Below are 57,671 nucleotides of genomic sequence, written 5' to 3'. Positions count from 1 at the left end.
TGCGGCGATGCTGCCCTTCCTGTTCCTCGCCCTCGCGGGCATCTTCTGGGGGCTCGGCTTCCCGCTCGGCAAGATCGCGCTGCACGAGATGGGGGCGGCGCATATGGTGCTGCTGCGCTTCGCGATCGCCGCGGTCGTCTCGCTGCCCTTCGCGCTGGCTTCGCGCGAGGCGCGCGCGCTGTTCCGCTCGGCGCCGGTCGTGATCGCCGGCATCTGCTATGGCGTCGCGTTCGTGGTGCAGTTCGAGGGGCTGGCGCGCGTCACCGTCACGCTCGCCGCGTTGCTGGTCGGCGCGATGCCAGCGCTGATCGCGATCGCGGCGTTCCTGCTGCGCGAGCGGGTGAGTCGCGCATCGTGGATCGGCGTGGCCGCCGCGACGCTCGGCGCGGTGCTGATCGCCGGCAAGCCCGACGGCTCCGGCACGCCGCTCGGCATCGCACTGTCGCTGATCGCGCTGTTGATCTTCCTCGCGTGGCTGCTCGCTTTGCGGCGGGCGCCCAAGACCGCGAGCGCGATGGCGGTGCCCGCCGTTACCGTTGTCATCGCCGCCCTGGCCGTGTTTCCGATCGCGCTGCTGCTGCATGGCGCGCCGCCGCTGCGGATGTCGGCGGCGGCGTGGGCCGGAATCGCCGGTCAGGGCCTGCTTTCGACCTTCCTCGCCACGGTCGCGTGGAACATCGGCGCGAGCCGGGTCGGCAGCGCGGCCGCGGGCGTGTTCATCAACATCGAGCCGCTGGTCGGGTCGATCCTCGGCATCGGCTTCTTCGGCGATCCGGCGGGGGCGACGATCCTCGTCGGCGGCACGATGATCATCGTCGGCAGTATCGTTACCGTCCTTGGCGAGCGGCCCGCCGACGGCGGACTCGCGGACGCGGCGCACGGACTATCCACGGACTGATGAGGTTTACCCCAGCGCGGCGCGTAGCGTCGCGCGCACGCCCCGGTGCCCGACATCATATTCGACGATCGTATGGAGGCTCTGCGCCATAGCCCGGATGAGCTTGGTGCCGACGCCCGTGCCGCGCGCCGGCGCGGCGACGTCCATGCCGACGCCATCGTCCTCGACCGCGAGCTGGAACTGGTCACCATCGACCTGCGACAGCGCGATCCGCACCTCGCCGGCCTGGAGCGGATACGCATATTTGCACGCGTTGCTGACCAGCTCGGTGACGATCACGCCGAGCGAGACCGCACGGTCGGTCGCGAGACGAATCGGTTCGGCCGACAGGCTGAGCGTGCGCGGCTCGGCGTCGCTCGACCATGTCTCGCCGAGTTCGTCGACCAGCGCGCGCAGATATTCGCGCATATCGACCTGTTCGACGTCGTTGGTGGTGTAGAGCCGGCGGTGCACCTGCGCGATCGCGGTGATGCGGCGCTGCGTATCCTCCAGCGCGGCGCGCGCATTCTCGTCGGCGAGCGCGGTCGATTGCATCCGCACCATCGCCGAGACGATCTGCAGGCTGTTGGCGACGCGGTGGTTGACCTCGCGCAACAGTGCTTCGAGCCGCGCATTGCTCGCGCGCAGCATCTGCTCGGCGGCGTGCTTGTCGCGTTCGAGCTTGGCGCGTTCGAGCACCTGTGCGAACGCGGAGGCAAGCAGATCGAAGAAATCGGCGCCCACCGACTTCACGACGTAATCTGCCGCGCCGGCTTTCAGCGCGGCGACCGCGATGCGGCCTTCTTCCGAGCCGGTGACATAGACGACCGGCGGCGCGTCGGGCAGCGCGGTCAGGTGTCCGAGCGTTTCCAGCCCATCCATTCCGGGCATGTAATGGTCGACCGCGATCAGGTCGAACCGCTGTTCCCGCGCGAGCGCGACCCCCTCGGCGCCGCCTTCCGCCACCGTGACGACGAACCCGTGCCGCGCGAGCGACCGCGAGGCGAGGCGGCGCAGGCCGGCATCGTCGTCGATGTAGAGCACATAGGTGGGCGGCGTATCGGCCATCAGTTGCCTTCGATCTCCGGCACCTGGATCACCGACAGGAACAGGCCGAGCTGACGGATCGCCTGCGCGAAGCTCTCATAATTCACGGGCTTGGTGATGTAGACGTTGCAGCCGAGATCATAGCAGCGCTGGATCTCGACCTTGTCGTCGGTGGTGGTGAGCACAACCACCGGCGTGCGCTTGAGGGCCGGGGTGCTCTTGATCTTAGCGAGGATGGCGGTCCCGCTCATATCGGGCAGGTTCAGATCGAGCAGCACCAGGGCGGGGCCATTGTGGGCCGGGCCGTCGGCATGGTTGAACAAATAGTCGAGCGCGGTGGTGCCGTCGGTGAAATGGGTGATGTCGTTGAGGATGCCGGCACGACGGATGTTCTTCTCGATCAGGCGCGCGTGGCCTTCATCGTCCTCGATCATCACGATGCTGACGGAACGGTGGTCGTTCATGCGGGGTCTCGCTCGGTTCGAGTGGTCGGGGCTTCGACATAGGTGATGGGAAGGTTGATGCGGAAGGTCGAGCCGCGGCCCAGCTCGGACGCCACGTCGATAGTCCCGCCGAGCCGGTACGCCAAGGCGCGAACATGCGCGAGGCCGATGCCCTCGCCGGGTTGGTCTTGCTGGCCGGAGCGGCGGAACAGGTCGAAGATGCGGGCATGATCGGCAGGCGCGATGCCACGGCCATTGTCTTCGATCTCGAAGATCGCGCGCACGCCTTCGCGACGGCTGCGCACGATGATGCGACCGGGCCGCTTGGGATCGAGATACTTGACCGCGTTCTCGATCAGGTTCGAGAAGATCTGCTCGAGCGCCAGACGATCGCTGACGATCGCGAGCATCGGCTGCGCGATCTCGAGCTCAGCACCGCGGTCGTCGAGCAGATGCTGCACGCTGGCCCGGACCGTCGCCGCCAACGCACCCGTGTCGAGCGGCTCGGGCGTGATCACCCGGCGGCCCTGGCGCGACAGCTTGAGGATCGCGTTGATGAGCCGGTCCATCTTCTGCGTCGACGTGCGGATGAAGCCGATCGCCTCGGGCAGATCCTCGCGCGCGGCCAGCCGCACCTCGTCGCTCAGGATCTCGGGGGCGTCCTGCTCGGCTCGGTCGATCAGCCCGGTGATCGTCGCGGTCGCCGCTTCCAGTTCGGCGGTGAAGCCCATCACGTTGACGAGTGGTGAGCGCAGATCGTGGCTGACGATATAGGCGAAGCGCTGCACCTCCTCGTTGGCGCGGGTCAGTTCGGTGGTGCGCTCGGCGACGAGATCCTCCAGCGAATCCGCGAAGTCGCGCAGCGTGTCGCGCGATTGGGCGAGGTCGCGCGTATAGCGTTGCACGGTCGTGATCGAGAGCAGCGCGACGATCATCAGCAACACGCCCGCCGCCGCGAGCACGCCGTAGAAAGCGCGCACGGTGTTGCGCTGCTCCATGTCACGAACGCCGAGCAATCGCGTTTCCTCATCGCCCATCGCGGCGAGGACGGCACGGATATGGTACATCCGACGCGCGCCCTTTTCGTTGAGGAAACTGGTGAGCGCGTCCGCCTTGTCACCCCGCGCGATCTGGCCGTTCGTGGAGGCGCGTTGCGCAAACAGCGCGCGCAGATAGGGCCGGAGTGTCGCGAGGTTCCGCCGCTGAACCGGATTGTCGCCGGTAAGCCTTGCGATCCGCGCGATTTCGGGCGCGGTCTGCAGCGCCGCCACGTCGTAATTATGCCGGTAATCAGGATCGCCGGTCAGCAGATAGCCACGCCGCGCCGTTTCGCCCTGTTCGATCAGCGTCTGCGTGTGCGCGATCGCGAGTTTGACCGTATAGGTGTGGTTGACCATGTCGGTATGCGCTTGGCTGCGCATCGTCGTCCACACCGCAGCTACGCCCGCCGCGAGCAGCGCGGCGAAACCGATACTCATACAGGTGATCAAAAGGCGGCCGATCGCACCTTCGCTTTCGCCGAATATTCGTAGCGCTCGCCGGATCATCGTGCGGGGTGGTAGAGGGCGTCGGCGCAAAACACCAGCCGCCCCACCTTGATGTGGATCAACATAGCAAACGCTTACAATAGTCGATCTTGCAACGTCTGCCGTCCGACGAAGCCGCCGCCCTGACGGCGCGCGAGTTCGGTCTCCGCCGTGAAACGCACGTCGATATCGCGGTCACCAAGAAACTTGGCGAGCGATTCATCCTCGATCTCGTGCCATTCCTTGCCGCGATCGGGGCCGAAGCGCACGCGCGGCAGCAGGCCGGGCAGTCGCGACCATTCGAGCAACTGCTCGACACCGACCAAATTGATCATGTCGCGCAGATGGAACGCGGTCACATATGCGTCGGGGAAGGCGCGATGCGCGGGCAGGCCGCGTTCATGCTCGATGCCTTCGGGCTTGCGCCAATAGCGCAGCACCTGATTGGAGAAGCTCGGCGCGTCGGGCCACAGCCGCATCGCGCATTTCCACGTGCAAATCCATTCAGCGCTACGGGTGAGCGCGGGCGTGCAGAATTGCTGCTCGAAATCGGCACGATGCGCGGCGAGCGCGAGCCGGCGCGGCCACGGATCGAGCGCCTGGCGCGCGACATCATGCCACATTGGCGCGTCCGCGACCTGCTCATCGAGGATATGGTGGATCGCCTGCGTGATCGGCGGCATCGATCGACCGGGGTTAACCAACCTCGAACCGCCTTCGCCGATCAACTCCCAACGGCCGTCGGCGCCCTGCGCGAGATCCTGCCAGCCGATCTCACAGACGCCGTGCGCGGGCGGGGCGGGGCCGGTGGTTTCAAGATCGACGACCCGGATCATCGGCGGGGGCGGGGGAGGGGGCATGCCACTTAGGTGGCGGCTCGAGCGGCGAAAAGCCAGTCCCTTAACTCTACCCTAATGCGCTCACGTCCGTGCCCGTCTTCGCTCGGCACGAGCGGGAGCGTTCATCAGGTCCGCGCGATGCCGCTCGCCGCGAGCTGTGCGTCGATCTGCGCGAGCAGCCGGTCGAGCGCAGCCTGGTCGCGCGCCTCGGCCCGCGCCACCAGCGCGTTTTGCGTGTTCGATGCGCGTAGCAGCCACCAGCCCTCCGCGGTATCGACACGCGCGCCGTCTGTGCGATCCACGGTGGCGCCGTTGGCGGCGAGGCGGGCGAGCACGTCCTCGACAACCGCGAATTTGCGCGCCTCATCCACCGGAAAGCGTAGCTCCGGCGTGTTCACCATTACCGGCATCGCGTCGCGCAAGGCAGCGAGCGAGCGCCCGGAGCGGTGGATCGCATCGATCAACCGCACTGCGGCGTAGTGCGCGTCGTCGACGCCATAAAAGTCTTGCCCGAAGAAGATATGCCCGGTCAGCTCGCCGGCGAGTGGCGCGCCGGTTTCGGCGAGCTTCGCCTTCATGTGGCTGTGGCCCGTCTTCCACATCAGCGGCACGCCGCCGAGATCGCGCACGCGATCGAACACGGTGCCACTCATCTTCACGTCGCCGATGATCGTCGCGCCCGGCAGGTCACTCAGTACCGGTTCGGCGAGCACGGCGAGAATCTGATCGCCCGCCAGGATGCGGCCCCGCGCGTCGATCGCGCCGATCCGGTCTCCGTCGCCGTCGAAAGCGAAACCGAAATCCAGACCTTCGCGCAGGACCAATGCTTTGAGATCGGCGAGATTCTCCGCCTCGGATGGGTCGGGATGATGGTTGGGAAAGCTGCCATCGACCGTGGTGAACAACAGATGATGCTCGCCGGGCAGGCGTTGCACCAATCGCTCGATCACCGGGCCGGATGCGCCGTTGCCCGTATCCCAGCCGATCCGGTACGCGCCGCCCGAATGGCCCATCATCAGCCGATCGACATAGGCGTCGAGCACGTCCGCGTCGGAGACGGCTCCCGCGCCCTCGCTCCAGCCGCCTTCCCGCGCGAGCGTCGCGAGGTCTTGAAGTTCGGCCCCGAAGAAGGGTGCATGCCTCAGCACGAATTTGAAGCCGTTCTGATCGGCCGGATTGTGGCTGCCGGTGATCTGGATGCCGCCATCCACGCCAAGATGCGCCTCGGCGTAATAGAGCATCGGCGTCGGTCCTAGGCCGATCCGCACGACATCGACCCCGCCTGCCGTCAACCCCGCGACCAGCGCCGCTTCGAGCGCGGGCGAGGACAGCCGCCCGTCATAGCCGACCGCGATGCGTGCGCCGCCCGCCCGCCGCACGCGGGTCGCGAACCCGCGTCCGATCGCATGGGCATCGCTCTCGTGGAGCGTTGTCCCGACCACTCCGCGCACGTCGTATTCGCGCAGGATCGTCGGATCGAAACGGTGGCTCACGGGCGTGGCGTCACCGCTTGAGCAGCAGGTCGCGCGCCGCGTTGATCCGCCGCGCAAGCTCCGGCGAACCGCCGTCGCGATCGGGATGGACGGCGGAAACGAGGCGGCGGTGCGCGGCGCGGATCGTCTCGGCGTCAGCGGAGGCGCTCACGCCGAGGATCGCACGCGCCTCCCGCTCGTCGATCCGAGGCTTGGCGTTGGAACGGCGCAGGAAAAAATGCCATCCGGCTGCGAGTAACGCGGCCAGGAGCAGGAACTTCGTCATCAGGCGAACATCGGCACGGCCGGATCGGGCAAGGAAAGGGCGTTCATCATCTCGCGCAGCTCCTGCCGCGCGGCGACATGGCTCAGCCCCATCTCGCCGAACGCGCCCGAATCGAGCATTGTCAGCCCCTTTGGAAACAGCTCGCGGTAGATCACCCGCTCGCCCAGTCCCGGGATGATGCGGAAGCCGACGCGCTTGGAAAGCTGGTCGAGCGCTTCGGATACGCGCCGCATGTTGCGTGCCTCGATATGTTGGACGCGGTTGCGCAACACCACCCAGTCGATCGTCGCGCCATCGGTGCGGGCGCGCACCTTGCGCGCCTCCCAGATCAGCTCGGCATAGAAGCTCGGGCGGGTCACTTTGTAGGTGTCGGGATCGACCTGACCGATCAGATCGAAGTCGACGAAACTGTCGTTCATCGGCGTCACCAGCGTGTCGGCGCGCTGCGCCGCCATCCGTGCGAACGGATCGTCGCGACCGGGCGTGTCGATGACGAGGAAATCGGCATTTTCGGACAAGGACGCGAACAAGTCCTCGAACTTAGTGTCGGTCTTGCCGTCATGCGTGGCATGGCGCGGCGTGATGAGTTCGCGCTCGGTGCGCTTCGCGGTTACGGCGCGATTGTCGAGATAGCGCCCGACGGTGCGCTGACGGTGGTCTAGATCGAACGCGGCGACACGGCCGCCCTTCATCGCCAGCGCGATGGCGACGTGGACCGCGGTGGTCGATTTCCCCGTGCCGCCCTTTTCGTTGGCGAAGACGATGATGTGCGGCTTTTTCCCGTCACCCGGCAATGTCTCAAATTCCTCTTATTGCCCGTTCGGGCTACCGCCCATAGAAGGCCCAGCCATTCTTACCGGAGGCTCGACGCCCGTGCAAACCATCCGTCAAATCGCCGTGCTGCGCGATGCCGTCGCCGCTTTCCGTGCCGCGGGAGAGTCGGTCGCGCTGGTGCCGACGATGGGCGCGCTCCACGCCGGGCATATCGCGTTGATCGAGGCGGCGAAGCGGCCGGGGCGGCGGATCGTCGCGTCGATCTTCGTCAACCCCCGCCAGTTCGGCGCAGGCGAGGATCTGTCGCGCTATCCGCGCCGCGAAGGCACCGATTCACAGATGCTCACCCGCGCCGGCTGCGACGTGCTCTGGGCACCCACCGTCGAGGAGATGTATCCAGCCGGCTTCGCCACCAACATCTCGGTCTCCGGGGTCAGCGACGGTCTCGATGGCGCGGCGCGGCCTGGGCATTTCGACGGCGTCGCGACCGTCGTCACCAAGCTGTTCAACCAGGTTCGGCCCGATGTCGCCCTGTTCGGCGAGAAGGATTTCCAGCAGCTCGCGGTGATCCGCCGGCTGGTCGCCGATCTCGATTTCGGCATCGAGATCATCGGTGTGCCGACCCAGCGCGAGGATGACGGCTTGGCGCTGTCCTCACGCAATATCTACCTCGACGAGGCCGAACGTGCCCGCGCGGTCGCGCTTCCGCGCGCGCTCGGTATCGCGGCGCGCGAGATCGGGCGAGGCGGTGACGTCGCCACGGCGATGGCGAGCGCGCATGACATGCTGAACGCGGCGGGTTTCGCGATCGATTATGTCGCGCTGGTCGATGCCGAGACGCTGACCGAGCATCCCGAGCCGGGCCGGCCGTTGCGGCTGCTCGCCGCCGCGCGGCTCGGCACCACGCGACTGATCGACAATGTCGCGGTGGAGATGCAGACGAGCGCCTGATCGCGGCGATGCGCGCCCGCCAAACCTGATCTCGCCAGTCTAGCTACCCGTTCGTGCCGAGCGAAGTCGAGGCACCTGCGCACGGCGCCATCCCTCCACTTCGCTCCGGACGAACGGGTCTGAAGCGATAGACCGTCAGGGTTTCTTGGCGGCCTTGGGCGCCGCCTTCTTGGCGGGTGCTTTCGCGGCGGGCTTGGCAGCAGCCTTGCTCGCCGCCGGCTTCTTAGGCGCCGCCTTTTTGGCAGGCGCCTTCTTCTTGGGCTTGGCCGGTGCCGCGGCGGCGCGCGCGTCGATCAGTTGCGCGGCCTCCTCAAGCGTCAGCGCGTCCTTTTCGATCGACTTGGGCAGGGTCGCGTTGGTCTCGCCGTCGGTGACATAGGCGCCGTAGCGACCCTCCATCAGCTTGATCTCGGCCTCGGTGCGCGGATGTTTGCCGAGAACCTTGAGCGGTTCGCGGGCGGCACCGCGTTGCGGTCGTCCGCCGCCCGCCGCTGCCTCGGCGAGCTTGACGACGGCAGCGTTCATGCCGGTCTCGAACACGTCGGCGGTCGAGGTCAGCCGGGCATATTTGCCGTCGTGCACCAGATACGGACCATAGCGCCCGATCGACGCGGTGATCGGCAGCCCGGTCTCGGGGTGCGTGCCGATCGTGCGCGGCAGCGAGAGCAGCTTTAGCGCCCATTCGAGATCGAGCTTGGGCACGTCCTTGGGAATCGACGCGCGCTTCGCCTCCTTGCCCTCGCCGAGCTGGATATATGGCCCAAACCGCCCCGACTTGCGCTCGACCGGCAGCCCGGTCTCGGGATCGTTGCCGAGAATCTCATTCTCGAGCGCGGCGCCATCCTCGGCCGCTCCGCCCTGGCCGAAGCGGCGGGTATATTTGCAGTCCGGGTAATTGGAGCACGCCACGAAGGCGCCGAACTTGCCGCCGCGCAGCGCGAGCTGCCCCTTGCCGCAGCTCGGGCACAGCCGCGGATCGCCGCCGTCCGCGCGTTCCGGGAACAGATAGGGCGCGAGGAACTTGTCGAGTTCGGCGGTCACCTCGGAGGGCTTTTGCTCCATCACCTCGGTGGTGCGTGGCTTGAAGTCCTTCCAGAACGCTTCGAGCACCGCCTGCCACTGCGCGCGCCCGCCGGAGACTTCGTCGAGTTCGTCCTCGAGGCCAGCGGTGAAATCATAGCCGACATAGCGTTCGAAGAAGCGTTCGAGGAACGCCGTCACCAGCCGGCCGCTCTCCTCGGCGAAGAAGCGGTTCTTCTCGGTGCGCACATAGGCGCGATCCTTGAGCGTCTTGATGATCGACGCATAGGTCGATGGCCGGCCGATGCCGAGTTCCTCGAGCCGCTTGACCAGGCTCGCCTCGGAGAAGCGCGGCGGCGGCTGGGTGAAATGCTGCTCGGCATCGACCGCCTTCTTGGCGGGCGCATCGCCTTCGCGCATGCGCGGCAGACGGCGGGCGTCCTCGTCCTGGCTGTCGTCGGTGCCTTCCTCGTACAGCGCGAGATAGCCGGGAAACAGCACGACCTGCCCGGTCGCGCGCAAGGCGGTGCGGCCAGTCCCTTCGGCGAGTTCGACCGTGGTGCGCTCGAGCCGCGCCGACGCCATCTGACTGGCGAGCGCGCGCTTCCAGATCAGATCGTACAGGCGGGCATGATCGCCCGAGCCGGCGCGGTCCTTGCTGAAATCGGTCGGGCGGATCGCCTCGTGCGCTTCCTGCGCGTTCTTGGCCTTGGACGTGTACTGGCGCGGCTTGTCGGGCACATAATGCGCGTCATAGCGGTTAGCGATCGCGAGCCGCGCGGCCGAGATCGCGCTGCCGTCCATCTGCACGCCGTCGGTCCGCATATAGGTGATCGCGCCGTCCTCGTAGAGCCCTTGCGCGATCCGCATCGTGTGATCGGCCGAGAAGCCGAGTTTGCGCGCGGCCTCCTGCTGCAAGGTCGAGGTGGTGAACGGCGGTGGCGGGTTGCGCGTGGCGGGCTTGGTCTCGACCGTATCGACGGTGAACCGGCCCTGCTCGACATCGGCCTTGGCGCGCAGCGCGGTGCCTTCGTCGCCGATCGACAGCCGATCGAGCTTGTCGCCGTTCCAGCGGGTGAGCCGCGCGACGAACGGCGTGCCGTCGTGCTCCATCTGCGCGGTCACCGACCAATATTCCTGTGCGCGGAACGCCTCGATCTCGCGCTCGCGCTCGACGATCAACCGCAGCGCGACCGACTGGACCCGGCCCGCCGACTTCGCACCGGGCAGCTTGCGCCACAGCACCGGCGAGAGCGTGAAGCCGACCAGATAATCGAGCGCGCGGCGCGCACGGTAGGCGTCGATCAGATCGGTATCGAGTTCGCGCGGGTGCTTCATCGCTTCGGTGACGGTCGCCTTGGTGATGGCGTTGAACGTCACGCGCTGCACGTCCTTGGGCAGCGCCTTGCGCCCGCGCAGCACCTCCTGCACGTGCCACGAAATCGCCTCGCCCTCGCGATCCGGGTCGGTCGCGAGGATCAAGCGGTCGGCGTGCTTGGCTTCGTCGGTGATCGCCTTGAGCTGCCGCGCCTTGTCGGCGTAATTTTCCCATTCCATCGCGAAGCCCGCGTCGGGATCGACCGAGCCGTCCTTGGGCGGCAGATCGCGGACATGGCCGTAGCTTGCCAGCACCCGGTAGTCGGAGCCGAGGTATTTCTCGATGGTTTTCGCCTTGGCGGGCGATTCGACGATGACGAGCTGCATGGCGTTGAGTCACATCCTTACGTGTACGCGCGAGGGTGGAAGGGGCGGCGGGGTGGCGTCAAGAGCGGCGCTCCCTTAGCGGCTGCGGCCGGCTTCGTCTCCGGATCGATTGGCTTGACTCGCACGCGCGCCCCCGCTAACGGCCCCCTTCGCATTTGGCCCCGCACCCCGGTGAAGCGGTGGCCCCGGCATCCGTGCCGGAGCGATTACCGGGATCTGATCGGCACCGCCCGCGTGGCGGCGCCGGTCTCGTTATTGGCATTTGCAAGGAAGAGAATATGTCGAAGCGCTCCAGCGCCAAGCACAAGATCGATCGCCGCATGGGCGAGAATATCTGGGGTCGCCCCAAGTCGCCTGTCAACAAGCGCGAATACGGTCCCGGTCAGCACGGCCAGCGCCGCAAGGGCAAGGTTTCGGATTACGGTCTGCAGCTTCGCGCCAAGCAGAAGCTCAAGGGCTATTACGGCGACGTCACCGAGAAGCAGTTCCGCGCTTGCTACACCGAAGCCGCGCGCATGAAGGGCGACACCAGCCAGAACCTGATCGGCCTGCTCGAGCAGCGCCTCGACATGATCGTCTATCGCGCCAAGTTCGCGCCGACGATCTTCGCCGCGCGCCAGCTCGTCTCGCACGGCCACGTCCGCGTCAACGGTGTGAAGTGCAACATCGCGTCGCGTCGCGTGTTCGCCGGCGAAGAGATCACGCTGGGCAGCAAGGCGCAGGAAATGGCGCTGGTGATGGAAGCGCAGACCCTGTCCGAGCGCGACATCCCTGATTATGTCGCGCCGGACGGCGCGGCGAAGGTGACCTTCACGCGCGTTCCGACACTCGACGAAGTGCCCTATCCGGTGAAGATGGAACCGAACCTGGTGGTCGAGTTCTACTCGCGCTGATCGAGATTTGGCGAAGCTAAATCGAGAAACGCACAGCGCGAGCGGCCGGCGGCGCCAAGGCGCCGACCGACGATGCGGGCTTCGCCCGCGTCGCGCTCCGAATCAAAAAAGGGCGGCCCGCGACGGCCGCCCTTTTTCGTGTCTTGCCTTCGCGTGGATCAAGCTTTCCGCGCCGCTCACGGCGCGGAGGGCAACACCAAGGTCGTACGCAGGAAGCCATCCATCTTGTCGAGCATGTCCGCCCGCACCGCATTGTCCTCGAGCTGATGGTCGAGCGCGGGATACTCCACATAGGTCACGGCTTTGTGCGCGCCCTTGAGACGGGATGCCATCAAGCGTGACTCGGCGACCGCCACGTTGCGATCGAGGTCGCCGTGGAACAGCAGCACCGGCGCCGTGAAGTGGTCGGCATGTTGGGCGGGCGAGCCGGCCTGGACATGCGGACCATGGCCGATTTGCGTGTCGACCAGCGAATAGTTGGTGAACTCGTGCCATTCCTCCCGGCGGCTTTCCAAATCCGTGACCGGTGCGACCGCGACGATCGCTTTGAACAGAGCAGGATCGAGAACCGCGGATTGCAATGCGGCATAGCCGCCGTACGACCAGCCGACCACCGCGAGCTTCGCCGGATCGGCGATGCCTTGTTTGATCAGCCAGCGCCCGCTGTCGTTCACGTCGCCGACGGCGACAGGCCAGGACTGGAAGCCGTTTTTCTCGAAGAAGGCGACGCCATAACCAGTCGATCCACGAAAATTGGGCTGGAGCACCGCATAGCCGCGGTTGGCGAAGAACTGCGCCAGCCAGTCGAAGCCCCATTCGTCCCGCGCATCCGGGCCGCCGTGCGGCATGACGATCGCGGGCAGCCCCTTGGCCGCCCCACCCGGCGGTAGTGTCAGATAGGCAGGGATCGTCGTGCCATCGGCGACAATCACGTTGACGGGCTTCACGCTTGCCAAAGGCGTCTTTGCCAGCGCCTGCCGCAACGGCAGCAGCTCCGCCAGTTTGCGGGTTGCCTTATCATAGAGGTAGTACCGCCCGGGATCGACATCGCTGCCGGCGAAGATCACCAGCTTGCTCTCGTCTCCGGTGGCATCGACGATGTTGACCAATGGAAGGCCTGGCAACGCCTTGGACAGCGAGGCGGACAGCTTGGCGAGTTCTGGATCGAAATATACGGTCTGACGCTTGTCGGTGGCGAAGCCGACACCGACCATGCGATTCTGCCGTCCCACCGACACGAGATCGTCGACATCGACATCGGGGCGTGCCAGCACCAGTTCGCGCTTGAGCGATCCATCAAGCGCCACCGAATACAGAGCGTTGCGACCGCCGACGGTGTCGAAGCCATATGCCACGTTCTTGTCGCGATCCACCGCGACCGGATCGAACCCGGTGCTGACACCGCCGGATTGCTTCACGGTGCTGAGCGGCTTCCACTGGCGGCTGTCTGGCGTGCGATAGAGGACATTGACCGTGTCCTTCATGTAACCGGTGTTCGTTTCACCCCGAACTTCCATGATCCGCACCGTGCCATGCCCGTCGCTGATATAGCCCTCGGCCCCGCGGCGCGGCGGCTCCACCATCGTATGCTTCAGAGTCACGGTGTCGATGCGGTCGACGCCAAGACCCTCTTGGGTAGAAGCAACGAGGCTGCCGGTCGTCGCTTCCGGGATGTAGGTGTGCGTCATCAGCACGCTGCCGTCGGCTTTGTCAGGCTGCCAGTCGATGATCTCGCCGCCGCCCAGCGAAAATCCGAGCGTGCGGTCGTTCGTGCGCGCGCTCAGCATAGTCGAGCGCTTGCCATCGGCATCAAGAGCGAAGATGCGCGAGAAGGGTAAAATGCGCTGGCGGCTGTCCGTAACCACCATATAGATCGCGCATGTCAGCCGCGTATCGGTGGTCCAATGACAGGATTGCAGTCGGTCCGGATTACCGGAAGATGCGGTGATCGCCTTCAGTTCGCCGGTCGCCACGGTCGCGATTATTACGGTATCGCCGCGCGTGCCGGTCGGCGCGATATACGCGATCCGCTTGCCGTCGGGTGATATGCTGATCTGGCGGACATCCTCGCGCGCGCCGAAACGCAGTGCCGCATCGCTCGCCGCCCCGGCTTGCGACGCGGTTGATAGCAGCGCCAAGCCGGCCCAATACGCGTATTTCATATCGCCCCCTGAATGTCCCCATCGCGAAATTAGCCTTGGCGATGAAGGGCGTAAAGCGGGGCTGTATGTGCTTCGATAGCAAACGGGCCACCTGCTCGATCAAGCAGATCGCCCGTTTTCACGTGGAACATGGGAGCGGCGAGATCAGCGCCGCGCGACCGACAGCTTGAAGATCATCTCGCTATGGTACGGCTTGCCCGGATCGACCCGCGCCGAGACGAAATCGGGATGGTTGGGCGAGTCCGGGAACTTCTGCGGTTCGAGCGAGACCGAATCGCCCATCCGGTACACGTGCCCACCCTTGCCGACGAAGGTGCCGTCGAGGAAGTTGCCGGTGTAGAATTGCACGCCCGGTTCGGTGCTCAGAATCTCGAGGACTCGGCCCGAGGCGGGATCTTCCAGTCGCGCGGCGAGCTGGGGTGTCGCGGTCAAACCCTTGTCGAGCGCGAAATTGTGATCGTAGCCCTGGCCGAAGCGAATCTGTTCATCGCGCCCGTCGCGAATGCCATCGGCGATCACACGCGGTTTGCGGAAATCGAAAACGGTGCCGGCGACCGGACGGCGTTCGCCGGTCGGGATCAGGTGCGCATCGACGGGCGTATAGGTCTGCGCGGGAATCACCAGCGTGTGGAAGGTCGCACCAGCCGGCGCGCCTTCGCCGGCGAGATTGAAGAAGCTGTGGTTGGTGATGTTGACGACGGTCGGCTTGGTGGTCTTGGCGTCATAGCTGACCTTCAGCGCGCCGCTTTCGTCGAGCGCGTAGGTCACCGTCACGTCGAGCGCGCCGGGATAGCCAGCGTCGCCATCGGGGCTCGAATAGGCGAGCACCACCGAGGCGACAGGGCCGGACTTGACCGAAACGATCTTCCAGAGCTGCTTGTCGAAGCCCTTGCCGCCGCCGTGCAACGAATTGACCTTGTCGTTGAGCGGCAATTGATACGTCTTGCCATCAAGCGTGAATCGGCCGCCGGCGATGCGGTTCGCATAGCGGCCGATGGTGGCACCGAAATAATTCGGATGGCTCTGGTACGTCGCGGCGTCATCATAGCCGAGCGCGACATCGGCGAGCTTGCCGTCCCGGTCGGGTGCGATCAGCGACTGGAGCGTCGCGCCATAGGTGAGGATGCGCGCGGAAACGCCGCGACCGTTCGAGAGCGTGATCGCCTCGATCGTCGAGCCGTCGCTGAGCTTGCCGGCCGCTTCGCGTTTTGCCTCCGCCGCGTTGGCCGCGTACGGCGTGAGAGCGGTAGCGGCGGCCAGTGCCACCACGCCGACGCGCATCATCTTCAGCATCCTCTGTGTTCCCTCATAGCGCGCCTGAAAAGCGCGACGCCGTTTGCATGCGGCTTATAGTCGGACCAAAATTGTCAGGGCAAGGCTTTGATCGTGGACGATTAGACGGGGGCGCCCATCGCGCTGGCGGTATCCTGAAGCGCGAGATCGACCAGCACGCGCATCGCCGCGCTGGCGCCGGCCGCATCCCCGGCCGCAATGGCTTCGTAGACGCGAGCATGGTCGGGGATCGGATTGCGAGGCAAGGCGCGCGCGCGCTGCTTGTACTGCGTGGTCCAGCTCACCGCCGCGCCGATGCTCGCCGCCAGCACCATCATCGCGTCGTTGCGGGTTGCACGCAGGATCGCATCGTGGAAGTCGCGGTCGGCGATCCGGCCCGCCTCGGTAGCGAGCGAATGGCGGCGCATCTGGGCGAGCGCCTCCTTGAGGACGCGCAGGTCTTCGCGGTCGCGCCGTTCGGCGGCGAAGCCGGCGGCGGCAGGTTCGACGACGGCGCGCAATTCGAACAGGTTGCGGACGAATTGTGCGTCAGGCTCGCCCGCGAACGCCCAGGTCAGCACGTCGGGATCGAGCAGATTCCAGCGCGCGCGGGGCAGCACGCGCGTTCCCGCCTTGGGCCGGCTCTCGACGAGTCCCTTGGCGGCGAGCGCGCGGATCGCCTCCCGGTAGGCCCCGCGCGACACATCGAGCGCCTCGGAGAAATCCACTTCGCTCGACAGGATATCACCGGGCGCATAGGTGCCCGAAACGATCGCCACGCCGATCTTGTGCGCGATCGACCCGTGCAGCCGCCGCCCAGTTCCGCGCGGCGTCCGCTCCATCGCCATGCCTTCGACGTCCTCGCCGTGTTCGGTCATCCTCGTCTCCTTGCGAAGCCGTAACAGCCGTTTCGGCTTTGCAAAACGAAAGATTGCGTTTCGCCGCTTGCGGAAATAAGTAGGAGTAATTGGATGGCCGTGCGAACGGGCTGAAAAGGCACGGTGTTTGCCCGTGACGAGAGAGAGGATGGATCGCATGGCCCTGTGCCGGTTGCAGCACCGAACCGCGTCCGGCTTTCGTCCCGCCATCGCCAAGGTGCTCTGATCGGTGAACCCCTTTCGTATCGGCATCGTCGGCATGGGCAAGATCGCGCGCGATCAGCATCTGCCCGCGATTCGTGGCGATGCGGCGTTCAGCCTTGCCGCGACGGTGAGCCCGATCGCCGATCAGAACGTGGCCGGCGTGCCGCACCTGCCGAGTCTGGACGCGCTGCTGGCGCAAGGCCCTGCGGTCGATGCGATCGCGCTCTGCACCCCGCCGCAAGTCCGCTACGATCTCGCCGCGCATGCGCTCGCGCGCGGTATCCACGTGCTTCTCGAAAAGCCGCCGGGCGCGACGCTGGCCGAAGTCGATGCGCTGGAAGCGCGGGCGGTCAAAACGGGCGCGTCGCTGTTCACGGCATGGCACTCGCGCTTCGCGGCAGGCGTCGCTCCGGCGCGCGCATGGCTGGCGGAACGGCGTATCGAACGCGTCTCGATCATATGGCGCGAGGATGTCCGCGTCTGGCATCCCGGGCAGGCGTGGATTTGGGAACCGGGCGGACTCGGTGTTTTCGATCCCGGCATCAACGCGCTGTCGATCGCGACGCATATCCTGCCGCGCCCGTTCTTCTTGCGGTCGGGTACGATCGCCATTCCCGCCAACCGCGCCGCGCCGATCGCCGCCGATCTCAGCTTCTCCGATAGCGCGGGTGCTGAAATCCACCTGGATCTGGACTGGCGCCAGACTGGCGCGCAAAGCTGGGACATCATCGTCGAAACCGACGCGGGCACCTGCAGATTGTCGCGCGGCGGCGCGGTGCTGACGCTGCCGAGCGGCGACGAGCATCATGAGGACCGCGAATATCGAGGGCTGTACGCGCGCTTCGCCACGCTGATTCGCAGCGGGCGTAGCGATATCGATACCGGGCCGCTCAAGCTGGTCGCCGACGCGTTTCTGCGCGCACGGCGCGATGTGGTCGAACCATTCAACGATTAACCGGGAGGACGAGGATGAGAAGACTTTTACGCATGCTGCTGGGCGGTATCGCGATCGCCGGGGCGGCCACCGGGAGTGTGGCGCAGCAGGCAGCACCCGACACGGCGACGGTGACGCTGCACGGTGAGACGCCGGGGCCGATCTATGATCGTCACATCTTCACCCAGTTCGCGGAGCATCTCGGCAACGGCATCTATGGCGGGCTGTGGGTCGGCAAGAATTCGAAGATCCCCAACACGCGCGGCTTCCGCAACGACGTGGTCGGCGCGCTCAAGGAACTCGGCGTGCCGATGGTGCGCTGGCCGGGCGGCTGTTTCGCCGACGAATATCACTGGCGCGAAGGCATCGGCCCGCAGGCCAAGCGCCCGGTCAAGATCAACACGCATTGGGGCGGCGTCACCGAACCGAATGAGGTCGGCACCCACGAGTTCATGGACCTGATGGATCAGATCGGGTCCGAAGCGTACATCTCGGGCAATGTCGGCAATGGCACGCCGCGCGAAATGGCCGAGTGGGTCGAATATATGACCTCGCCCGCCGGCAGCCTGGCCGATGAGCGCGCGAGGAACGGCCACAAGGCGCCGTGGAAGGTGCCCTATTTCGGCATCGGCAACGAGCTGTGGGGCTGCGGCGGCAACATGAGCGCGGCCTATGCCGCCGATGAGACCAAGCGCTATGCCACCTTCGTCGTCGCGCCGGAGGGCACCCGAATTCTCAAGGTCGCATCGGGCGCCAACGGCGACGATTACAAGTGGACCGAAACCATGATGCGCGACGCCGCGAAGCAGATCGACGGCGTATCGCTCCATTATTACACGATGACGGGCGGCTGGCCGCCGAGCGCGTCGGCGACCGAATTCGACGAGGCCGGCTGGGCGCACACGCTTGCCGACGCGTCGCATATGGAAGAGCTCGTCGCCAAGCACAGCGCGATGATGGACAAGTTCGATCCGCAGAAGAAGCTGTTCCTCGCGGTCGATGAATGGGGCACCTGGTTCAAGGCGCAGGAGGGCACCAATCCCGGCTTCCTGCGCCAGCAGAACACGCTGCGCGACGCGCTGGTCGCCTCGGTCCATCTCGACATCTTCGCCAAGCATGCCGATCGCGTCCGTGTCACCGCGATCGCGCAGATGGTCAACGTGCTCCAGGCGATGATCCTCACCGACGGCGCCAAGATGGTGAAGACGCCGACCTATTACGTCTATGAGATGTACAAGCCCTACATGGACGCGACCGTGCTGCCGCTCGACATCAAGGCGCCGTGGTACAACAAGGACCAGTGGACGATGCCGGGCGTGTCCGCCTCAGCGGTGCGCGACAAGGCCGGCAAGGTCCACGTCGCGCTGTCGAACCTCGATCCGAACAAGCCCGCCACGGTCAGCGTCGCGCTTGGCGGAGTGAGCGCGAGCAGCGTCTCGGGCCGCATCCTCACCGCGGCGACGATGAACGCGCATAACGACTTCACGACGCCGAACGCCATCGCGCCCGCCGCCTTCACCGGTGCGCGGATCGACGGCACGACGCTGACGGTGGCGCTGCCGTCCAAGTCGGTGGTGATGCTCGACCTGCAATAGCCGGTGACGAGACGGCGCGGGCGGAAATCGTCCTCGCCGTCACCGCGCGGGCGCTCGCGGATTCCGCGAGCGCCCGCCAGACCCGCAAGCAGAGGATCGCACATGATTGAGCTGACCCGTCGTGGCTTCGTTGGTGGCGCGGCCGCCACGCTCGTCGCCGCCCCCGGCGCGGCGCGAATCCGGACAGAAGCGGCAATCACCAATCCGCTGGTCAGGAACCGCGCGGATGCGCAGATCTTCCGCCATACCGACGGCATTTACTACATGACCGGATCGGTGCCCGAATATGACCGGCTGGTCTTGCGCCGTGCGAAGACGCTCGCCGGGCTCGCGACCGCGTCGGAGCGAGTGGTATGGCGGCATGAAACGTCCGGGCCGATGTCGGGTTTCCTCTGGGCGCCTGAGCTGCATCTGGTCGACGGGCGCTGGACGATGTATTTCGCCGCTGGCCCCAGCGGCGGTGGCGAGGACGTGTTCCGCATCCGCACCTATGCGGTGGTGTGCGACGGGGCGGACCCGATGACGGGCAACTGGGCGGTGCTCGGCCAGCTTCAGACCGCATGGGACAGTTTCAATCTCGATTCGACCTCGTTCGTCCACAAGGGTCAGCGCTACCTGGCATGGGCGCAACGCGAGCCGGGGATCGACACCAACAGCAATCTCTACCTCGCGCCTTTGAAGACCCCGCTGACACTCGCCGCGCAGCAGGTGCGCTTGTCCGTCCCGACGCTCGACTGGGAAGTGCGCGGTTACAAGGTCAACGAGGCCCCGGCGGTACTGACACGCAACGGGCGTTTGTTCATGACCTATTCGGCGAGCGCCACGGATGCGCGCTATTGTTTCGGCATGCTGACCTGCCGCGAGGATGCGGACATCATGGACGCGGCGAATTGGTCGAAAGCACCGCTGCCGGTGTTCCGGTCGTCGCCCGCGCACAAGGTTTACGGCCCCGGCCACAACAGTTTCACCACCGACGAACGAGGTCGCGACATGCTGGTCTATCACGCGCGCGATTACGCCGAGATCAAGGGGGATCCCTTGTTCGATCCTAACCGCCACACCCGCGTACAGCCGATCCGCTACGCGCCGGACGGCACGCCCGATTTCGGCGCGCCGGTGGCCAACGGGGTGCTGCGGGTATGAGCGGTATCGATCGCCGCACGGTGCTCGTCGCCGGCGCGGCGGCGGTAGCTCTGCCGGGCGCCACCAGCGCCACGCCGCGCGCCGCCGCTTCGCTCGCGCCGAGGCCGCCGATGGGGTGGAATAGCTGGAACAGCTTCGCCACCACCATCACCGAGGCGCAGGCGATCGAGACCGCCGGCATCATGGCGGCAAAGCTGCTGCCCGCCGGCTACGACATCTTCACGGTCGATATCCAATGGTATGATCCCGACGCGAAGAGCTACGAGTATAACGCCAAGCCGGTGCCGGTGATCGACGCCAACGGCCGGCTGCTCCCTGCGTTGAATCGTTTCCCGTCGAGCGCTGGCGGTCTTGGCTTTGCCCCGCTCGCCGCACGGGTTCATGCGCTCGGCTTGCGGTTCGGCATCCATGTCATGCGCGGCATTCCCCGGCTCGCGGTCGAACGCAATCTGCCGGTGCTCGGCACGCAGTATCGCGCGCGCGATGTCGCCGACGTGACCAGCGTGTGTTCGTGGAACCCCGACATGTACGGCGTCGATATGCGCGAACCCGGCGCGCAAGCCTATTACGACAGCGTGTTCGCGCAATATGCGCGCTGGGGCGTCGATTTCGTCAAGGTCGACGACATGAGCCGCCCCTATGATGCGCATGCACCCGAGATCGAAGCGGTCGCGCTGGCGATCAAACGCTCGGGTCGCCCGATGGTGCTCAGCCTCTCGCCCGGCGAGACGCCGGTGATCCGCGCCGATCACGTCCGCCGTCATGCCGAGATGTGGCGGATCGCCGATGATTTTTGGGACGAATGGCCGCAGCTCACCGCGCAGTTCACCCGCTTCGAAACCTGGAGCCCGCATATCGGCGGCGGCCGCTGGCCCGATGGCGACATGCTGCCGCTCGGCCGGCTCGCGCTCGGCGCGCGCGATTCGCGTTTCACCCCCGACGAGCAACGCACGCTGATGACCTTATGGTCGATCGCGCGTTCGCCGCTCATTATGGGCGGCGATCTGCGCCACCTCGACGCGGCGACGCTGGCGCTGCTGACCAACCCCGAGGTGATCGCGGTCAACCAGGCGAGTTCGGACAACCGGCCGCACATCCTCGAAGACGGCACGCATCTGTGGAGCGCGACCGCACCCGCCGGCGGGCATTATGTCGCGCTGTTCAACACGTCGGGAAAGCCTCGCCGGGTGGCGCTGCCGCTCGATCGGCTCGGCGTGCGTGGCATGGTATCCGCGCGCGACCTGTGGGAACGGACGCCGCTCGCCGACATGACCGGGGCAGTGGCGCGGGATCTGCCCTCGCACGGCGCCAGCCTGTTGCACGTTCGCCAGCGGAGTTGAGCGGATGATCGCCCTGAAACGCAGGCTGCGGGCCGCGCTCCTTTGCGCAGCACCGCTCACGCTGATCGCCGCCGCGCCCGCGCCCGCCCCGCGGCTCGATCGCGACGCGATCCTCGCGCGGCAGTACGGCAACGACGCCGACTGGTATCGCGATCGCATCCCGCTGTTCGACAGCTCGGACGCGACGCTCGACGCGGTCTATTATTACCGCTGGCAGGTGTTCCGCGCACACCAGCGCGATCTCGGCGCCAAGGGGTTCATCTCCACCGAGTTCCTCAACGACGTGGGTTGGCAGCGCGAGCCCTATGCCAGCCTCAACGACGCCACCGCCTTCCACATCAACGAGGGGCGCTGGCTGCGCGACCGCCGCTTCGCCGACGATTATATCAATTTCCTCTATCTCGACGGCGGCAACGACCGTCATTTCAGCGAAAGCATCGCCGATGCGGTGTGGGGCCGCTACCTCGTCGATCACGACCGCGACGGCGCGGTGCGGCTGCTGCCGGCGATGCGGCTGGTGTACGGCCTGTGGGACGATCGCTTCGACTTCACCAAGGGGCTGTACTGGATCGAGCCGCTGCTCGACGCGACCGAATATACGATCTCGTCGATCGATGCGTCGGGCGGCAAGGACGGGTTTCGCGGCGGCGATGCGTTCCGCCCGTCGATCAACAGCTTCCAATATGCCAATGCGATGGCGATCAGCCGGCTGTCGGCGCTCGCGGGCGACACCGCGACGGCGGCGGACTATGCCGCGCGCGCCGAGCGGTTGCGCGGTCGCGTGCTCGATGCGTTGTGGAGCGACAGGTTCGGCCATTTCATCGACCGCTACAAGGTCAGCAACGATCATGTGAAATACTGGGATCAGATCCGCGGCCGCGAGCTGGTCGGCTATTTGCCCTGGACGTTCGGGCTGATCGGCGCCGACGCCAAGTTCGATCGCGCCTGGACGCATATCCTGTCGACGAACGAGCTCGCCGGCCCCGCCGGGCTGCGCACCACCGAGCCGAGCTACCAATATTACATGCGGCAATACCGCTATGACGCCGCGACCGCCTTGCGCGAATGCCAGTGGAACGGGCCGGTGTGGCCGTTCCAGACCACGCAGGTGCTGACCGGGCTCGCCAACCGCCTCCATGCTGGACCGGACGGCACGATCGGGCGCGGCGATTACCTGCGGCTGCTGCGCCAATATGCGCGGATGCACTATCAGGGCGACCGGCTCGATCTGGAGGAAGATTACGATCCCGCCACCGGCAAGCCGATTGTCGGGCTGCCGCGCAGCCACCATTATTTCCACAGCGGCTTCGACGATCTGGTGATCTCCGGCCTCGCCGGCATCACGCCGCAGCCCGGCGACAGCGTCGTGGTCGATCCGCTGCTGCCCGCCAAGAATCGCGCCAGGGATCGCCTCCGCTGGTTCGCGGCGCAGGACGTGCCGTATCACGGCCGGCTGCTGTCGGTGGTCTATGACGAAGACGGGCGGCGGTATCGCGGCGGTGCGGGTCTGCGCGTCTATGTCGATGGCGCGCTGGCGGCATCGCGCCCGACGCTCGGCAAGCTGGTCGTGCCGGTCGCGGCCAAGGCCAATCCACCGGTGGATCGGCCGATCGCCCAGTCGATCAGTCTCGTCCGCACCGATTACCCAAAGCCGAGCGCATCGAGCGGCACCGATCCCGAGCGGCTGCACCAGGGTATCGACGGGCGCGTGTGGTTCATGCCCGAACTGCCCAACGGCTGGGATTCGACCGGCGCGGCGCAGGACGAATGGTTCGCGGTCGATTTCGGCAAGCCGGTCACGCTCGGGCGCGGCGAAGTGTCGTTCTTCGCGGGCGGTGCGTTCGGAGCACCGGACAGCTACCGGCTCGAATATCGTGTCGATGGCGCATGGCGACCGCTCGACACGCGCGGCGCGGCACCGCGCGCGAACGCCACCGATACGCTCACCTGGCAGCCGGTCCGCACCGATGCGATCCGCCTCGCGATCCGCAAGCCGCAGGGCAAGCAAGTCCGTCTCGCCGAGCTGAAGCTGTTCTGACCGGCGCGCGTTGCGCTCGGCGCGGCGCGCTGCCAAGACAGGCGCATCCTCTTCAGCGGAGTTCGTATGCGCGCCCTTCTGCTCGGCCTGACGTTCCTTGCCGCCCCTGCGCTCGCGCAGGCCCCCGCCATTTCGGTGCAGACGCTCGAGGACGTGACCAAGACGCTCTCGTCCGACGCGTTCGAGGGGCGCAAGCCGACCACGCCGGCTGAGGACAAGACCACCGCCTATATCGTCGAGCGCTTCAAGGCGGCTGGGCTCAAGCCCGGCGTCGATGGCGGCTGGTTCCAGAACGTGCCGCTGGTCGAGACCACCGCGACCAATGTCGCGCCGCTGACGATCACCGGCGGCAAGACCCCGCTCCGCCTCGCGTACCGCACCGACATGGTCGTGAAGACCTTCCGCGTCGCGCCACATATCGCGGTGAAGGACAGTGACGTCGTGTTCGTCGGCTATGGCATCACCGCGCCCGAGCGTGGCTGGAACGACTATGCCGGCGTGGATGTGAAGGGCAAGACCGTCATCATCCTCGTCAACGATCCCGACTGGCAATCGCCCGAGCGCACCGGTGTGTTCGAGGGCAAGGCGATGACCTATTACGGCCGCTGGACCTACAAGTACGAAGAGGCGGCGCGGCAGGGTGCGGCGGCGGCGATCATCGTCCACGATACCGAGCCGGCCGCCTATGGCTGGGGCGTCGTCCAGTCGAGCAACACCGGGCCGCAGCTCGAACTCGACGAGAAGGGCGACCATATGGGCGAAAGCGCGGCGGTCGGCTGGGTCCAGCTCGACAAAGCCAAGGCGCTGTTCGCGAGCGCGGGCCAGGATTTCGCCGCGCTGACCGAGGCCGCCAAGCACAAGGGCTTCCGCGCGGTGCCGCTCGGCGTCAAGGCGTCGGTGTCGTTCGACAACACCATCCGGCGGCAGGCGTCGAAGAACGTGGTCGGCATCCTGCCCGGCACGTCCGCGCCGAACGAATATGTCCTCTACAGCGCGCATTGGGATCATCTCGGCCACTGTGACGCCGTGAAGGGTGATGGCATCTGCAACGGCGCGCTCGACAATGCGAGCGGCGTCGCTGGCCTCGTCGCGCTCGCCGAGGCGCAGGTGAAGGCCGGGCCGGCCAAGCGATCGATCGTGTTCCTGTCGGTGACCGCCGAGGAAGCGGGGCTGCTCGGCTCGCGCTATTATGCCGAGCATCCGGTGTATCCGCTCGCGCGCACCGTCGGCGGGGTCAACATGGACGTGCTCAACGTGAAGGGCCGCACCCATGATTTCGAGATCACCGGCGCGGGCAAATCCGAACTCGAAGACATGATGAAGACTTTGGTCGAAGCGCAGGGCAGGGTGGTCAAGCCCGAGCCTAACCCGGAGCGCGGCAGCTATTTCAGATCGGACCATTTCAGCTTCGCCAAGCTCGGCGTGCCGATGTTCGATGGCGGCGCGGGCGAGGATCTGGTGGTGGGCGGCGAGGCCGCCGGCCACGCCGCGACGCTCGACTATATCGCCAACCGCTATCACAAGCCGCAGGACGAATATAATCCCGCCTGGGATTGGTCGGGCGCGGTCGAGGATCTCACCCTATATTATCGGCTGGGCCGCGAACTCGCCGATGGCGACGCTTGGCCCAATTGGTACAAGACCGCCGAATTCCGCGCGATTCGCGACAAGCAGCGTGCGGCCGCGCAATAGGAATCCCGAATGATGACTATCGTACCCCCCGCCGAATGGGCGCCGCACACTGCCGTCTGGATCGGTTTCCCGAGCCACCCCGAATTGTGGGAAGAGGATCTCGAACCGGCGCGCGAGGAAGTCGCCGCGTTCGGCCGTGCGGTCCACGCCGGGGGCAAGGGCGAGCGCGTGATCCTGGTCGCCGCCGATGACGCGGCGGCACAGGCTGCGGCGCAGATCGCCGGCGACTATGCCGAAGTGGTGGTTCAGCCGTTCGGCGACATCTGGCTGCGCGACACCGGGCCGATCCTGCTCGGCGACGGCAGCGCGCGGTCGTTCCGCTTCAACGGCTGGGGCGGCAAATACGACCTGCCCGGTGACGATGACGTCGGGCTGCGGCTGGCGGCGACGATCGACGCACCGGTCGAGCGGCGCGACTGGGTGCTCGAAGGCGGCGCGATCGACGGCGATGGCACCGGCCGCCTCGTCACCACCGCGCAATGCCTGCTCAACCCGAACCGCAATCCTGACCTGAGCAAGGACGAGATCGCCGCGCGGTTGCGCGACGATCTGGGCTTCAGCGACATCCTGTGGCTCGGTGACGGGCTGCTCAACGACCATACCGACGGCCATGTCGACAACCTCGCGCGGTTCGTCGCGCCGGGCGTGGTGGCGATTCCGCAAGCGGCCGAGGATGATCCGAACGCGGCGGTGTACCGCACGGCCGCCGAGGCGGCGGTGGCGGCGGGCCTCACGGTCGCGCCGATCCCCTCACCGGGGCGCGTGCTGCGCGACGACGAGATCGTGCCGGCGAGCTATATGAACTTCTACATCGGCAACGCCGCGGTCGTCGTGCCGCTCTACGGCGCGCCCAACGACGATGCTGCGGTGGCGGCGATACAGGCGCTGTTCCCGGATCGCGAGGTAGTGGGGCTGCGCGCCGACGCGATCCTCACCGGAGGCGGCAGCTTCCACTGCATCAGCCAGCAGATTCCGGCCTGAACACCTCCCGTTCGTCCCGAGCGACGCCGAGGGCCGCATCGCAGTGCGGCGCCTCTGCCCGCAGCGGCTCAGGGCATTCAGCGCACGAACGGCAGCGCTACGTGCGAGGCTTCGCCATGCAGTTCCGCGAACAGCGCCGCCTCCGTGCCGGTCATCCACACCTGTCCCTTGCCCGCCAGCGCCGCGAACAAGGCGGCGCGACGGCGCGGATCGAGGTGCGCGGCGACTTCGTCTAGCAGCAGCACCGGATGCCGCCCGGTGCGCTCCGCCACGAGCTCCGCATGCGCGAGCACGATACCGAGCAACAGCGCCTTCTGTTCGCCAGTCGAGCATAAGGCGGCGGGCTGGGCCTTGCCGAGATGGCTGACCGCGAGATCGGTGCGGTGCGGGCCGATCAACGTCCGGCCCGCCGCCATGTCGCGCCGCCGCCCGGTGGCGAGATCGCCGGCGAGCGTTTCGCCGGCGCCGGTCCAGCCTTCCAGCGCGAGCCCGGCGCGCGCGAACGGTCCGTCGGGTTGCTCGGCAAGCCGAAGGCCGAGCGCGGCGACCGTCTCGCGCCGTGCCGTATCGATAGCGGCGCCATGCTCGGCCATCTGCGCCTCCAGCGCGGCGATCCAATCGGCATCGAGCGGCGCGCCCTCCGATGCTTCGCCGAGCAGCCGGTTGCGCGCGCGCATCGCCGCATCGTAACGGCTGCTATGGACGGCATGGCCCGGCGCGAGTGCCAGCGTGAGGCGATCGAGAAAGCGGCGGCGTTCGGACGCAGGCTCGACGAACAGCCGGTCCATCGCCGGGGTCAGCCAAAGCACCGTCAGCCATTCGGCGAGCGCGGTGGCGGGAGCGGTCGCACCCTGAATGCGTACGATCCGCCGTTCGGGCGCGGTGGCGATCGTGCCGGTGGCGATCGAAATCTCTCCTCCCGCAGGATCCTCCGCTCCCGCCTGTCCGCCTCGTGACAAGCCCTCCCCTAGCCCCTCCCACACGTGGGAGGGGGATTGGGGGTGCGTCGTCTCCAGCGTCGCCGCGACGCCGAACCCGCCCTTGCCGCCTTGCCGCGCCATTTCACCGAGCGGTGCCGCGCGTAATCCGCGTCCCGGCGCAAGCAGCGACACCGCCTCGATGACGTTGGTCTTGCCCGCGCCATTCTCGCCGGTCAGCACCACGAAGCCGCCGCCGGGCACGAGCGTGAGATCGGCGTGGTTGCGGAAATCGGTGAGGACGAGGCGTGACAGCATCCTCCGGGCCTTAGCGGTTTTCGCGACCATGACGCCAGTTTCACGCAACCGCCGCACCGAAGCGGCTATAGCGCGAGTCGCCTCAGCCCAAGGAGACCGCCCGTGCGCTTGCCATTGATCGCCCCCGCCGACCTGACCGATGCTCAAAAGCCGCTCTATGAGGACATGAAGGCGGGCATCGCCACCAACTTCAATGACTTCAAGGTGCTCGCCGACGATGGCGCGCTGATGGGACCGTGGAACCCGTGGCTGCACGAGCCCGTGATCGGCAAGGCGGTGTGGGATCTCACCAAGGCGATGTCGATGCAGGCGACCTTGCCCGATCCGGCCCGCCAGATCGCGATCCTGGTGACGGGCGCGCATTTCAATGCCGCCTATGAAATCTACGCGCATATCGCCGTCGCCGAACGCGAGAAGATGAGCGCCGCGCGACTCTCCGCGCTGTGTGCCAACATCAAGCCCGCTGATCTCGACCGCCAAGAGAGCGTCGCTTATGATGTCGCCTTCGCGCTGGTGAACGGCGGCGTGCTGCCCGAACCCTGCTATGCGCTCGCCATCGACACGTTCGGCCAGCATGGCGCCAACGAGTTGATTTACCTGGTCGGCCTGTATGCGTTGGTATCGATGACGCTCAACGGCTTCAACGTGCCGGTGCCCGAACGCGAGTGATCGCCATAACCTGGACGCGAGCGCGGCCGACGTGACGGGAACGTCATTTCACCGTCGCCTCGCATCCATGTAAGGCGGCATATGCGTTGCGGCGCACAATCCTGCCTCCTATGGCTCGGTGATCCGTTGACGTGACGGACGCCGGGTCACGGTGCGCGTCGAAACGGGGCGTTGGGTCTTTTACGCGAATGGCGGCAAGCGATTACGATTATTGGCGATGGCACGATCCGTCGTTCCGGCGGCGCGCTATCGCGTTCGGGCTGGCGCTCGCGCTCGAATTGCTCATCGCCTTGTTGGTCGTGCTGTGGAGCATGCAACGCCCGGCGCCGCCGGCACCCAAGCCGAGCGAGCTTCGGGTGTTCGTGCCCTCGGAACTCCCGGACCCCGCCAAGCAGGCCGCCGCCAAAGGGCCGAAGTCGCCGGTGCAACATGCTGCCAAGGCGACTGCGCCCAAGATCACCAAGCCCAAGCCCGAAATCACGCCGCCGGTCCCGCCCGTGCCCGTGCCGCCGAAGATGATCACGCTGAGCCAGGACGATTACGCCGCAACCGACATCTCGAAGCTGCCGACGCACGGCAGCGACAGCGGCGATGACAAAGCGAGCGGCGGCAATAATGGCGGCGCGGCCTATGGGCCGGGCGACGGGCCGGGGGGCCAGCGGCTGTTCAACGCGGAATGGTATCGCGAACCGACCGACGCCGAACTCGGCGGCTACATGCCCAAGGTCGACAATCCCGAATATGCCGACATCGCCTGCCAGACGATCGCCAACTACCATGTCGATAACTGCCGCTCGCTGGGCGAATCGCCAATCGGTTCGGGGCTGGCGCGCGCAATGCGGCTCGCCTCCTGGCAGTTCCTCGTCCGCCCGCCGCGTGTCGGGGGCAAGCCGATGGTCGGCGCGTGGGTGCGAATCCACATCTACTTCACCCGGCGCGAGGCGAAGTAGCGCCCGCTCAGGCGGCAGTGCGTAACTTCTCCCCGCTCGCGGCGACGAGCAGACGGCGTTCGATGCCGCGCAGCCGGGTGGCGTTGGAAATCTTCTCGCCGGTCAGGTCGGTCAGATAGAAGGTATCGACCGCGCGCTCGCCATAGGTGGCAACGTGCGCCGAGTGGATCGTCACCTTCGAATCGAACAGAGCGTGGGCAAGCTGATGGAGCAGCGCCGGCCGGTCGCGCGCGTTGACCTCGATCACGGTGAAGCGGTTCGATGCCTTGTTCTCGATCAGCACGTTGGGCGCGATCGGGAAGGCAGTCGCACGCGGCCGTGACAGCGGCTTGGCGAGCAGTTTGTCGACCAGCCGCCCGCCGCGTGCGGCGAGCGCGTCCTCGATTCCCATCCGCAGCCGCTTGAGCTGCATGTCGTCCTCGAACGGTCCGCCCATCGGGTCTTGCACGACGAAATTGTCGAGCGCCATGCCGTCGCGGGTGGTGTGGATGCGCGCGTCGATGATGTTGCCGCCCGCGAGGCTGATCGCGCCGGCGATGCGGTAGAACAGTCCGGGATGGTCGGCGGCGTAGACCGAGACGAGCGTCGCGCCGCGATCGGGATCGGGCCGGGTGTCGATCGAAAGCTGGGCCGCGCCGGCGCGATCGACCAGATGCGCGTTCTGCACCAGTACCTCGTCGGGTTCCGCCACCCAATAGGGATCGGGCATGCGCCGAAGCAGGGCGGCGAACTTCGCGTCGTCCCAGTCGAGCGCCGCGCGCAGACTGGCCTGTTTCGCCGCGATCCGCTCTTCACGGCCCTTCTGCTTGTGCCCCAGCCGCAGCACCTCCTCCGCCGATTCGTACAGATCGGTCAGCAACTGCCGCTTCCAGCTATTCCATACGCCGGGGCCGACCGCGCGGATATCGACGACGGTGAGCAACAGCAGCAGCCGCAGCCGTTCCGGGCTCTGGACCGTTTCGGCGAAGTCTAGGATCGTCTTGAAGTCCGACAGGTCGCGCTTGAACGCGGTGGCGGACATCAGCAGATGATAGCGCACCAGCCAGGCGACCGTTTCGGTCTCCGCCTCGCTCATCCCCAGCCGCGGGCACAGCCGATGTGCGACCTCCGCGCCGAGGATCGAGTGATCGCCGCCGCGCCCTTTGGCGATATCGTGGAGCAGCACCGCGACATATAGCGCGCGGCGGGACACGATCTGGTCGAACACCGCGCTCGCGAGCGGATGATCGTCGGCGAGCGTCTGCTTCTCGATCGCCGACAACAGCCCGATCGCGCGAATGGTATGCTCATCCACGGTGTAATGGTGGTACATGTCGAACTGCATCTGCGCGACGACGCGGCCGAAATCGGGAATGAAGCGACCGAACACGCCCGCCTCGTTCATCCAGCGCAGCACGGTCTCGGGGTCGCGCTGCGAGGCCAGCACGTCGAGGAACAGCGCGTTGGCGCGCGGTTCCTGCCGGATGTCGTCGGCGAGCTTGGCGTCGCGCGCGGCGGTGCGCATCGTCAGCGGGTGAATTTCGAGCCCGTTCTGGTCGGCGAGCGCGAAGAGTTCGATCAGCCGCACGGGATCGGCCTGGAAGAAATCGTCCGACGGGATCGCGAGCCGGCCGCGCTCGATCACGAAGCCGTGCAGCTTGCGCGGTGCCCGGCCGCGGCCGAGCATCGGCAGCCCGAAGCGCCGGCCGCGCGCGGCGAACTTCTCGTCGAGATGCGCGAGGAACACACCCGTCAGGTCGCCGACGCGCTTCGCCTGCAGAAAGTAATAATGCATGAAGCGCTCGACCTTGGACTTTCCGGTACGGTCGGCGAAGCGCATGCGACGGGCGATCTCGGCCTGCATGTCGAAAGTGAGCCGGTCCTCGGCGCGCCGCGCGATGCTGTGCAGGTGGCAACGCACCGCCCACAGGAAATTCTCGGCGCGGTTGAACTGGCGATATTCGGCGCGGCTGAGCAACCCGGCCTCGACCAGCTCGCCCGGTTCGGACACGTTGTAGGCGTATTTGCCGATCCAGAAGAGCGTGTGGAGGTCGCGCAGGCCGCCCTTGGCCTCCTTGACGTTGGGTTCGACCGCATAGCGCGTGTCGCCCATCCGCTTGTGGCGGGTGTTCCGCTCGGCAAGCTTCTCGGCGATGAAGCTGCGCACCGTATCGGCCTGCACCTCGACCTTGAAGCGCCGTGCGGCCTCGTCATAGAGCGGCTGGTCGCCCCAGACATAGCGCGCCTCCAGAAGCGCGGTGCGGATGGTTACGTCGCTTTTCGCCTGGCGTACCATCTCGTCGAGCGAGCGGCTCGAATGGCCCACCTTGAGCCCGAGATCCCACAGCGCATAGAGCATCGATTCGATGACCTGCTCCGCCCACGCCGTCTGCTCCCAGGGGGTGAGGAAGCCGATATCGACGTCCGAATAGGGTGCCATTTCGCCGCGCCCATAGCCGCCGACCGCGATCACGGTGAGGCGCTCGGCCGCGGTCGGATTGTGGACCGGGTACAGCCGCTGGGTGGTGAAATCATAGAGCAGCCGGATCAACTGATCGACCAGGAACGCCTGCGCGGCGGCGATCTCCAGCCCGCGCGAGGGGTACTCGATCAGCCGCCGTCCGATTTCGGTACGGCCGGCATCAAGCGCGGCCTTCAGGAGCGCGGTGCCGGCGGCGCGCAGCGGCACCGGATCGCTCCCCTCAAGCGCGGCGAGCGCATCGGCGAGGGCGCGCCGGTCGATGATCGCGCGGCGTTGCGGGAGGGAGTCGAAACGGGCTGGCATGCAGCCGGGATAGAGGCTTGGGATCGCCCCGTCACGCGCCGATGCCGGGGCACCCGCCGAGCGGGTTTATCGGCCCGGCGCGCCGATGGTCGCGTGTTGCGCTTTTTCGATGTTGCGCACGATATCCTGCACGAAGCGGGAGTGCCGCACACCGAACAGGAAGGCGTTCTGGATCACGTTGGCCACCCCCCGGCAGGGCCGCTTGATCTGGATGAGCAGAATGTAGCGATCCTCGTCGGTGTCGTTCGCGACCTGGTGATTGTAGAGATCGTCGAACAACAGTGACTCGCCCTCGCCCCAGGGAAGGACGTGACGCGCGTCGCCCTCTTCTATGGTCATATAGCACTTCGTGCGTTCGGCCGGCACTTTCAGCCCGAGATGATAGGTCAGCATGCCCTTGGTCATGCCGTGGTGACGCGGGATCTGGCCGCCGGCCTCCAGCACCGAAAAACATGCGGTCACCAGCCCAGGAACCCGCTCGATCAGCGCCGCGGTGACCGGAGCCCGCGCGGCATTGCCGGTCAGACGGTAGCCATAACCCTTGAGGAACAGCGATTTCCAGCGACGGTCTTTGGCGATCCGGCCATGATCGAACGAAATGTCGCCGAGCGAGGGTATTTCCTCGGTCCGGATCGCGATCGCCTCGGCCTGGATTTCGCGCCAATGCGCCTCAAGCTCGGGAATCCAGGCGAAATACGCCTTGTCCATCACCGGTTGGTCGGGAACGAGCGAGCGGCGCATGATGATCGCGTCGATCCGCGGCACCAGTTCCTTGCCGATCTGAAACAGCGATTTGTTGACGAACGGCACCTTCCAGCCGCGCGCATTTACCGTGTCTTTCCAGTTCACTCCACTCTCCATCGAGAGGTATCGCGGGCGAATATCGCGTCGGTTCGTCGCGCTCAAGGGCGCGCGAGGCCGCGTTCGCGGCTCCGACCGATGCGGCTATAGCAGCCCTTTCAGCCGGTAGAGCTGCTCGAGCGCGTCGCGCGGGGTGAGCGCATCGACATCGATCGCGGCAAGCGTGTCGCGCACCGGATCGGCCGGCGGCGTTTCCTCCTCACGCGCGGCGGCGAAGAGCGGGAGGTCGTCGAGTCCGGCCGCGATGCCGCCGGTCTTTGCGCGGCCCGCCTCGAGCTTCGCCAGGACGGCCTTGGCGCGCGCGAGTGTCGCGGGGGACAATCCCGCCAGCCGCGCGACCGCGAGGCCGTAGCTTCGATCCGCCGGCCCCTCGCTGACCTCATGGAGCAGCACCAGATCGCCCTTCCACTCGCGCGCCCGGACGTGGTGGAGGCTCAACGCTTCGCAGCGTTCGGCGAGGCGGGTCAGTTCGTGGTAGTGCGTCGCGAACAGGCAGCGGCAGCGATTGTCCTCGTGGATCGCCTCGACCACCGCCCAGGCGATCGCGAGCCCGTCATAGGTCGAAGTCCCCCGTCCGACTTCGTCGAGGATGACGAAGCTGCGCGGAGTCGCTTGCGCCAGGATCGCGGCGGTCTCGACCATCTCGACCATGAAGGTCGAGCGGCCGCGCGCGAGATTGTCCGATGCTCCGACGCGGCTGAACAATCGGTCGACCAGCCCGAGCGTCGCCGCGTTCGCGGGAACGTAGCTGCCGGCCTGGGCGAGCACGGCGATGAGCGCGTTCTGGCGCAGGAAGGTCGATTTGCCGCCCATGTTCGGGCCGGTGACGAGCCACAATCGCGAGTCTTCGGACAGCTTGCAGTCGTTGGCGACGAAGCGCTCGCCGCGCTTCGCCAGCGCATCCTCGACCACCGGATGACGGCCGCCTTCGACGTCGAAACAGGCATGATCGACCAGCGTCGGCCGCACCCAGCCGCCCTCGCACGCGCGCTCGGCCAAGCCGGCCGAGGCGTCGAGCCGGGCAAGCGCATCGGCGGTGGCGGCGATCGCCTCGCGCCGGTCGAGCGCGGCATGCGTTAGGTCTTCGAGATGCGCCGCCTCCGCCGCGAGCGCGTGCGCTCCGGCCTGCGACACTTTCACCGCGACCTCGTGTAGTTCGGGTGCGTTGAAGCGTACGACGCCCGCGAGCGTCTGGCGGTGGGTGAAACCGCTGTCGGGCGCCATCAGCGCATCCGCCACGCGCGCGGCGACCTCGATATGATAGCCGAGGACGCCGTTATGCTTGATCTTCAGCGCGGCGATGCCGGTACGCGCACGATAATCCGCTTCCAGCGCCGCGATCGCGCGCCGCCCACCGGCGCCGGCGTCGCGCAGATCGTCGAGCGCGGCGTCATAGCCAGGCGCGATATAGCCGCCGTCGGAAGCGTCGATCGGCGGTGACGCCACCAGCGCGCGGGTGAGCAGGTCGATCAGCGCGCCATGGCCGCGCAGCCGGGGGGCCAGATCGGTGAGGAGTTCCATCCCCGTTCGTGCTGAGCCTGTCGAAGGACGAACGGGGGAGAGGAGGTCCTCCAGCTTCTCGCCGAGCCGCCATGCGCCATCCAGACCGTCGCGCAACTGCCCGAGATCGCGCGGCGATCCGCGTCCCGCCGCTAGCCGCCCCAGTGCGCGGCCGATATCGGGGAGCGCGCGCAGTGTGGCGCGCAGCGACTCGCGCAAGCCACCATCTTCGCACAGCAACTGAACGAGATCGAGCCGCGCCTCGATCGCGGCCCGGTCCACCAGCGGCGCGCCGATGTCGGCGGCGAGCGCCCGCGCGCCCGCGCCCGTCACGGTGCGATCGACCGCGTCGAGCAGACTGCCCTTGCGCGACCCCGATGTCGTGGCGGTGAGTTCGAGGCTCTCGCGCGTCGCCGCGTCGATGGCCATCGCCTGTGCGCTCAGGCGCAGCACCGGCGGCCGCAGGAACGGTAGCGCACCCTTGGCATTGTGATCCAGATACGCGACCAGGCCGCCCGCAGCCGCGAGCGCCGCGCGGCTGAACTGGCCGAAGCCATCGAGCGTGGCGACGCCGTAGAGATCGCGCAGCCGGGCCTCGCCACGCGCGCTGTCGAAGCCGGGCTTCGGCCGCAGCGAGGTGGTGACCTCGGCGAAAGCGCTGTCCTCGGCGGCGATCGTCTCGGCGGGGTTCAGTCGCGCGAGCTCGGTGGTCAGGCTCGCGGCGCTCGTTTCGATCAGCTCGAACCGGCCGGTGGAAATATCCGCGGCGGCCAGCGCGACGCCGCCGCCCGCCTCTCCGATCGCGACGCACCAATTGGCCGCGCGCGCATCGAGCAAGGCTTCCTCGGTCAGCGTACCCGCCGTTACCACGCGGATGATCCCGCGCGCGACGAGAGCCTTGGAGCCGCCGCGCTTCTTCGCCTCGGCGGGGGTTTCGGTCTGGTCGGCGATGGCGACGCGGTGGCCGGCCTTGATGAGCCGCGCGAGATACCCTTCGGCCGAATGGACCGGCACGCCGCACATCGGGATCGCCGCGCCGCCATGCTCGCCACGCGCGGTGAGCGCGATGTCGAGACAGGCGGCGGCGATCTTCGCGTCTTCGAAGAACATCTCGAAGAAATCGCCCATCCGATAGAAGAGCAGGCAGTCCTGCGCCTGCGCCTTCAGGGCGAGATATTGCGCCATCATCGGCGTGGGAGCGGAAACGGGATCGGTCACGCGTCCAGCCGATAGAGGCTCGGCGCCAGCGGCTCAATGCCGCTGGTCGAGCGCGATGGACCGCGACGGTTCGCTTATACGCGCCGTGCCCGGTCATCCGCCGCACGTCGATTGCCGTCCGACGACCGCGGTCACGGCTTGCGCGAGGGGCTCTGCGGCGTTTGGGACCGTGGCCGACGCCAAGATCGACCGCACCCGGCAAGACTTTGACACGCGCAAAATGGGATAGTGGCGTTCCCTTTCCCAGAGAGTGACACTAAGGGCTAGACGCTTCTGGAGAAGGCTGCCCAATGTCGAACGAATCGAACGTCCAGTTTTCCGAGCGCGAGGCGCTGCTGTTCCACTCCGAGGGACGCCCCGGCAAGATCGAGATCATCGCCTCCAAGCCGATGGCGACGCAGCGCGATCTCGCGCTCGCCTATTCGCCCGGCGTCGCCGTGCCGGTGTTGGCGATCTCGCAGGATCCGGCGACCGCATATGATTATACCGCCAAGGGCAATCTCGTCGCCGTGATTTCAAATGGTACCGCTATCCTCGGCCTGGGGAATCTCGGCGCGCTTGCCTCGAAGCCGGTGATGGAGGGCAAGGCGGTGCTGTTCAAGCGCTTCGCCGACGTCGATTCGATCGATCTCGAACTCAAGACCGAGGACGTCGATCGCTTCATCGACGCGGTCGAACTGATGGAGCCGAGCTTCGGCGGCATCAACCTCGAGGACATCAAGGCGCCGGAATGCTTCGTGATCGAGCAGACCCTGCGCGAGCGCATGAACATCCCGGTGTTCCATGACGATCAGCACGGCACCGCGATCATCGCCGCCGCCGGCCTCATCAACGCGCTGTTCCTGACCGGCCGCGACATCAAAACCACCAAGATCGTCGTCAATGGCGCGGGCGCCGCCGCGATCGCCTGCGCCGCGCTCATCAAGGCGATGGGGCTGCCCGGCAACAATCTGCTGATGTGCGACCGCACTGGCGTGATCTACCAGGGCCGGGACAATGTGAACCAGTGGCAGTCGGCGCACGCCGCCGTCACCGATCGACGCACGCTCGAGGAAGCGCTCGACGGCGCCGACGTGTTCCTCGGCCTCTCCGCCGCCGGCGCGCTGCCCGCCGAATATCTCGCCAAGATGGCACCCAAGCCGATCATCTTCGCGATGGCCAATCCCGATCCCGAGATCAGCCCGCCCGAGGCGAAGCGGGTGCGCCCCGATGTCATCATCGCGACCGGCCGGTCGGATTATCCGAACCAGGTCAACAACGTACTGGGCTTTCCCTTCATCTTCCGGGGCGCGCTCGATGTGCGCGCGACGACGATCAACGACGAGATGAAGGTCGCCGCCGCGCAGGCGCTCGCCGCGCTCGCGCGCCAGCAGGTCGCCGAGGAGGTCGCGCAGGCATATGGCGTCCAGCACAGCTTCGGCCCCGATTATATCATCCCCGCGCCGTTCGATCCGCGGCTGATGGAGATCGTGCCGGTCGCGGTCGCCAAGGCGGCGATGGATTCGGGCGTCGCCACCAAGCCGATCCTCGATCTCGAAGCCTATCGCCAGAGCCTCAAGGCGCGGCTCAACCCGACCACTTCGGTGCTGACGCTCGCCTATGAGGGCGCCAAGGCGCACCCGAAGCGCGTGCTGTTCGCCGAGGGCGAGGAAGAGACGGTGCTGCGTGCCGCGATCGCGTTCAAGGACGGCGGCTACGGCGTGCCGGTGCTGGTCGGCCGCGACGACGTGCCCGATCGGCTGCGTGCGCTCGGCGTGACCGATCCTTCGACCTATGAACTGCACAACAGCCGCAACTCGCCGCTGGTGCCGCGCATGGTCGATTTCCTCTACGAGCGGCTCCAGCGGCGCGGCTATCTGCGCCGCGATTGCGAACGGATGATAAACCAGGACCGCAACATCTTCGGCGCGGTGCTGCTCCAGCTCGGCGAGGCCGACGCGATGATCACCGGCACGACGCGGACCTATGCGCACACGATGCGCGAAATCCGTCGCGTGATCGATCCGGCGGCGGGACGTACGCCGTTCGGTATTCATCTGATGGTCGGCCAGAGCCACACGGTCTTCCTCGCCGACACCACCGTCAACGAACGGCCGACCGCCGAGGAACTCGCCGATATCGCCGAGGATACCGCGCAGGTCGCCCGCCGCATGGGGCATGAGCCGCGCGTGGCGTTCCTCAGCTATTCGACCTTCGGCAACCCGGGTGGCGCCTTCCTCGACAATATCCGCGACGCGGTGACGGTACTCGACGGGCGGCAGGTGAGCTTCGAATATGAGGGCGAGATGGCGGCGGATGTCGCGCTCAACCCCAAGCAGCTAGCCAATTTCCCGTTCGCGCGCTTGTCGGGTCAGGCCAACGTATTGGTCATGCCAGGGCTGCAATCGGCCAACATCTCCGCCAAGCTGCTGCGCGAGCTCGGCGGCGACGCGGTGATCGGGCCGATGCTCGTCGGCATGGAGAAGAGCGTGCAGATCGCGCCGATGACCTCGACCGCGAGCGAACTGGTGACGCTGGCGGTGCTGGCGGCGGGCGGAATCGCCCGGTAGGTCTTCAGCCGTTCGTGTCGAGCGAGTCGAGACACCTTGCGTTACGCGCGGGAGTTGTCCCTCGACTTCGCTCGGGACGAACGGTGAGCTTCGAAACTTACCCGGCCCGTGCCCGCACGAAGGCCGACGACACCCAGCCCGAGCGACACGGCCCGGCATAACCTCGTGGCGCTGAGACCGGCGCGGCGACGCCGCAATCGGCCGGGGTTCCGCCCGCCGGCGGCACCACCACGCCCTGCCAGCGCTGATCGAGTGAGTGTGAGCACAGCAGGAGCGGCGCGCCGTTTTCAAGCCGCCCGATCTCGCTCGCCTCTGCGAACGGCGCGGCGCGGATCGGCAGGTAGGGCTGGTCTTGTGGCGAAAGATTGACGACCGTTCCCGCCGCCGCGCACGCGGCGAAGCCGGGGCCGCCCTCGCCGATCCGAACCGGCTGTACGCCGGGCGAAAGCTGGGCTTCTTGCTCGCCGGCGTTGTAGATTGCGTCGGCGTCGCCACTCCCGCCACGCGGGGAACAGGCGAGCGAGAGCAGGCAAAGAGCCAGAGCGGCGCGTTTCATGGCGATGATTCTACAGCGTCCGCAGCGTTATGGCGAGCGCAGACGCCCGCCGTTCGCGCCGAAGCACGGTGCCGTGGGGCAGTTATCGTCGCTGAAACACGCTTCATCGGAAAAGGTTCCATTCGTCGGCGTGGCCGGGTTTTCATCGCGTCCGCGACCTGCTCAATAGGCTCAACGAAGCCAAAGACCTTGGGGGGTCGCATGAATTTCAAGTCGTTTGCAGCGCGTTCCGCGCTGGTGTTGTCTTGCGCCCTGACGGCAACGGCTCCTGCGGCCGCCCAGTTTTGGCAGTGCGCCCCCTATGCCCGCACCATCTCCGGCATCCAGATTCGCGGTAATGCCAACACTTGGTGGGGTCAGGCCGCCGGTCGCTATGACCGTGGCCGCGCGCCGAAGGTCGGCGCGGTGCTCGCCTTCGCCTCGACGGGGCACATGCGGCTCGGCCACGTCGCAATGGTGAGCGCGGTGGTGAACGACCGCGAAGTGCTGCTCACCCATGCCAACTGGTCGCGCCGTGGCCGCATCGAGACCAATGTTCGTGCGATCGATGTCTCGGCGAACGGCGACTGGAGCATGGTCAAGGTCTGGTACGGCCCGCAGCACGATCTCGGCTCCACCGCCTATCCGACCAAGGGCTTCATCTACTCCGACCACGCCGGCAATGCCGATGCCGAGCCGGCCACCGACACCCCCGCCCCCAAGATGACCCTGGCGAGCGTTCAGACCGGCGCGTACGAGACCGCGAGCTTTTAAGCGCCTCCTCATTGGCGGGCGGCGCGGGACTGCGGCTCCTGATTCCTGATACGGCTGATTCCTGATACGGCGCAACGCCCGGGCGCCGGCTGCTTGATGCTCCGGTCCGGAGACCTCGCACCCTCCGAAATCCACAATCCGCTTGCCATTTTAGCGCGTTCCCCGTTCGTTGAGCGCTAACGGGGGAACAGGCATGTCACAGCCAACACGCATTTTGCTGGCGCTCGTAAGCGGGCTGCTGATCGGCATCGCGCTCGTCGCGATCGATTCCAGGCTCGCATTGGCGATCACCGGCTTCACGCAGCCGATCGGCCTTGCCTGGCTGCATGGCTTGCAGATGGTGATCGTGCCGCTGATCATCGGTTTGCTCGTGACCGGTGTCGGTGCGGCCGCCGATGCCGCGCGGGCGGGCAAGCTCGCCTTGCGCGCGGTGCTGACGATGATCGTCATCCTGTGGTCGACGACGGTGATGTCGGCGATCGCGACGCCGCTGCTGCTCGATGTGTGGCCACTCCCTGCGCATTGGTCGGCGGCGCTGCGGCAGGCGCTAACCGGCGCGCAACCGGTTGGCACCGTGCCGACGCTCGGCGCGTTCTTCGAGACGATCGTCCCGTCGAACGTCGTGAGCGCGGCGGCGGGCGATTCGTTCCTGCCGCTCACCGTGTTCGCGCTCGCGCTCGCCTTCGCGATCACCCAGCTCGCGCCGGAACCGCGCGCGATGCTGACCCGCTGGTTCCAGGCGATCACCGATGCGTTGCTCATCATCATCGCCTGGGTGCTCAGGCTCGCGCCGATCGGCGTCGGCGCGCTTGCTTATGGGGTGGGTGCGCGGACGGGGGCGGCGGCGTTCGGCGCGCTGCTGCACTATATCGTCATCGTCTCGGCGATCGGCTTCGTCGTTCTGCTGTCGGCCTATCCGGTCGCGGCGGTGTTCGGCCGCGTCTCGGTGCTGCGGTTCGCGCGCGCGGCGGCACCCGCGCAGGCGGTGGCGATCTCGACGCAATCCTCGCTCGCCACACTGCCGACGATGCTGGCGGCGAGCGAATCGCTCGGAGCGGCGCCCGCTGCGGCGGGGATCGTGCTTCCGCTCGCGGTCGCGGTGTTCCGTGCGACCAGCCCGGCGATGAACCTCGCGGTGGCGCTCTACATCGCACATTGGCTGGGCGTCGCGATCGGGCCGGGCGCGCTCGCGGCGGGCGTGTGTACGGCGGCGATCACGACGATGGGTTCGGTCAGCCTGCCCGGCACGATCAGCTATATCGCCTCGGTCGCGCCGGTCGCGTTCGCGATGGGCGTGCCGATCGAGGCGCTCGGGCTGCTGATCGCCGTCGAGACGATCCCCGACCTGTTCCGCACCGTCGGCAACGTGACGATGGACATCGCGATCACGGTCGGGCTGGGCCGGGCGCGGGCGACCGGATGATCTCGCGTAAGAGCCGTCTACGATCGCGCGGCTCCTCCAAGAGCCGTTCGTCCTTCGACTTCGCTCAGCACGAACGGAAAGGGGTGATCGCGCGGCGCCGGTCAGGGAGCGAGCGCGGCCCATTCGGCGTAAACGTCGGCATCCGTTTCGGCTGACATCCGGAGCGTGCGCGCTGCCGCCGCTTGGTCAGGAGCAAGCCGCCCGAGCGCCCACACCGCAGCACCGCGCACCACAGGCGCGGGATCATCGAGCAGCCTCGCGACCGGCGCAATCAACGCCGCCACGCCGCTGTTGCCCGCTGCGATAAGGCAGTTGCGCACCATCCGGTCCCGCCCGATCCGCTTGATCGGCGATCCCGCGAAAACGGTGCGGAAATCCGCGTCGTCGAGCGCGAGCAGATCGGCGAGCTCCGGCGCGGCAAGTTCCGCGCGCGGCAGGAAGGCGCGGTTGGCGGCGGCGGCGGTTGCGAACTTGTTCCACGGGCATACCGCGAGGCAATCGTCGCAACCATAGATGCGGTTGCCGATTCCCGCGCGAAGCGCGCGCGGGATTGGCCCCGCATGTTCGATCGTCAGATACGAAATGCACCGCCTGGCATCGAGCCGGTAGGGCGCGGGGAAGGCGTCGGTCGGGCAGGCGCGCTGGCAGGCGTCGCACGATCCGCAAGTGTCGCGCCCGCCCGCATCCGCTTCCAGATCGAGCGTTGTGTAGATGGCGCCGAGGAACAGCCAACTCCCGGCCTCGCGGCTGACGATATTGGTGTGTTTGCCCTGCCAGCCCAGCCCGGCGGCTTCGGCGAGGGGCTTCTCCATCACCGGCGCGGTATCGACGAACACTTTCACATCCGCGCCGGGCGCCTCCGCCACCAGCCACCGCGCCAGTGCCTTCAGCGCGCGTTTGACGACATCGTGATAATCACCGCCCTGTGCATAGACCGAGATGCGGCCGATGTCCCCGACATGGGCCAGCGCGAGCGGATCGGCGGCGGGCGCGTAGCTCATGCCGAGCGCGACCACGCTGCGGACCGCCGGCCACAAGGCCGCAGGGCTTTCGCGCTGTGCCGCGCGCTCGGCCATCCATAGCATGTCGCCATGCATGCCTTGTGCGAGCCATTGGCGCAGTCGCTCGCCCGCACGCGGGGTCGCATCGGCGGACGCGACTCCGCAGGCGACGAAGCCGAGCTCCGCCGCCTTGGCCTTGAGCCGCGCGGCAACCGATTGGCCCGCCAGCGGGTTGTGTTCGTTCATCAATGCCCGCTACCACGGCGGCGCGGCGCCATCACCCCTCCCGTTCGTGTCGAGCGAAGTCGAGACACCTGCTGGACGCTCGGTTGCGCCCCGTCCTCGGCATCGCTCGGGACGAACGGAGGTAGGTTTGACGAACGCGTTTGCCATCCATGCGACAGGGCTGGTCAAGAACTTCGGCGGAAAGCGTGTGGTCGATGGCGTCGACGTCGCCGTGCCGCGCGGCGCGATCTACGGCGTGCTCGGGCCAAACGGCGCGGGCAAGACCACGACGTTGCGCATGCTGCTCGGCATCATAGAGCCCGACGGCGGGCATCGCACGCTGCTCGGCCACACCCACCCGCGCGACGCGAGCGACCGGGTCGGCTATCTCCCCGAGGAGCGCGGCCTGTATCCGGGAATGCGCGCCAGGGATGCGATCGCGTTCATGGGCGCCTTGCGCGGCCTCGATCTGAAGGCCGGGCGCAAGCGTGCCGTCACGCTGATGGAAGGCGCGGGCCTCGGCCATGCCGCCGACACCAGGATCCGCAAGCTGTCGAAGGGCATGGCGCAGTTCGTCCAATTGCTCGGCTCGGTTGTCCACCAACCCGAACTGCTCGTGCTCGACGAGCCTTTCTCCGGGCTGGACCCGGTCAATCAGGAGCGGCTCGAAACGCTGATCCTCGCCGAGCGCGATCGTGGCGCGACGATCGTCATGTCGACCCACGTCATGGCGCACGCCGAGCGGCTTTGCGACCGGCTGACCATCATCGCCGGCGGCAGGCATCGTTTCGAAGGCACCGTCGCCGAGGCACGCGGATTGCTGCCGATGCGCGCCCATTACGTACCCGACCGCGACGAGCCCGGCCTGGCCGCCTACCTCCCGGACGGTGCGGTGCATCAGCGCGATGGCTGGCACTTTCCGGTGCCGGATGGCGGCGTCGAGGCGGCGCTACGCCGGCTGATCGACGGGGGTCACGGCATCGCCGGACTCTCGATCGAGCGACCGGGGCTGCATGACGCCTTCGTCCGCATCGTCGGCGCCAGTGCGCTCGACGCGACGCAGGAGATTTCGGCATGAGCGTCAGGTCCAACCGCATCGTCCGCCAGACGCTGACGATCGCGCGCCGCGATTTCGTCGCGACCGTGTTCACGCCGACCTTCCTGCTGTTCCTGCTCTCGCCGATCATCATGCTGTCGTTCGGACTGGTCGGCGCAGGGGGCGCGACGTCGATGGCGACCAACGCCGCCGACAAGGCGCAAATCGTCGCGATCGTCGCGCCCGAGCGGCAGGCGGCGATGCGCGCCACGGATGCGCGGCTGCGCAAATTGTTCGGCCGTTCCGATCAGCCCCCGGTGCTGACGTTCGAGACGCCCGGCACCACGCCCGCCACGCAAGCGCGTGCGGTGTTCGCCGGCGCGGGGCCGGACACCACCGCCGCGCTTTATGGCGATCTCGCGGCTCCCACGATCCTCTACGGCGCGCAGGGGCGCGGCGATTCGCGCTATCTCGCCGAACTCTCCGAGGGAACGCTGCGCGCCGCGGCGAGCGGCGCGCGCCCGCTCTCAGCGGCCACCTTCACCCCCATCGCACGCGAACGCGCCTCGTCGGGCGGACACAGCCAGGCGGCGTTCTTCAGCGTGTTCGGTATCTTTTTCCTGTCGCTGCTGCTGTCCGGCCAAGCGGTCGGCACGATGGCCGAGGAGCGTAACAACAAGGTGATCGAAATCCTCGCCGCCGCGGTGCCGCTGGAGGCGGTGTTCTTCGGCAAGTTACTCGGCATGTTCGGCTCGGCGGTGTTGTTCGTCGGCTTCTGGGGCACGCTCGCCAGCCAGCTCACCGCGATCCTGCCGGCGAGCATGGCGGGCGGCCTGGGCGAGATCGGTCCGGCGATCGGCCTGCCGCTCTTCGTGCCATTGTTCTTCGCCTATTTCGCCATGGCCTACATGCTGCTCGGCGCGGTGTTCCTCGGGGTCGGCGCGCAGGCGACCACGCCGCGCGAGCTTCAGATGCTGTCGCTGCCGATCACGATCGTCCAGGTGCTGATGTTCAGCCTGGCGCTGCGCGCGGCCGGCGGCGCGGACAATTGGGTGACGCGCTTCGCCGAGATTTTTCCGTTCAGCTCGCCGTTCGCGATGGCGGCACATGCGGCCAACTTCCCGCACGTGTGGCCGCATCTGCTCGCGCTGGCGTGGCAGGCGCTGTGGGTGGGAATCGCGATCACGATCGGTGCGCGCGCGTTTCGGCGTGGCGTGCTGCAATCGGGGAGCGGGAGCTGGTTCAAGCGTCGTGTCGCAACGGTGGGCGAGGCGCTCAGCGGAACGCCCACGCCCTGATCGCCGCTCGCTGGTGCGCGGCGCGCATCCGTGCATTCGCGCCCCGCGTACCTATATGCTTTCCATCCTTCGAAAAGGTTCTCTGGAATGCACGATCGCAGACAGTTCCTGACGCTCTCCGCCTCGGGCGCGGGAGCGTTCCTGTTGTTCGGGTGCCGTGGCGCCGCCGCCGCCCCGCCCGAGCATTTCGAGATCGCCCTGTCGGACGCTCAGTGGAAGGCGAAGCTCTCCCCCGCCGCCTATACCGTGCTGCGCCATGAAGGCACCGAACGCCCCTTCACCAGCCCGCTCAACGAAGAGCATCGCAAGGGCGTGTTCGCCTGCGCCGGCTGCGCGCTGCCGGCGTTTTCGTCCAGGACCAAGTTCGACAGCGGCACCGGCTGGCCGAGCTTCTGGGCGCCGCTGCCGAATGCGGTGCGGACCCGCAACGACGCATCGCTCGGCATGTCGCGCACCGAGGTGCATTGCCGCCGCTGCGGCGGGCATCTCGGCCATGTCTTCGACGACGGGCCGCCGCCGACCGGCAAGCGCTATTGCATGAACGGCGTCGCGCTCAGGTTCACGCCCGCCTGAGCGGTGTGGCGCGCGTTCAGGGTTTGGCACCGGCCTTCAGGAACGCTAGAGCGAACGGCATGAACCGAGCGGACGTAATCATTCTGGGTGGCGGGCTGGTCGGCAGCGCGCTCGCCGTGGCGCTGTCGGCGCACAAGCTGAGCGCGATCGTGATCGACATCGCCGATCCCGACGTGATCCTCGCCGCCGGTTTCGACGGGCGCGCCTCGGCGATCGCCAGCGCGCCGACCCGTCTGCTCGGTGCGATCGGCGTGCTCGACCGGCTCGACGGAATGGGGTGCCCCATCGAGGGCATCCGCGTCAGCGACGGTCTCGCCCCGGGCAAGCTCGATTTCGCACCCGAACCCGGCGAGGGCGCGCTCGGCACGATGTTCGAGAACCGCCTGCTGCGCCGCGCCCTCTATGAGGCGGCGCGGGCGGCGGACGGGGTCGAGGTGCGAATGAAGACCCGCGCGGTCGCCACCACGCGCGACGCGAACGGCGTCTCGGTCACCTTGTCGTCGGGCGAAGTCATTAGCGCACCGCTGCTGATCGCGGCCGAGGGGCGCGCGTCGCCGACGCGCGAAGCGGCTGGCCTCAAGGTCGCACGCTGGCAGTACGATCACGCGGCGATCGTCACCTCGCTCCACCACGAACATCCTCACGAGAATATCGCGTTCGAAATCTTCTACCCGCAGGGCCCGTTCGCGATCCTGCCGCTCAACGACGACGATCAGGGCCATCGCTCCGCGATCGTCTGGTCGGTGAAACGCCACGAGGCGCCGGGCATGATCAAACTGTCCGAGCGTGGCTTCCTCGCCGAATGCGACAAGAAGATGGGTGGGTTCCTCGGCAAGCTCGGGCCGCTAGGTCAGCGGCAGAGCTATCCGCTCGGCTTCCACCATGCCGCGACGATCACCGCCGAGCGGCTCGCGCTCGTGGGAGACGCCGCCCACGGCATCCACCCGATCGCCGGGCAGGGTGTCAACGTTGGCTTCCGCGATGTGGCGACGTTGGTCGAGGTGCTGGTCGAGGCGAAGCGCACCGGACTCGATCTCGGTGACCGGCAGGTGCTGACGCGCTACGAACGCTGGCGCAGTCTCGATACGTTCATGGTCGCGGCGGCGACCGACGGGCTGACGCACCTGTTCGGCATTCCGGGCAAGGCCGCGAACGCTGTGCGTCGCTTCGGCCTGTCGGCGGTCGACCGGCTGCCGCCGCTCAAGAATCGCTTCATGGCCGAGGCCCGCGGCGAGAGCGGCGATGTGCCCAAGCTGTTGCAAGGGATGACGGTTTGAGGGCTATAGCGCCGTTTCTCACGCATTGATCCGTCATCCCGGACTGTTCCGGGATCCACGGTCCCGCGAGACCCGCCGCGGATCGATGTGCGGAACGGTGGATGCCGGAACACGTCCGGCATGACGTATGAGTGCTGCCGATCCGCCGGACATACCTCAACCGTTCGTGTCGAGCGAAGTCGAGACACCTGCGCCTGGGGTACGTCCCTCGACTTCGCTCGGGACGAACGGGGTTGGGTTATAGCGCCGGCTTGGGCGTCCGGTCCGCGTTGCGCTTGTCGGCGACATAGGTCTGGCCGTTGTCGCCCTTGACGATCTCGAACGCGCCGGTCGCCTCGAACAAGGCTGGGAAGTTCTTCACGCCATAGTTGCGCGGGTCGATCGGCGCCTGGCGTTTGGCGGTGCTGCCAGCCGCCGACATCGACGCCCAGCCATCGTCCCAGGCGGACGCCTCGACCGCGCCGCGCAGCAGCGCGATCAGTTTGGCGTCCTGGGTCAGCGATTTGGCCGTAGCGGCAGGTTTGTCGGCGGCTTTCTTGTTCGCCTTGGGCTTGGCGGCCGGTTCGGCGGCCGCGTCCTTCGCCGCGCCGCCATCGAGGCTGTCGAGATACAGGAAGGTGGTGCAGGCATTGACGAACGGCGACGGGGTCTTGCGTTCACCGAACCCGTACACATCGTGACCATTGGCCTTCAACTGCATCACCAGCGGCGTGAAATCGGCGTCGCTCGATGCGATGCAAAATGCGTCCGGCTTCTGCGTGTAGAGCAATTCCATCGCATCGATGACGAGCGCGATGTCGGTCGCGTTCTTGCCGGCCGAATAGCTGAACTGCTGGATTGGCCGAATCGCGAATTCGTGGAGCTTGTCGCGCCAGCCCTTGAGGCCGGCGCTGCCCCAGTCGCCATAGGCGCGTCGGATGTTGGCGGTGCCGTATTTCGACAGTTCCGCCAGCATCGCCGCGATGTTGCTGTGCGATACGTTGTCGGCATCGATCAGCAGCGCGATGCGGCGATCCGGGGCCGGCGCGGCGGGTTGGTCTTTTTCCAAGCGAATTCCTTTTGTTGACCGAAGTGCGGCGGGTGGCCAAGCATTCCGGCATGATGGCGGCGTACACTATCACGATGCCCCGCGCGATGCGCGTGCCGATGCTGCTCGCGGGGCTTCTGAGCGCAGCGAACGCACACGCCCAGGCCGTCGATCCGGCGACCGGCGATATCGTCGTGCTCGGGCGCGGGCTCGATCTGCCGCCGGGCACCCCGGCTTACGGCTCGATGACGATCGACCGCGCGCGGCTGACCAACGACGCATCCGGCCGGGTCGAGGACGTGCTGCTCGATGTCGCGGGTTTTCAGCAGTTCCGCCGCTCCGACAGTCGTTCGGCCAATCCGTCCGCGCAAGGCGCGACGCTGCGCGCGCTTGGCGGCAACGCGTCGAGCCGGACTTTGGTGCTGCTCGACGGCGTGCCGATCGCCGACCCGTTCTTCGGCTACATCCCGTTCAATGCCGTTGTCAACGCCCGTCTTGGCGGCATCCGCGTGACGCGCGGCGGCGGATCGGGGCCGTTCGGTGCGGGGGCGGTGGCGGGCACGATCGAGATGACGAGCGCCAGCCGCGCCGATCTGCCGCCCGTCTCGGGGGAGGCGCTGTACGGCAGCCGCAACGCGCAGGCGCTCAGTGCCACCATCGCGCCCACGGTCGGCAGCGGCTTCGTCGCCCTATCCGGCCAGTTCGATCGCGGCGACGGCTTCCAGACCACGCCTGCCGATCAGCGGACCGTCGCCAGCGTGCCAGCGCGCTACCGTGACTGGTCGGCGGGGTTGCGCGCGGTCGCGCCGCTCGGGCCGGACAGCGAGGTTCAGTTTCGCGGGCTCGTGTTCGGCGACAATCGCACGCTGCGCTTCGCCGGCGCCGATTCGGCTTCGAGCGGCGAGGACGCCAGCGTACGGCTGATCTCGCGCGGGGTCTGGCAGGTCGATGTGCTTGCCTATGTGCAGGCCCGCAACTTCGCGAACAAGGTCATCAGTTCGTCCACCTTCAAGCTCACGCTCGACCAGCGCAACACACCTTCGACCGGTATCGGCGGCAAGATCGAATTGCGTCCACCGGTCGGCGCGGATCACGTGCTGCGTGTCGGCGGCGACTTTCGCCTCGCGGACGGGCAATTGTTCGAAGATGCCTACGGCGCGACCGGCCTCGTCACCGCGCGGCGCAACGCCGGCGGCGACACGCGTGTCGCCGGACTATTCATCGAGGATGACTGGACGCTCGGGCGGCTAGTGTTGACCGGCGGGGTGCGCGCCGATCACTGGACGATCACCAACGGGCGCTTTCGCCAGCGCGATGCCGCCGGCCTGCTCACCACCGACACGATCTTCCCCGATCGCGACGGTACCGAGGCGACGGGGCGTGCGGGGGCATTGTTCACGCTCGGCGCTGTGGATCTGCGGCTGGCCGGCTATACCGGCTTCCGGCTGCCGACGCTCAATGAGCTGTACCGGCCTTTCACCGTGTTCCCGGTGACGACGCAGGCCAATGCCAATCTATCGCCCGAGCGATTGCGCGGAGTCGAGGGCGGTATCGACGCGCGTCCGCTGCCGGGCATGACGGTGAGCCTGACCGGCTTCTACAACCGGCTCGGCGACGCGATCGCCAACCTGACGATATCGCCCACGCTTCGGCGACGCGGCAACGTCAACGCGGTCGTCGCCAAAGGTGTCGAGGCGAGCTTCGACTGGCGGCGTGGCGCGATCGACCTATCAGCGAGCTATGCGTTCAGCGATAGCGCGGTCGATGCGCCCGGTATGGCGTTCGATGGCTTGGTCCCGGCCCAGAGCCCACGACACACCGCGAGCGCGACACTGGCGTGGCGGCCGCGTTCGGCGTGGCTCGCCTCGCTCACCGCGCGCTATGTCGGCAAGCAATATGAGGATGATCTCCAGACCGACGTGCTGCGCGCGGCGACCACCGTTGACGCTTTCGCCAAGCTACCCGTGCGCAAGGGCCTCGCGGTAATAGCGCGCGCGGAAAACCTGCTCGACGCGACGGTGGTGACGCGCAACCAGGCGGGATCGATGGACTTAGGAACGCCGCGTACCTTGTGGATCGGCGTGCGGTTCGGAAGATAAATTCCGTACCCCGTTAGTGCGACAGCCTCAGCCGCCGACGTTCTTGCGCCGTGTCACCCAGCCCTTGCGCGCCGCCGCCGAGCGTTGTTCGGCCGAACCGGATGCGTGCGCCTTGCCGCCGCGCGATGACGAGACATGCGTGTCGGGCTTGCCGCGCCCCGAGCCGGATTTGTTGCCGCCGCCCGATTCCTTGTTCACCGTCGCCCAGGCGCGCGCCTCCGCTTCCTTCCTGGGAACGCCGCGATCCTCATAACTTTCCTCGATATGCTCGGCCTTGCGCTTCTGCTTGTCGGTATAAGCGTCCTTGTCTCCGCGCGGCATGGCACTCTCCTTCACCCGACAAAACGCGCGAATGCCGCGGCCGTTTCCGCGTCAGCCCGCGCCCAGTTCGACACCTTGCCCGAGCGTCGCCGCCAGCGCCCTGATGTCGCTCGCTTCGGCTTCGCCCGGCGCCCAGCGGCCGGCGTAGAAGGCGACCAGCCGGTTGACGAAATCGAGCTTCAGGACCACCCCCGGCGACAGCCGGAACGGGTAGAGATCGGGCTGGCCCATGCTGCGGTTGATCTCGTTGATCGCGAACGCGAACGGAATCCAGTGGGCAGTCAGCGTCGCGGTGTCGGCGCTGTAGGGATCGAAGTCGATCACGCTGTCGGGCGTGCCCGGCGCTGCCGCGGGCATCGGATCGAGCCGGGTGCCGAACTCGCCGATCGTCGCGAGCGTATCGACAATGTGCGAATGGTGCGCGAAGGTTTCGGCGAAATCCTCCCACGGGTGCATCGTCGCGTAGGCCGAGACATAATGGTCCTCCCAGCCGGGGCGGGGTGGATTGGTGTAATGCGCCTGCAGCGCCGCCTGATAATCGGCGCGCTCGTCGCCGAACAGCGCGCGGAACGGGATGAGGTCCGGCCCGAATTCGATCAGCCGCGACCATACATAATGGCCGATTTCGTGCCGGAAATGCCCGACCAGGGTTCGGTACGGCTCACCCATCTGGCGGCGGATGCGTTCGCGTTGCGCATCGTCGGCTTCGACCAGGTTGAGCGTGATGAGGCCGTTTTCATGGCCGGTGAAATGCCGGGGCGCATAACCTTGCTCCGCGGAAGGATCGTAGAGGAAATCGAAGGCGAGGCCGTGGATGTTCTGCGCCTTGGTTTCCAGTTTGAGCCCGAGACGCATCAGCCCATGCAGCACGCGGCGCTTGGCGTCCTCGATCCGGGTCCAGCGTTCGAGCACGCCGGGCACGCCGAGGTCCGGGATCGTGCGGTTGTGCCGGCAGGCGAGGCACATCGATTGGGGGTCGCCACGATCGACCACCCAGTTGCACACGCCGTACCGCGTGTTCGCGCACGGCTGCACCATCGCGGCCGCGCCGCTCGCGTCCTGCCACGCGCCATCGGCGACGTCGAGGTGAAGGAAGCGGTTGGCGACGGGCGCGAAGCCGAGCGGATGCGCGCAACTCGGGCAGACGCGCGATTCGAAATGGAGACGCTGCCGGCAATTGGGGCAGGTATATGCGGCCACTCGCAGTCTCCGATTGGGATTGTTCCCGCTCAACGCGACCCGGCGACGCGAGTTTCGCTTCAGGAAAGCTTTTCAAGATTTTGGTTGCATAGCAGCAACGCATGCCGTCTGTTTGGTCTCATGCTCAAAGCCGGTCTTCACCATCTCACCGCCTATAAGTACAGCCGCCCGATCCGGCTCGGGCCGCAGGTGATCCGGCTGCGCCCGGCGCCCCACAGCCGCACCAAGGTGCCGAATTATGCGTTGAAGATCGAGCCGGCCGGCCATTTCCTCAACTGGCAGCAGGATCCGCACGCCAATTGGCTCGCGCGAATCGTATTTCCCGATCCGGTCGATCATTTCACGATCGAGGTCGATCTGCTCGCCGATCTCGACGTCATCAATCCGTTCGACTTCTTCGTCGAGGATTATGCCGAAAACTACCCGTTTCACTATGACGATGCGCTGAGGATCGATCTCGCCGCCTATTTCGACCTCGAACCGCAAGGGCCGCTGTTCGAAGCACTGGTGGCGCAGCACGCCCAGCACCGCGGCCGGACGATCGACTTCCTCGTCGATATCAATGCGAAGCTCCAGGAGCGGATCGGCTACATCATCCGCATGGAGAGCGGCGTGCAGACGCCGGAGGAATCGCTCGAGATCGGCCAGGGTTCGTGCCGTGACAGCGCGTGGTTGCTGGTGCAGTTGCTGCGCCGGCTCGGTTTCGCGGCGCGCTTCGTGTCGGGGTATTCGATCCAACTCGTCGCCGATGTCGAACCGGTCGAAGGGCCGAAGGGAGTCGCCCAAGACGTGGTCGATCTGCATGCCTGGGCCGAGGTGTATATCCCGGGCGCCGGCTGGATCGGTCTCGATGCGACGTCCGGGATGTTCGCTGGCGAAGGGCACATCCCGCTCTGCGCGACGCCGCACTACCGGTCAGCCGCACCGATCAGCGGCATGGCCGAGCCTGCGGAGGTCGACTTCCATTTCGAGATGAGCGTGTCGCGCATCGCCGAAGCGGTACGGATCACGCGGCCGTTCACCGATGATCGCTGGGCGGCGCTCGATGCCCTGGGGCACCGCGTCGATGCCGATCTCGTGACGCAGGACGTCCGCCTCACGATCGGCGGCGAACCCACCTTCGTCGCGGCGAACGGCGGTTCGGCGCCGGAATGGAACGGCGATGCGGTCGGTCCCACCAAGGCGGCTTATGCCGACACGCTGATCCGGGATTTGCGCGCCCGGTTCGCGCCCGGTGGGCTGCTCCATCACGGTCAGGGCAAATGGTATCCTGGCGAGACGCTGCCGCGCTGGGCTTATGCCGCGTATTGGCGTGATGACGGCGTTCCGATCTGGCGCGATGCCGGGCTGATCGCCGAGGAGGACGGCACCGGCAAGCCGGCCGTGACGGCCGAGACGGCCGAACGCTTCCTCGATCTGCTCGCCTCCGGGCTGGGACTGCCCCAAGGTCACGTCGTGCCGGCCTATGAAGATCCGCTCGCCTGGTCGCTCAAGGAAGCCGAACTGCCGGTCAACACCTCGCCTGACGACCCCAAGATCGACGATCCGGAAGCGCGCAGCCGCATGGTGCGCGCGTTCGAGCGCGGGCTCTCCACGCCGATCGGCTATGTGCTGCCGGTGCAGAAATGGCAGAGCAAGGTGGAGCGGGGGTGGCTGACCGAGCAATGGAAGCTGCGGCGCGGCAAGCTCTATACGGTGCCGGGCGACAGCGCGCTCGGCTATCGCCTGCCGCTCGGCTCTTTGCCTTATGTGCCGCCGTCCGAATATCCTTACATCAACCCGCGCGACACCAGCGAGCCGCGCGAGCCTCTGCCCGATTTCCGCACCCAGCGCCCCGCGATGGCGCGCGAGGCGGCGCCCGCCACCGAACAGCGGATCACGCAGCGTGCGCCGATCTCGGGCGCGCAGCCGCAGGAGCGCGTCGAGCAGGAGATCGTCGCCGGCGCCGTCCGTACCGCCGTCACCGCGGAACCGCGCGGACATTTCCTGTCGGTCTTCATGCCGCCGGTGCGCGCGATCGACGACTATCTCGAGCTGATTGCCGAGATCGAGGCGGCGGCGGCCACGCTCGGCGTGCCCGTGCGGATCGAAGGCTATGCGCCGCCCCCCGACCCGCGCCTCAAAGTGCTCAAGGTCACGCCCGACCCCGGTGTGGTGGAGGTCAACGTCCACCCCGCGGCAAGTTGGGCCGAGACCAGTGCGATCACCGAGACGCTGTACGACATTGCCCGCAAAGCCGGCATGACCGCCGACAAGTTCATGCTCGACGGTCGTGCGATCGGCACCGGCGGCGGAAATCACATCGTGTTGGGTGGGCCGTCGCTGTACGATTCGCCGTTCGTGCGCAGGCCCGATCTGCTCAAGAGCTTCGTGCTCTATTGGCAGCGCCACCCTGCGCTCAGCTATCTGTTCTCGGGGATGTTCATCGGCCCGACCAGCCAGGCCCCGCGTATCGACGAGGCGCGGCATGACGGTCTCTACGAGCTGGAGATCGCGCTCGCGCAGGTGCCGGGGCCGGTCGCGGGGGAGCAGCCGCCGGCGTGGATCGTCGATCGGCTGTTTCGCAACCTGCTCGTCGATGTGACCGGCAACACGCACCGTACCGAAATCTGCATCGACAAGTTCTTCTCGCCCGACGGCCCGACCGGACGACTCGGCCTCGTCGAGTTTCGCGCGTTCGAGATGCCGCCAGACGCGCGGATGAGCCTGGCCCAGCAACTGCTGCTACGCGCGCTGACCGCGTGGTTCTGGCGCGAGCCGCAGCATGGCCAACTCACCCGTTGGGGCACCGCGCTGCACGACCGCTTCATGCTGCCGCATTTCGTGTGGGCGGATCTGCTCGACGTGCTCGGGGATCTCGGCCGCGCGGGCTATCCGTTCGATCCGGCGTGGTTCGAGGCGCAGCGGCAGTTCCGCTTCCCGATCCACGGCACGATCGACGCCGGTGGCGTCAGCCTCGAGATCTCGCATGCGCTCGAACCGTGGCATGTCCTGGGCGAAACGGGTGCGATCGGCGGTACGGTGCGGTATGTCGATAGCTCGACCGAGCGCTTGCAGGTGCGGGCGAGCAATCTCACCGCCGGGCGGCACGTGCTGACCTGCAACGGTCGCCGCATCCCGATGGTGCCGACCGGCGTGCCGGGCGAGGTGGTCGGCGGCGTGCGCTACAAGGCATGGGCGCCGGCCGACTGCCTGCACCCGCGCTTGCCCGTCAACGCGCCGTTGACGTTCGACGTGCTGGATACGTGGAGCCAGCGCTCGCTCGGCGGGTGCGTCTATCATGTCGCGCATCCCGGCGGGCGCAATTACGACGAAGTGCCGGTCAACGGCTTCGAGGCGGAGGCGCGCCGCAAGGCGCGGTTCCAGGATTATGGGCACACCCCCGGTCCAGTCCCGGTGCCGCCGGAGGAACCTCCAGGCGAGTTCCCGCTCACGCTCGATCTAAGGCGACCGGCGAACCTGCGCTGATTCCATCGCCGCCCCAGCGCAGGCGGGGGCCGCCGCATCGTTTGGCGAGCCGGGCGCCACGTCATATGCCGGCCCCGGCCTGCGCCGAGGCGACGCTCAGGTCACACCCGTTCCAGTGCCACAGCGGTCGCCTCGCCGCCGCCGATACACAGGCTCGCCACGCCCTTCTTCAGCCCGCGCGCCTCGAGCGCACCGAGCAACGTCGCCATGATCCGCGCGCCCGATGCGCCGATCGGGTGGCCGAGCGCGGTCGCACCGCCGTTGACGTTGAGCTTCTCGGCGGGAATCGCGAGTTCGCGTGCGGCGATCATCGCCACGACCGCGAACGCCTCGTTGACCTCGAACAGATCGACCTCGTCCGCGTTCCAACCCGCCTTGGCGAGCACCTTGCGGATCGCCGGTACCGGCGCGCTGGTGAATTTCGCGGGCTCCTGCGCGTGCGCGGCCGTGGCGACGACCCGCGCGATCACGGGCAGTCCGAGCTTTTCGGCGACGCTCTGCCGCGTCATCACCAGCGCGGCCGCGCCGTCCGAGATCGACGAAGCGTTGGCCGCCGTCACCGTGCCGTCCTTGACGAACGCCGGCTTGAGCGCCGGGATCTTTTCGGGCTTGGCCTTGCCGGGCTGCTCGTCGATGTCGATCACGGTGTCACCGCCACGCCCCTTGACGGTGACGGGCGTGATTTCGCGGTCGAACGCGCCGCCCGCGATCGCATCCTGCGCGCGAGCGAGCGAGCGCAGCGCATAGTCGTCCTGATGGGCGCGGGTGAGCTGATATTCGCGCGCGGCATCCTCGGCGAACACCCCCATCGGGGTACCCGGCTGATAGGCATCCTCCAGTCCGTCGAGCATCATGCTGTCGTACATCGCATCATGGCCGATCCGCGCCCCGCCGCGATGCTTGGTCAACAGGTACGGCGCGTTGGTCATGCTCTCCATGCCGCCCGCCACCGCGATGTCGACCGAGCCGGCGGCCAGCGCGTCATAGGCCATGATCGCCGCCTGCATGCCCGATCCGCACATCTTGTTGACCGTCGTCGCCTCGACCGAAACGGGCAGGCCCGCGCCGATCGCTGCCTGCCGCGCCGGCGCTTGCCCGAGGCCAGCCGGCAGCACGCACCCCATGTAGATGCGTTCGATCGCGTCGGGCGCCACGCCGGCGCGCGCGACCGCCGCAGCGACTGCGATCGACCCCAATTCGGTCGCCTTGAGCGGGCTGAGCGCGCCCTGGAAGCCGCCCATCGGCGTGCGGGCATAGCTGGCGATGACGACGGGATCGGTCATGAACATCTCTCTCGAAGGATCGGGCGCGCTGATGGGCGTGCTCCTGTTGCGCGCGAGATAGGGGATCCGACGGCGGTTTGCGATAGCGCGATGTCGCGATCGTAACCGCCGGGACATCATGCTATGGAAGCGTGATGATCGCGGGGGGGCGTCATGAAGAAACCGTTCAATGTCTTGCAGGCGAGTATCCTCAAAGCGCTGACCAAGGCGCTGTTCCACAAGGTCGAAATGGCGATCACGCCCGGTCAGGTGGTGGCCAATCTACAACATCAATTTGGTTTGATGGAGGGCGGGAAGCCTCGCGAGATCGGGCTCACGTTGTATCTTGTCTGTCTCGCCCTCGGCGGTCCGCTTTTCCTGTTGCTCGGGCCGGGCTGGGGGGCTCGCAAGATCGCGCGGCGGCTCGAGCGATCACAGAATGATCTGATGCAGGATCTCGCGCGCATCCGTGGCGTCATCTACGCGGGCTATTACGGCCACTGGCAGGGCGCCTCGCAGACGAACGAGCAAGGGCAGATCGACAACGCAGACAACCCGGTGCTTGCGCAGATCGGCTTCACGCTCCCGTATTTCCGCGAACGCGGCGCGGGCGAGATGCCGATCACGCATTACGACAAGCGCGACCTGAGCCATGCCGACCTGGTCGACCACGCGAACGTGCCCGAGGAAGTCGATGTCATCGTGATCGGCTCGGGCGCCGGTGGCGCGGTCGCCGCCGCCAATCTCGCGCGGCAGGGGCACGACGTGCTGATCGTCGAGGCGGGCGCTTTATGGGCGTCGCGCGATCTCAGCCACGAAGAACGTCGGATGACCTCGCGGCTGTTCATCGACGGCGGGCTGCAGTCGAGCCGCGACCATGATGTGATCGTGTTCCAGGGGCGCTGTGTCGGCGGCTCGACCGTCATCAACAATGGCATCTGCTTGCCGGTCAACCGCGACGGCCTGACGCATCCGCAAGCCGACGACGTGTTTGAACGGTGGGCGAGCCTCGGTGCGCCGGTCGATCGCGCGCGCTTCCACGCCGCTTATGATGCGATCACCGAGCGACTCTCGATCCAGCCGATCGCGCACCGCGCCGGGCGGAACAACGGCCCGCATCTGCTCAGGGGCTGGGCGGCCTATGCGGCGGAGAGCGCCGATCCGATCGACAAGGCGGCGCCGGCGGTGTGGTTCAGCAAGAATTTCGGGCCACCCAATGGCCCGGCCGAATGCGCCTATTGTGGCTATTGCAACACCGGCTGCCCCTATGGCCGCAAACAAGGCATGGCGCAGTCATTCTTGCTCGATGCACGCGCGCAAGGCGCCCGCATCCTCGCCGAAGCCAAGGCCGAGGCGATCCTGTGGCGCGACGACCGGCAGGATGGCCGTCATGTCGCCGACGGGGTGACCGTCACGCTCGCCGGCGGCGATGAGCGCGTGGTCCGCGCGCGCAAGGGCGTGGTGGTGGCGGGCGGCGCGATGGCATCGAGCCGGCTGCTCCAGGCGAGCGGCATCGGCCAGGCGGGCACCGGCCTGTCGTTCAACATGGCCTGCCCGGTGGTCGCGCTGATGCCGAACGCGGTGAGGAGCTGGGACGAGGACCAGATGGCCACCTATGTCGATGCGCGCGATTTCCTGCTCGAATCGCACTTCCAGCCGCCGATGAGCATGTCGACGCTGATGCCCGGCTGGATCGGCGATCATGCGCAGCGGATGCGCAATTACGATCGGCTCGCCTCGGCGGGCGTGTTGATTCCGGTCGATCGGCAGGGTTCGCTGATCGACGGCGCATTGCATCTCAAGCTGCGCGCGGATGTGGAACTGCCCAACCTACGTCGCGCGCTCGCGACGCTGTCCCGTGTCCATTTCGCGGCCGGCGCGCTGGAAGTCTATCCTGCGCTCGCGCGCGGTACGACGCTCCGGCGCGACGAGGACATCGATGCGTTCTTCGAGCGGTACGTGCGTGAGGCGGACGACGTGACGCTTTCCACCTCGCACCCGCATGGCGGCAACGCGCGCGGCACCGATCCCGCGACAAGCGTGGTCGATCTCGATTGCCGCGTCCACGGCGTCGCCAACGTGCTCGTTACCGATGCCAGCACCTTCACCAGTTGCATTCGCGTCAACGCCCAGATGACGACGATGGCGATGGCGTACTACGCGACCGAGCATGATCCATTTTGATCCGGCCGAACTTTCGGTCCGATCGTACCTCGCATTGCAACATTTTCCCTTCACCGCGCATTCTGCTACGCGCGTGGAACGACCTCGCCGAAATCCTGTCTGGAGAATCCCCGATGCCGTCTTCGACGCCGATCACGCCTGTCATCTTGTC

The 57,671-nt window shown here is 67.0% G+C and carries 43 protein-coding genes and 1 pseudogene (1 of these 44 running past the window's edge); 23 read left to right on the top strand and 21 right to left on the bottom strand.

Annotated features, from left to right (window positions below):
- A protein-coding gene (locus BLS81_RS14055) for a DMT family transporter (RefSeq protein ID WP_218123133.1) crosses the window boundary here: on the top strand, nucleotides 1-898 show its 3' portion. The gene continues 29 nt to the left of window position 1, outside the view; only the last 898 of its 927 coding nucleotides appear in the window; the start codon falls outside the window, past its left edge; its stop codon occupies nucleotides 896-898.
- 6 nt (nucleotides 899-904) lie between these two features.
- On the opposite strand, the gene BLS81_RS14050 is transcribed toward BLS81_RS14055, so the two are convergent.
- From BLS81_RS14050 to BLS81_RS14020, 7 genes are all read right to left on the bottom strand, one after another.
- Nucleotides 905-1,945, bottom strand: a complete 1,041-nt coding sequence (locus BLS81_RS14050) for a sensor histidine kinase (protein ID WP_093224797.1) — start codon at nucleotides 1,943-1,945, stop codon at nucleotides 905-907.
- Nucleotides 1,945-2,388 carry a response regulator gene (locus tag BLS81_RS14045; protein ID WP_093224796.1) on the bottom strand — a complete coding sequence of 148 codons (444 nt, stop codon included), beginning with the start codon at nucleotides 2,386-2,388 and terminating at the stop codon, nucleotides 1,945-1,947. Before BLS81_RS14045 ends, BLS81_RS14050 begins: the two co-directional genes overlap by 1 nt.
- Nucleotides 2,385-3,845: a sensor histidine kinase gene (locus tag BLS81_RS14040; RefSeq protein WP_256326247.1), complete on the bottom strand. Its 1,461-nt coding sequence runs from the start codon at nucleotides 3,843-3,845 to the stop codon at nucleotides 2,385-2,387. The genes BLS81_RS14045 and BLS81_RS14040 overlap by 4 nt, the downstream gene beginning before the upstream one ends.
- Nucleotides 3,846-3,988: 143 nt before the next feature.
- Nucleotides 3,989-4,729 carry an exonuclease domain-containing protein gene (locus BLS81_RS14035; protein WP_256326246.1) on the bottom strand — a complete coding sequence of 247 codons (741 nt, stop codon included), beginning with the start codon at nucleotides 4,727-4,729 and terminating at the stop codon, nucleotides 3,989-3,991.
- Nucleotides 4,730-4,857: 128 nt separating this feature from the next.
- Nucleotides 4,858-6,225 carry a phosphoglucomutase/phosphomannomutase PgmG gene (gene pgmG / locus BLS81_RS14030; protein ID WP_093224791.1) on the bottom strand — a complete coding sequence of 456 codons (1,368 nt, stop codon included), beginning with the start codon at nucleotides 6,223-6,225 and terminating at the stop codon, nucleotides 4,858-4,860.
- A 10-nt stretch (nucleotides 6,226-6,235) separates the two neighbouring features.
- Nucleotides 6,236-6,490: a J domain-containing protein gene (locus BLS81_RS14025; protein WP_093224789.1), complete on the bottom strand. Its 255-nt coding sequence runs from the start codon at nucleotides 6,488-6,490 to the stop codon at nucleotides 6,236-6,238.
- Nucleotides 6,490-7,284: a division plane positioning ATPase MipZ gene (locus BLS81_RS14020; RefSeq protein WP_093224788.1), complete on the bottom strand. Its 795-nt coding sequence runs from the start codon at nucleotides 7,282-7,284 to the stop codon at nucleotides 6,490-6,492. The genes BLS81_RS14025 and BLS81_RS14020 overlap by 1 nt, the downstream gene beginning before the upstream one ends.
- A 79-nt stretch (nucleotides 7,285-7,363) precedes the next feature.
- Between BLS81_RS14020 and panC the strand changes: the two genes are divergently transcribed.
- Entirely contained in the window at nucleotides 7,364-8,215 is an 852-nt protein-coding gene (panC, locus tag BLS81_RS14015; protein ID WP_093224786.1) for a pantoate--beta-alanine ligase, read from the top strand.
- A 135-nt stretch (nucleotides 8,216-8,350) separates the two neighbouring features.
- Here the strand turns inward: panC and topA are convergent, their stop codons facing one another.
- The gene (gene topA, locus BLS81_RS14010; protein ID WP_093224784.1) at nucleotides 8,351-10,939 is read right to left on the bottom strand and encodes a type I DNA topoisomerase; all 2,589 of its coding nucleotides are present in this window, start codon (nucleotides 10,937-10,939) and stop codon (nucleotides 8,351-8,353) included.
- A 278-nt stretch (nucleotides 10,940-11,217) separates the two neighbouring features.
- Between topA and rpsD the strand changes: the two genes are divergently transcribed.
- Nucleotides 11,218-11,832, top strand: coding sequence for a 30S ribosomal protein S4 (gene rpsD, locus BLS81_RS14005; protein ID WP_093224782.1), 615 nt, complete (start codon nucleotides 11,218-11,220; stop codon nucleotides 11,830-11,832).
- A 176-nt stretch (nucleotides 11,833-12,008) separates the two neighbouring features.
- On the opposite strand, the gene BLS81_RS14000 is transcribed toward rpsD, so the two are convergent.
- Nucleotides 12,009-13,805 carry an alpha/beta hydrolase family protein gene (locus BLS81_RS14000; RefSeq protein ID WP_256326245.1) on the bottom strand — a complete coding sequence of 599 codons (1,797 nt, stop codon included), beginning with the start codon at nucleotides 13,803-13,805 and terminating at the stop codon, nucleotides 12,009-12,011.
- Between BLS81_RS14000 and BLS81_RS21155 the strand changes: the two genes are divergently transcribed.
- A complete protein-coding gene (locus BLS81_RS21155) occupies nucleotides 13,777-14,073 on the top strand; it encodes a hypothetical protein (protein ID WP_256326244.1) in 297 nt (98 codons plus the stop codon). The two genes, BLS81_RS14000 and BLS81_RS21155, sit on opposite strands and share 29 nt — an antisense overlap.
- A 65-nt stretch (nucleotides 14,074-14,138) precedes the next feature.
- Here the strand turns inward: BLS81_RS21155 and BLS81_RS13995 are convergent, their stop codons facing one another.
- Both BLS81_RS13995 and BLS81_RS13990 read right to left on the bottom strand, forming a co-directional pair.
- Nucleotides 14,139-15,278, bottom strand: a complete 1,140-nt coding sequence (locus tag BLS81_RS13995; protein ID WP_371128292.1) for an aldose epimerase family protein — start codon at nucleotides 15,276-15,278, stop codon at nucleotides 14,139-14,141.
- 110 nt (nucleotides 15,279-15,388) lie between these two features.
- The gene (locus tag BLS81_RS13990; RefSeq protein WP_256326243.1) at nucleotides 15,389-16,144 is read right to left on the bottom strand and encodes a FadR/GntR family transcriptional regulator; all 756 of its coding nucleotides are present in this window, start codon (nucleotides 16,142-16,144) and stop codon (nucleotides 15,389-15,391) included.
- Nucleotides 16,145-16,373: 229 nt separating this feature from the next.
- Here BLS81_RS13990 and BLS81_RS13985 point away from each other — a divergent pair, with 229 nt between their 5' ends.
- The 7 genes and pseudogenes from BLS81_RS13985 to BLS81_RS13955 all read left to right on the top strand — a co-directional run bounded on the left by BLS81_RS13985 (nucleotide 16,374) and on the right by BLS81_RS13955 (nucleotide 26,071).
- Entirely contained in the window at nucleotides 16,374-17,303 is a 930-nt protein-coding gene (locus tag BLS81_RS13985; protein WP_093224776.1) for a Gfo/Idh/MocA family protein, read from the top strand.
- Nucleotides 17,304-17,317: 14 nt separating this feature from the next.
- A complete protein-coding gene (locus BLS81_RS13980) occupies nucleotides 17,318-18,877 on the top strand; it encodes an alpha-N-arabinofuranosidase (protein ID WP_093224774.1) in 1,560 nt (519 codons plus the stop codon).
- Between the two features lie 102 nt (nucleotides 18,878-18,979).
- A pseudogene (locus BLS81_RS13975) lies at nucleotides 18,980-20,011 on the top strand (family 43 glycosylhydrolase); the annotation flags it as partial.
- A gap of 5 nt (nucleotides 20,012-20,016) precedes the next feature.
- Nucleotides 20,017-21,360 (top strand): glycoside hydrolase family 27 protein, encoded by a 1,344-nt coding sequence (locus BLS81_RS13970; RefSeq protein WP_093224770.1) that lies wholly within the window; start codon nucleotides 20,017-20,019, stop codon nucleotides 21,358-21,360.
- 4 nt (nucleotides 21,361-21,364) lie between these two features.
- On the top strand, nucleotides 21,365-23,398 hold the full coding sequence (locus tag BLS81_RS13965) for an MGH1-like glycoside hydrolase domain-containing protein (RefSeq protein WP_093224768.1): 2,034 nt from the start codon (nucleotides 21,365-21,367) through the stop codon (nucleotides 23,396-23,398).
- A gap of 66 nt (nucleotides 23,399-23,464) precedes the next feature.
- Nucleotides 23,465-25,090, top strand: coding sequence for a M28 family metallopeptidase (locus tag BLS81_RS13960; RefSeq protein WP_093224766.1), 1,626 nt, complete (start codon nucleotides 23,465-23,467; stop codon nucleotides 25,088-25,090).
- A gap of 9 nt (nucleotides 25,091-25,099) precedes the next feature.
- Nucleotides 25,100-26,071, top strand: a complete 972-nt coding sequence (locus BLS81_RS13955) for an agmatine deiminase family protein (protein ID WP_093224764.1) — start codon at nucleotides 25,100-25,102, stop codon at nucleotides 26,069-26,071.
- A gap of 77 nt (nucleotides 26,072-26,148) precedes the next feature.
- Here the strand turns inward: BLS81_RS13955 and recF are convergent, their stop codons facing one another.
- Nucleotides 26,149-27,306 (bottom strand): DNA replication/repair protein RecF, encoded by a 1,158-nt coding sequence (gene recF, locus BLS81_RS13950; protein WP_093224763.1) that lies wholly within the window; start codon nucleotides 27,304-27,306, stop codon nucleotides 26,149-26,151.
- A 102-nt stretch (nucleotides 27,307-27,408) separates the two neighbouring features.
- Here recF and BLS81_RS13945 point away from each other — a divergent pair, with 102 nt between their 5' ends.
- Nucleotides 27,409-27,975: a carboxymuconolactone decarboxylase family protein gene (locus BLS81_RS13945; protein ID WP_093224761.1), complete on the top strand. Its 567-nt coding sequence runs from the start codon at nucleotides 27,409-27,411 to the stop codon at nucleotides 27,973-27,975.
- 188 nt (nucleotides 27,976-28,163) lie between these two features.
- Nucleotides 28,164-28,925 (top strand): hypothetical protein, encoded by a 762-nt coding sequence (locus tag BLS81_RS13940; protein ID WP_256326242.1) that lies wholly within the window; start codon nucleotides 28,164-28,166, stop codon nucleotides 28,923-28,925.
- A gap of 7 nt (nucleotides 28,926-28,932) precedes the next feature.
- Here BLS81_RS13940 and BLS81_RS13935 read toward each other — a convergent pair whose 3' ends face one another.
- The 3 genes from BLS81_RS13935 to mutS all read right to left on the bottom strand — a co-directional run bounded on the left by BLS81_RS13935 (nucleotide 28,933) and on the right by mutS (nucleotide 35,238).
- Nucleotides 28,933-31,689: a [protein-PII] uridylyltransferase gene (locus BLS81_RS13935; RefSeq protein WP_093224760.1), complete on the bottom strand. Its 2,757-nt coding sequence runs from the start codon at nucleotides 31,687-31,689 to the stop codon at nucleotides 28,933-28,935.
- Nucleotides 31,690-31,755: 66 nt separating this feature from the next.
- Nucleotides 31,756-32,538 (bottom strand): aspartyl/asparaginyl beta-hydroxylase domain-containing protein, encoded by a 783-nt coding sequence (locus BLS81_RS13930; protein ID WP_093224758.1) that lies wholly within the window; start codon nucleotides 32,536-32,538, stop codon nucleotides 31,756-31,758.
- 96 nt (nucleotides 32,539-32,634) lie between these two features.
- Nucleotides 32,635-35,238 carry a DNA mismatch repair protein MutS gene (gene mutS, locus BLS81_RS13925; protein ID WP_093224757.1) on the bottom strand — a complete coding sequence of 868 codons (2,604 nt, stop codon included), beginning with the start codon at nucleotides 35,236-35,238 and terminating at the stop codon, nucleotides 32,635-32,637.
- A 320-nt stretch (nucleotides 35,239-35,558) separates the two neighbouring features.
- Here mutS and BLS81_RS13920 point away from each other — a divergent pair, with 320 nt between their 5' ends.
- Nucleotides 35,559-37,817 carry an NADP-dependent malic enzyme gene (locus BLS81_RS13920; protein ID WP_093224756.1) on the top strand — a complete coding sequence of 753 codons (2,259 nt, stop codon included), beginning with the start codon at nucleotides 35,559-35,561 and terminating at the stop codon, nucleotides 37,815-37,817.
- A gap of 97 nt (nucleotides 37,818-37,914) precedes the next feature.
- Here BLS81_RS13920 and BLS81_RS13915 read toward each other — a convergent pair whose 3' ends face one another.
- The gene (locus BLS81_RS13915; protein WP_093224754.1) at nucleotides 37,915-38,373 is read right to left on the bottom strand and encodes a hypothetical protein; all 459 of its coding nucleotides are present in this window, start codon (nucleotides 38,371-38,373) and stop codon (nucleotides 37,915-37,917) included.
- A 201-nt stretch (nucleotides 38,374-38,574) separates the two neighbouring features.
- On the opposite strand from BLS81_RS13915, the gene BLS81_RS13910 reads away from it, so the two are divergent.
- Both BLS81_RS13910 and BLS81_RS13905 read left to right on the top strand, forming a co-directional pair.
- Nucleotides 38,575-39,126, top strand: coding sequence for a CHAP domain-containing protein (locus BLS81_RS13910; RefSeq protein WP_093224753.1), 552 nt, complete (start codon nucleotides 38,575-38,577; stop codon nucleotides 39,124-39,126).
- Between the two features lie 193 nt (nucleotides 39,127-39,319).
- Nucleotides 39,320-40,549: a dicarboxylate/amino acid:cation symporter gene (locus BLS81_RS13905; protein WP_093224752.1), complete on the top strand. Its 1,230-nt coding sequence runs from the start codon at nucleotides 39,320-39,322 to the stop codon at nucleotides 40,547-40,549.
- 101 nt (nucleotides 40,550-40,650) lie between these two features.
- Here the strand turns inward: BLS81_RS13905 and queG are convergent, their stop codons facing one another.
- Nucleotides 40,651-41,796: a tRNA epoxyqueuosine(34) reductase QueG gene (gene queG / locus BLS81_RS13900; RefSeq protein WP_093224751.1), complete on the bottom strand. Its 1,146-nt coding sequence runs from the start codon at nucleotides 41,794-41,796 to the stop codon at nucleotides 40,651-40,653.
- 127 nt (nucleotides 41,797-41,923) lie between these two features.
- Between queG and BLS81_RS13895 the strand changes: the two genes are divergently transcribed.
- The 4 genes from BLS81_RS13895 (at nucleotide 41,924) to BLS81_RS13880 (ending at nucleotide 45,959) form a co-directional block, all read left to right on the top strand.
- On the top strand, nucleotides 41,924-42,853 hold the full coding sequence (locus BLS81_RS13895; protein WP_093224750.1) for an ABC transporter ATP-binding protein: 930 nt from the start codon (nucleotides 41,924-41,926) through the stop codon (nucleotides 42,851-42,853).
- Nucleotides 42,850-44,109: an ABC transporter permease gene (locus BLS81_RS13890; RefSeq protein ID WP_093224748.1), complete on the top strand. Its 1,260-nt coding sequence runs from the start codon at nucleotides 42,850-42,852 to the stop codon at nucleotides 44,107-44,109. The genes BLS81_RS13895 and BLS81_RS13890 overlap by 4 nt, the downstream gene beginning before the upstream one ends.
- Before the next feature lie 87 nt (nucleotides 44,110-44,196).
- Nucleotides 44,197-44,682, top strand: a complete 486-nt coding sequence (gene msrB / locus BLS81_RS13885) for a peptide-methionine (R)-S-oxide reductase MsrB (RefSeq protein ID WP_093224747.1) — start codon at nucleotides 44,197-44,199, stop codon at nucleotides 44,680-44,682.
- A gap of 59 nt (nucleotides 44,683-44,741) precedes the next feature.
- On the top strand, nucleotides 44,742-45,959 hold the full coding sequence (locus tag BLS81_RS13880; RefSeq protein ID WP_093224745.1) for a UbiH/UbiF/VisC/COQ6 family ubiquinone biosynthesis hydroxylase: 1,218 nt from the start codon (nucleotides 44,742-44,744) through the stop codon (nucleotides 45,957-45,959).
- 238 nt (nucleotides 45,960-46,197) lie between these two features.
- On the opposite strand, the gene BLS81_RS13875 is transcribed toward BLS81_RS13880, so the two are convergent.
- Nucleotides 46,198-47,007 (bottom strand): NYN domain-containing protein, encoded by an 810-nt coding sequence (locus BLS81_RS13875; RefSeq protein WP_093224744.1) that lies wholly within the window; start codon nucleotides 47,005-47,007, stop codon nucleotides 46,198-46,200.
- A 74-nt stretch (nucleotides 47,008-47,081) separates the two neighbouring features.
- Here BLS81_RS13875 and BLS81_RS13870 point away from each other — a divergent pair, with 74 nt between their 5' ends.
- The gene (locus BLS81_RS13870; protein WP_256326265.1) at nucleotides 47,082-49,085 is read left to right on the top strand and encodes a TonB-dependent receptor plug domain-containing protein; all 2,004 of its coding nucleotides are present in this window, start codon (nucleotides 47,082-47,084) and stop codon (nucleotides 49,083-49,085) included.
- 27 nt (nucleotides 49,086-49,112) lie between these two features.
- On the opposite strand, the gene BLS81_RS13865 is transcribed toward BLS81_RS13870, so the two are convergent.
- On the bottom strand, nucleotides 49,113-49,406 hold the full coding sequence (locus BLS81_RS13865; RefSeq protein ID WP_093224742.1) for a plasmid stabilization protein: 294 nt from the start codon (nucleotides 49,404-49,406) through the stop codon (nucleotides 49,113-49,115).
- A 51-nt stretch (nucleotides 49,407-49,457) separates the two neighbouring features.
- Nucleotides 49,458-50,606, bottom strand: a complete 1,149-nt coding sequence (locus BLS81_RS13860; protein ID WP_093224741.1) for a zinc-binding metallopeptidase family protein — start codon at nucleotides 50,604-50,606, stop codon at nucleotides 49,458-49,460.
- A 120-nt stretch (nucleotides 50,607-50,726) separates the two neighbouring features.
- Here BLS81_RS13860 and BLS81_RS13855 point away from each other — a divergent pair, with 120 nt between their 5' ends.
- Entirely contained in the window at nucleotides 50,727-54,074 is a 3,348-nt protein-coding gene (locus BLS81_RS13855; protein ID WP_093224739.1) for a transglutaminase family protein, read from the top strand.
- 101 nt (nucleotides 54,075-54,175) lie between these two features.
- Here the strand turns inward: BLS81_RS13855 and BLS81_RS13850 are convergent, their stop codons facing one another.
- Nucleotides 54,176-55,357 (bottom strand): acetyl-CoA C-acyltransferase, encoded by a 1,182-nt coding sequence (locus tag BLS81_RS13850; RefSeq protein ID WP_093225069.1) that lies wholly within the window; start codon nucleotides 55,355-55,357, stop codon nucleotides 54,176-54,178.
- Nucleotides 55,358-55,510: 153 nt separating this feature from the next.
- Between BLS81_RS13850 and BLS81_RS13845 the strand changes: the two genes are divergently transcribed.
- Nucleotides 55,511-57,520, top strand: a complete 2,010-nt coding sequence (locus BLS81_RS13845; RefSeq protein WP_093224738.1) for a GMC family oxidoreductase N-terminal domain-containing protein — start codon at nucleotides 55,511-55,513, stop codon at nucleotides 57,518-57,520.
- The last annotated feature ends 151 nt before the right edge of the window (nucleotides 57,521-57,671 follow it).

This window comes from Sphingomonas sp. NFR15, assembly GCF_900103265.1.
GTDB classification, from domain to species: domain Bacteria; phylum Pseudomonadota; class Alphaproteobacteria; order Sphingomonadales; family Sphingomonadaceae; genus Sphingomonas; species Sphingomonas pollutisoli.
The sequence above is the reverse complement of the archived record's forward strand: the minus strand, read 5'-3'. Positions and strand labels throughout refer to the sequence as shown.

Coding starts and splice junctions, on each gene's coding strand:
- BLS81_RS13980 (WP_093224774.1), top strand. CDS start 17,318: ATGAGAAGACTTTTACGCATGCTGCTGGGCGGTATCGCGATCGCCGGG.
- BLS81_RS13935 (WP_093224760.1), bottom strand. CDS start 31,689: ATGCCAGCCCGTTTCGACTCCCTCCCGCAACGCCGCGCGATCATCGAC.
- BLS81_RS13850 (WP_093225069.1), bottom strand. CDS start 55,357: ATGACCGATCCCGTCGTCATCGCCAGCTATGCCCGCACGCCGATGGGC.
- BLS81_RS13870 (WP_256326265.1), top strand. CDS start 47,082: ATGCCCCGCGCGATGCGCGTGCCGATGCTGCTCGCGGGGCTTCTGAGC.
- rpsD (WP_093224782.1), top strand. CDS start 11,218: ATGTCGAAGCGCTCCAGCGCCAAGCACAAGATCGATCGCCGCATGGGC.
- BLS81_RS14025 (WP_093224789.1), bottom strand. CDS start 6,490: ATGACGAAGTTCCTGCTCCTGGCCGCGTTACTCGCAGCCGGATGGCAT.
- BLS81_RS13955 (WP_093224764.1), top strand. CDS start 25,100: ATGATGACTATCGTACCCCCCGCCGAATGGGCGCCGCACACTGCCGTC.
- BLS81_RS13990 (WP_256326243.1), bottom strand. CDS start 16,144: ATGACCGAACACGGCGAGGACGTCGAAGGCATGGCGATGGAGCGGACG.
- recF (WP_093224763.1), bottom strand. CDS start 27,306: ATGCTGTCACGCCTCGTCCTCACCGATTTCCGCAACCACGCCGATCTC.
- BLS81_RS13880 (WP_093224745.1), top strand. CDS start 44,742: ATGAACCGAGCGGACGTAATCATTCTGGGTGGCGGGCTGGTCGGCAGC.
- queG (WP_093224751.1), bottom strand. CDS start 41,796: ATGAACGAACACAACCCGCTGGCGGGCCAATCGGTTGCCGCGCGGCTC.
- BLS81_RS13995 (WP_371128292.1), bottom strand. CDS start 15,278: ATGATGCGCGTCGGCGTGGTGGCACTGGCCGCCGCTACCGCTCTCACG.
- topA (WP_093224784.1), bottom strand. CDS start 10,939: ATGCAGCTCGTCATCGTCGAATCGCCCGCCAAGGCGAAAACCATCGAG.
- BLS81_RS13910 (WP_093224753.1), top strand. CDS start 38,575: ATGAATTTCAAGTCGTTTGCAGCGCGTTCCGCGCTGGTGTTGTCTTGC.
- BLS81_RS13940 (WP_256326242.1), top strand. CDS start 28,164: ATGGCGGCAAGCGATTACGATTATTGGCGATGGCACGATCCGTCGTTC.
- BLS81_RS14035 (WP_256326246.1), bottom strand. CDS start 4,729: ATGATCCGGGTCGTCGATCTTGAAACCACCGGCCCCGCCCCGCCCGCG.
- BLS81_RS13845 (WP_093224738.1), top strand. CDS start 55,511: ATGAAGAAACCGTTCAATGTCTTGCAGGCGAGTATCCTCAAAGCGCTG.
- BLS81_RS13970 (WP_093224770.1), top strand. CDS start 20,017: ATGAGCGGTATCGATCGCCGCACGGTGCTCGTCGCCGGCGCGGCGGCG.
- BLS81_RS14045 (WP_093224796.1), bottom strand. CDS start 2,388: ATGAACGACCACCGTTCCGTCAGCATCGTGATGATCGAGGACGATGAA.
- BLS81_RS14040 (WP_256326247.1), bottom strand. CDS start 3,845: ATGAGTATCGGTTTCGCCGCGCTGCTCGCGGCGGGCGTAGCTGCGGTG.
- BLS81_RS13920 (WP_093224756.1), top strand. CDS start 35,559: ATGTCGAACGAATCGAACGTCCAGTTTTCCGAGCGCGAGGCGCTGCTG.
- BLS81_RS13865 (WP_093224742.1), bottom strand. CDS start 49,406: ATGCCGCGCGGAGACAAGGACGCTTATACCGACAAGCAGAAGCGCAAG.
- msrB (WP_093224747.1), top strand. CDS start 44,197: ATGCACGATCGCAGACAGTTCCTGACGCTCTCCGCCTCGGGCGCGGGA.
- BLS81_RS13890 (WP_093224748.1), top strand. CDS start 42,850: ATGAGCGTCAGGTCCAACCGCATCGTCCGCCAGACGCTGACGATCGCG.
- mutS (WP_093224757.1), bottom strand. CDS start 35,238: ATGATGGCGCAATATCTCGCCCTGAAGGCGCAGGCGCAGGACTGCCTG.
- BLS81_RS13905 (WP_093224752.1), top strand. CDS start 39,320: ATGTCACAGCCAACACGCATTTTGCTGGCGCTCGTAAGCGGGCTGCTG.
- BLS81_RS13855 (WP_093224739.1), top strand. CDS start 50,727: ATGCTCAAAGCCGGTCTTCACCATCTCACCGCCTATAAGTACAGCCGC.
- BLS81_RS13965 (WP_093224768.1), top strand. CDS start 21,365: ATGATCGCCCTGAAACGCAGGCTGCGGGCCGCGCTCCTTTGCGCAGCA.
- BLS81_RS13960 (WP_093224766.1), top strand. CDS start 23,465: ATGCGCGCCCTTCTGCTCGGCCTGACGTTCCTTGCCGCCCCTGCGCTC.
- BLS81_RS14050 (WP_093224797.1), bottom strand. CDS start 1,945: ATGGCCGATACGCCGCCCACCTATGTGCTCTACATCGACGACGATGCC.
- BLS81_RS13915 (WP_093224754.1), bottom strand. CDS start 38,373: ATGAAACGCGCCGCTCTGGCTCTTTGCCTGCTCTCGCTCGCCTGTTCC.